The organism is Paenibacillus konkukensis (genome assembly GCF_023523925.1).
GTDB lineage: Bacteria > Bacillota > Bacilli > Paenibacillales > NBRC-103111 > Paenibacillus_S > Paenibacillus_S doosanensis.
The window spans coordinates 7,577,624-7,635,294 of record NZ_CP027059.1; the positions used below are offsets into that span (position 1 = coordinate 7,577,624).

The 57,671-nt window shown below is 51.5% G+C and carries 60 protein-coding genes (2 of these 60 running past the window's edge); all 60 read left to right on the top strand.

Annotated features, from left to right (window positions below):
- On the top strand, window positions 1–1,033 hold the final stretch of the coding sequence (gene topA, locus SK3146_RS33100) for a type I DNA topoisomerase (RefSeq protein WP_249862790.1). It extends 1,052 nt beyond the left edge of the window; the window shows 1,033 of its 2,085 coding nt (coding positions 1,053–2,085); its start codon lies beyond the left edge, outside the window; its stop codon occupies window positions 1,031–1,033.
- A gap of 31 nt (window positions 1,034–1,064) precedes the next feature.
- Entirely contained in the window at window positions 1,065–2,393 is a 1,329-nt protein-coding gene (trmFO, locus tag SK3146_RS33105) for an FADH(2)-oxidizing methylenetetrahydrofolate--tRNA-(uracil(54)-C(5))-methyltransferase TrmFO (protein WP_249862791.1), read from the top strand.
- Window positions 2,394–2,580: 187 nt separating this feature from the next.
- Complete coding sequence (gene hslV, locus SK3146_RS33110) at window positions 2,581–3,126, top strand: ATP-dependent protease subunit HslV (protein ID WP_249862792.1); 546 nt, start codon at window positions 2,581–2,583, stop codon at window positions 3,124–3,126.
- A 22-nt stretch (window positions 3,127–3,148) separates the two neighbouring features.
- Window positions 3,149–4,546 (top strand): ATP-dependent protease ATPase subunit HslU, encoded by a 1,398-nt coding sequence (gene hslU / locus SK3146_RS33115; protein WP_249862793.1) that lies wholly within the window; start codon window positions 3,149–3,151, stop codon window positions 4,544–4,546.
- Between the two features lie 49 nt (window positions 4,547–4,595).
- Window positions 4,596–5,372, top strand: a complete 777-nt coding sequence (gene codY / locus SK3146_RS33120) for a GTP-sensing pleiotropic transcriptional regulator CodY (RefSeq protein ID WP_249862794.1) — start codon at window positions 4,596–4,598, stop codon at window positions 5,370–5,372.
- 216 nt (window positions 5,373–5,588) lie between these two features.
- A complete protein-coding gene (gene flgB / locus SK3146_RS33125) occupies window positions 5,589–5,993 on the top strand; it encodes a flagellar basal body rod protein FlgB (protein ID WP_249862795.1) in 405 nt (134 codons plus the stop codon).
- A gap of 3 nt (window positions 5,994–5,996) precedes the next feature.
- Window positions 5,997–6,443 (top strand): flagellar basal body rod protein FlgC, encoded by a 447-nt coding sequence (gene flgC / locus SK3146_RS33130; RefSeq protein ID WP_249862796.1) that lies wholly within the window; start codon window positions 5,997–5,999, stop codon window positions 6,441–6,443.
- A 21-nt stretch (window positions 6,444–6,464) separates the two neighbouring features.
- On the top strand, window positions 6,465–6,764 hold the full coding sequence (gene fliE, locus SK3146_RS33135) for a flagellar hook-basal body complex protein FliE (protein WP_249862797.1): 300 nt from the start codon (window positions 6,465–6,467) through the stop codon (window positions 6,762–6,764).
- Between the two features lie 46 nt (window positions 6,765–6,810).
- Window positions 6,811–8,403, top strand: a complete 1,593-nt coding sequence (gene fliF / locus SK3146_RS33140; protein ID WP_249862798.1) for a flagellar basal-body MS-ring/collar protein FliF — start codon at window positions 6,811–6,813, stop codon at window positions 8,401–8,403.
- Between the two features lie 11 nt (window positions 8,404–8,414).
- Window positions 8,415–9,431, top strand: a complete 1,017-nt coding sequence (gene fliG, locus SK3146_RS33145; protein WP_249862799.1) for a flagellar motor switch protein FliG — start codon at window positions 8,415–8,417, stop codon at window positions 9,429–9,431.
- Window positions 9,424–10,251 carry a FliH/SctL family protein gene (locus SK3146_RS33150; protein WP_249862800.1) on the top strand — a complete coding sequence of 276 codons (828 nt, stop codon included), beginning with the start codon at window positions 9,424–9,426 and terminating at the stop codon, window positions 10,249–10,251. The genes fliG and SK3146_RS33150 overlap by 8 nt, the downstream gene beginning before the upstream one ends.
- The gene (gene fliI / locus SK3146_RS33155) at window positions 10,248–11,570 is read left to right on the top strand and encodes a flagellar protein export ATPase FliI (RefSeq protein WP_249862801.1); all 1,323 of its coding nucleotides are present in this window, start codon (window positions 10,248–10,250) and stop codon (window positions 11,568–11,570) included. The genes SK3146_RS33150 and fliI overlap by 4 nt, the downstream gene beginning before the upstream one ends.
- On the top strand, window positions 11,567–12,019 hold the full coding sequence (fliJ, locus tag SK3146_RS33160; protein ID WP_249862802.1) for a flagellar export protein FliJ: 453 nt from the start codon (window positions 11,567–11,569) through the stop codon (window positions 12,017–12,019). Before fliI ends, fliJ begins: the two co-directional genes overlap by 4 nt.
- A gap of 25 nt (window positions 12,020–12,044) precedes the next feature.
- Entirely contained in the window at window positions 12,045–12,971 is a 927-nt protein-coding gene (locus tag SK3146_RS33165; protein ID WP_249862803.1) for a MotE family protein, read from the top strand.
- A gap of 28 nt (window positions 12,972–12,999) precedes the next feature.
- Entirely contained in the window at window positions 13,000–14,499 is a 1,500-nt protein-coding gene (locus SK3146_RS33170; RefSeq protein ID WP_249862804.1) for a flagellar hook-length control protein FliK, read from the top strand.
- Window positions 14,500–14,532: 33 nt separating this feature from the next.
- Window positions 14,533–14,997, top strand: coding sequence for a flagellar hook capping FlgD N-terminal domain-containing protein (locus SK3146_RS33175; RefSeq protein WP_249862805.1), 465 nt, complete (start codon window positions 14,533–14,535; stop codon window positions 14,995–14,997).
- Window positions 14,994–15,389 carry a TIGR02530 family flagellar biosynthesis protein gene (locus SK3146_RS33180; RefSeq protein WP_249862806.1) on the top strand — a complete coding sequence of 132 codons (396 nt, stop codon included), beginning with the start codon at window positions 14,994–14,996 and terminating at the stop codon, window positions 15,387–15,389. Before SK3146_RS33175 ends, SK3146_RS33180 begins: the two co-directional genes overlap by 4 nt.
- A 96-nt stretch (window positions 15,390–15,485) precedes the next feature.
- Entirely contained in the window at window positions 15,486–16,307 is an 822-nt protein-coding gene (gene flgG / locus SK3146_RS33185) for a flagellar basal body rod protein FlgG (RefSeq protein ID WP_249862807.1), read from the top strand.
- A gap of 53 nt (window positions 16,308–16,360) precedes the next feature.
- Window positions 16,361–16,582, top strand: a complete 222-nt coding sequence (locus SK3146_RS33190) for a flagellar FlbD family protein (RefSeq protein WP_249862808.1) — start codon at window positions 16,361–16,363, stop codon at window positions 16,580–16,582.
- Window positions 16,583–17,059, top strand: a complete 477-nt coding sequence (locus SK3146_RS33195) for a flagellar basal body-associated FliL family protein (protein WP_249862809.1) — start codon at window positions 16,583–16,585, stop codon at window positions 17,057–17,059. It abuts the gene before it with no gap.
- A 39-nt stretch (window positions 17,060–17,098) separates the two neighbouring features.
- Window positions 17,099–18,097, top strand: coding sequence for a flagellar motor switch protein FliM (gene fliM / locus SK3146_RS33200; RefSeq protein WP_249862810.1), 999 nt, complete (start codon window positions 17,099–17,101; stop codon window positions 18,095–18,097).
- Window positions 18,087–19,370: a flagellar motor switch phosphatase FliY gene (fliY, locus tag SK3146_RS33205; protein ID WP_249862811.1), complete on the top strand. Its 1,284-nt coding sequence runs from the start codon at window positions 18,087–18,089 to the stop codon at window positions 19,368–19,370. Before fliM ends, fliY begins: the two co-directional genes overlap by 11 nt.
- A gap of 26 nt (window positions 19,371–19,396) precedes the next feature.
- A complete protein-coding gene (locus SK3146_RS33210; RefSeq protein ID WP_249862812.1) occupies window positions 19,397–19,759 on the top strand; it encodes a response regulator in 363 nt (120 codons plus the stop codon).
- 89 nt (window positions 19,760–19,848) lie between these two features.
- Window positions 19,849–20,451, top strand: coding sequence for a flagellar biosynthetic protein FliO (locus SK3146_RS33215; RefSeq protein WP_249862813.1), 603 nt, complete (start codon window positions 19,849–19,851; stop codon window positions 20,449–20,451).
- 41 nt (window positions 20,452–20,492) lie between these two features.
- The gene (gene fliP, locus SK3146_RS33220; protein WP_249862814.1) at window positions 20,493–21,209 is read left to right on the top strand and encodes a flagellar type III secretion system pore protein FliP; all 717 of its coding nucleotides are present in this window, start codon (window positions 20,493–20,495) and stop codon (window positions 21,207–21,209) included.
- Window positions 21,210–21,243: 34 nt separating this feature from the next.
- Window positions 21,244–21,513: a flagellar biosynthesis protein FliQ gene (gene fliQ, locus SK3146_RS33225; RefSeq protein WP_249862815.1), complete on the top strand. Its 270-nt coding sequence runs from the start codon at window positions 21,244–21,246 to the stop codon at window positions 21,511–21,513.
- Between the two features lie 11 nt (window positions 21,514–21,524).
- Complete coding sequence (gene fliR, locus SK3146_RS33230) at window positions 21,525–22,304, top strand: flagellar biosynthetic protein FliR (protein ID WP_249862816.1); 780 nt, start codon at window positions 21,525–21,527, stop codon at window positions 22,302–22,304.
- A gap of 33 nt (window positions 22,305–22,337) precedes the next feature.
- A complete protein-coding gene (gene flhB, locus SK3146_RS33235; protein WP_249862817.1) occupies window positions 22,338–23,429 on the top strand; it encodes a flagellar biosynthesis protein FlhB in 1,092 nt (363 codons plus the stop codon).
- Window positions 23,430–23,505: 76 nt separating this feature from the next.
- Entirely contained in the window at window positions 23,506–25,488 is a 1,983-nt protein-coding gene (gene flhA, locus SK3146_RS33240) for a flagellar biosynthesis protein FlhA (RefSeq protein ID WP_434006923.1), read from the top strand.
- Complete coding sequence (flhF, locus tag SK3146_RS33245; protein WP_249862819.1) at window positions 25,485–26,846, top strand: flagellar biosynthesis GTPase FlhF; 1,362 nt, start codon at window positions 25,485–25,487, stop codon at window positions 26,844–26,846. Before flhA ends, flhF begins: the two co-directional genes overlap by 4 nt.
- Window positions 26,839–27,738, top strand: a complete 900-nt coding sequence (locus SK3146_RS33250) for a MinD/ParA family protein (protein WP_249862820.1) — start codon at window positions 26,839–26,841, stop codon at window positions 27,736–27,738. The genes flhF and SK3146_RS33250 overlap by 8 nt, the downstream gene beginning before the upstream one ends.
- 44 nt (window positions 27,739–27,782) lie before the next feature.
- A complete protein-coding gene (locus SK3146_RS33255; RefSeq protein ID WP_249862821.1) occupies window positions 27,783–28,934 on the top strand; it encodes a protein-glutamate methylesterase/protein-glutamine glutaminase in 1,152 nt (383 codons plus the stop codon).
- Between the two features lie 59 nt (window positions 28,935–28,993).
- On the top strand, window positions 28,994–31,069 hold the full coding sequence (locus SK3146_RS33260) for a chemotaxis protein CheA (protein WP_249862822.1): 2,076 nt from the start codon (window positions 28,994–28,996) through the stop codon (window positions 31,067–31,069).
- Window positions 31,070–31,123: 54 nt separating this feature from the next.
- Window positions 31,124–31,585, top strand: coding sequence for a chemotaxis protein CheW (locus tag SK3146_RS33265; RefSeq protein WP_249862823.1), 462 nt, complete (start codon window positions 31,124–31,126; stop codon window positions 31,583–31,585).
- Window positions 31,586–31,590: 5 nt separating this feature from the next.
- Window positions 31,591–32,211, top strand: a complete 621-nt coding sequence (locus tag SK3146_RS33270; RefSeq protein WP_249862824.1) for a chemotaxis protein CheC — start codon at window positions 31,591–31,593, stop codon at window positions 32,209–32,211.
- The gene (locus SK3146_RS33275) at window positions 32,208–32,702 is read left to right on the top strand and encodes a chemotaxis protein CheD (RefSeq protein ID WP_249862825.1); all 495 of its coding nucleotides are present in this window, start codon (window positions 32,208–32,210) and stop codon (window positions 32,700–32,702) included. The genes SK3146_RS33270 and SK3146_RS33275 overlap by 4 nt, the downstream gene beginning before the upstream one ends.
- Window positions 32,703–32,705: 3 nt before the next feature.
- Window positions 32,706–33,134 (top strand): hypothetical protein, encoded by a 429-nt coding sequence (locus SK3146_RS33280; protein WP_249862826.1) that lies wholly within the window; start codon window positions 32,706–32,708, stop codon window positions 33,132–33,134.
- A gap of 18 nt (window positions 33,135–33,152) precedes the next feature.
- Entirely contained in the window at window positions 33,153–33,938 is a 786-nt protein-coding gene (locus tag SK3146_RS33285) for a FliA/WhiG family RNA polymerase sigma factor (protein WP_249862827.1), read from the top strand.
- A gap of 21 nt (window positions 33,939–33,959) precedes the next feature.
- A complete protein-coding gene (locus SK3146_RS33290; protein WP_249862828.1) occupies window positions 33,960–35,366 on the top strand; it encodes a flagellar assembly protein A in 1,407 nt (468 codons plus the stop codon).
- Window positions 35,367–35,401: 35 nt separating this feature from the next.
- The gene (locus SK3146_RS33295) at window positions 35,402–35,722 is read left to right on the top strand and encodes a hypothetical protein (protein ID WP_249862829.1); all 321 of its coding nucleotides are present in this window, start codon (window positions 35,402–35,404) and stop codon (window positions 35,720–35,722) included.
- A gap of 102 nt (window positions 35,723–35,824) precedes the next feature.
- The gene (locus SK3146_RS33300; protein ID WP_249862830.1) at window positions 35,825–36,346 is read left to right on the top strand and encodes a hypothetical protein; all 522 of its coding nucleotides are present in this window, start codon (window positions 35,825–35,827) and stop codon (window positions 36,344–36,346) included.
- On the top strand, window positions 36,333–36,827 hold the full coding sequence (locus SK3146_RS33305) for a hypothetical protein (protein ID WP_249862831.1): 495 nt from the start codon (window positions 36,333–36,335) through the stop codon (window positions 36,825–36,827). Before SK3146_RS33300 ends, SK3146_RS33305 begins: the two co-directional genes overlap by 14 nt.
- Window positions 36,828–37,032: 205 nt before the next feature.
- Window positions 37,033–37,731, top strand: a complete 699-nt coding sequence (gene rpsB, locus SK3146_RS33310; RefSeq protein WP_249862832.1) for a 30S ribosomal protein S2 — start codon at window positions 37,033–37,035, stop codon at window positions 37,729–37,731.
- Window positions 37,732–37,823: 92 nt separating this feature from the next.
- Window positions 37,824–38,474: a translation elongation factor Ts gene (gene tsf, locus SK3146_RS33315; RefSeq protein ID WP_249862833.1), complete on the top strand. Its 651-nt coding sequence runs from the start codon at window positions 37,824–37,826 to the stop codon at window positions 38,472–38,474.
- 194 nt (window positions 38,475–38,668) lie between these two features.
- A complete protein-coding gene (gene pyrH / locus SK3146_RS33320; protein ID WP_249862834.1) occupies window positions 38,669–39,394 on the top strand; it encodes a UMP kinase in 726 nt (241 codons plus the stop codon).
- A gap of 5 nt (window positions 39,395–39,399) precedes the next feature.
- The gene (gene frr / locus SK3146_RS33325) at window positions 39,400–39,954 is read left to right on the top strand and encodes a ribosome recycling factor (protein WP_249862835.1); all 555 of its coding nucleotides are present in this window, start codon (window positions 39,400–39,402) and stop codon (window positions 39,952–39,954) included.
- Between the two features lie 59 nt (window positions 39,955–40,013).
- Window positions 40,014–40,781, top strand: a complete 768-nt coding sequence (locus SK3146_RS33330) for an undecaprenyl pyrophosphate synthase (protein ID WP_249862836.1) — start codon at window positions 40,014–40,016, stop codon at window positions 40,779–40,781.
- Between the two features lie 20 nt (window positions 40,782–40,801).
- A complete protein-coding gene (locus SK3146_RS33335) occupies window positions 40,802–41,599 on the top strand; it encodes a phosphatidate cytidylyltransferase (RefSeq protein ID WP_249862837.1) in 798 nt (265 codons plus the stop codon).
- A gap of 19 nt (window positions 41,600–41,618) precedes the next feature.
- Entirely contained in the window at window positions 41,619–42,755 is a 1,137-nt protein-coding gene (locus SK3146_RS33340; RefSeq protein WP_249862838.1) for a 1-deoxy-D-xylulose-5-phosphate reductoisomerase, read from the top strand.
- A 188-nt stretch (window positions 42,756–42,943) separates the two neighbouring features.
- Window positions 42,944–44,200 carry an RIP metalloprotease RseP gene (gene rseP, locus SK3146_RS33345; protein ID WP_249862839.1) on the top strand — a complete coding sequence of 419 codons (1,257 nt, stop codon included), beginning with the start codon at window positions 42,944–42,946 and terminating at the stop codon, window positions 44,198–44,200.
- A gap of 167 nt (window positions 44,201–44,367) precedes the next feature.
- Window positions 44,368–45,819: a proline--tRNA ligase gene (gene proS, locus SK3146_RS33350; RefSeq protein ID WP_249862840.1), complete on the top strand. Its 1,452-nt coding sequence runs from the start codon at window positions 44,368–44,370 to the stop codon at window positions 45,817–45,819.
- 80 nt (window positions 45,820–45,899) lie between these two features.
- On the top strand, window positions 45,900–50,207 hold the full coding sequence (locus SK3146_RS33355) for a PolC-type DNA polymerase III (RefSeq protein WP_249862841.1): 4,308 nt from the start codon (window positions 45,900–45,902) through the stop codon (window positions 50,205–50,207).
- Window positions 50,208–50,424: 217 nt separating this feature from the next.
- The gene (rimP, locus tag SK3146_RS33360; protein ID WP_249862842.1) at window positions 50,425–50,883 is read left to right on the top strand and encodes a ribosome maturation factor RimP; all 459 of its coding nucleotides are present in this window, start codon (window positions 50,425–50,427) and stop codon (window positions 50,881–50,883) included.
- 38 nt (window positions 50,884–50,921) lie between these two features.
- Window positions 50,922–52,019, top strand: a complete 1,098-nt coding sequence (gene nusA / locus SK3146_RS33365; protein WP_249862843.1) for a transcription termination factor NusA — start codon at window positions 50,922–50,924, stop codon at window positions 52,017–52,019.
- Window positions 52,020–52,055: 36 nt separating this feature from the next.
- Window positions 52,056–52,370, top strand: a complete 315-nt coding sequence (gene rnpM, locus SK3146_RS33370) for an RNase P modulator RnpM (protein ID WP_249862844.1) — start codon at window positions 52,056–52,058, stop codon at window positions 52,368–52,370.
- Window positions 52,357–52,686, top strand: a complete 330-nt coding sequence (locus SK3146_RS33375; protein WP_249862845.1) for a YlxQ family RNA-binding protein — start codon at window positions 52,357–52,359, stop codon at window positions 52,684–52,686. Before rnpM ends, SK3146_RS33375 begins: the two co-directional genes overlap by 14 nt.
- Window positions 52,679–55,465: a translation initiation factor IF-2 gene (gene infB, locus SK3146_RS33380; RefSeq protein ID WP_249862846.1), complete on the top strand. Its 2,787-nt coding sequence runs from the start codon at window positions 52,679–52,681 to the stop codon at window positions 55,463–55,465. Before SK3146_RS33375 ends, infB begins: the two co-directional genes overlap by 8 nt.
- A 5-nt stretch (window positions 55,466–55,470) precedes the next feature.
- Window positions 55,471–55,827, top strand: a complete 357-nt coding sequence (rbfA, locus tag SK3146_RS33385; RefSeq protein WP_249862847.1) for a 30S ribosome-binding factor RbfA — start codon at window positions 55,471–55,473, stop codon at window positions 55,825–55,827.
- Window positions 55,827–56,831 carry a DHH family phosphoesterase gene (locus tag SK3146_RS33390; protein WP_375295497.1) on the top strand — a complete coding sequence of 335 codons (1,005 nt, stop codon included), beginning with the start codon at window positions 55,827–55,829 and terminating at the stop codon, window positions 56,829–56,831. The genes rbfA and SK3146_RS33390 overlap by 1 nt, the downstream gene beginning before the upstream one ends.
- A protein-coding gene (truB, locus tag SK3146_RS33395; protein WP_249862849.1) for a tRNA pseudouridine(55) synthase TruB crosses the window boundary here: on the top strand, window positions 56,828–57,671 show its 5' portion. Its footprint extends 80 nt past the window's final position; the window shows 844 of its 924 coding nt (coding positions 1–844); the start codon lies at window positions 56,828–56,830; its stop codon lies beyond the right edge, outside the window. Before SK3146_RS33390 ends, truB begins: the two co-directional genes overlap by 4 nt.

A 57,671-nucleotide genomic window follows, 5' to 3' on the forward strand; every position in this document is an offset into this window, starting at 1 on the left:
CTCGGTGCTGCGGGAGCCGGAGCACATCAAGGAGCATTTGAGCCGGGATCAATTCCGCTTGTATAAACTGGTGTGGGAACGGTTCGTGGCGAGCCAGATGGCTTCGGCCGTTCTGGATACGATGACGGTCGACATTGCGGCGGGAGATACGGTATTCCGCGCGGTCGGTTCCAAAATGAAGTTTCCAGGCTTTATGAAGGTCTATGTGGAAGGCAATGACGACGGGACGACGGAAGAAGATAAACTGCTGCCTCCTCTGAAACATGGAGATAAAGTGAAGCGGAAGCAGATCGATCCGAAGCAGCATTTCACGCAGCCGCCCCCGCGCTATACGGAAGCCCGGCTGGTCCGCGCGCTGGAAGAAATGGGAATCGGCCGTCCGAGCACTTACGCGCCCACGCTCGAAACGATTCAAAAACGCGGTTATGTGGCGATAGAAGAGAAGAAGTTTATTCCGACCGAGCTCGGCGAGCTGGTCATTCAGCAGATGATCGAATTTTTTCCGGAAATCCTCGACGTCGAGTTTACCGCCCATATGGAAGAGGAGCTCGACCATGTAGAAGAAGGTAAGGAAGATTGGGTGAAGGTACTCAATTCCTTCTATGTATCTTTCGAGAAGCGGCTGGAAGTGGCGGAAGAGGAAATGGAGAAGATCGAGATTCAGGATGAAGTTTCCGATGAGATTTGCGAGAAATGCGGCCGTCATCTCGTTTATAAGATGGGCCGGTTCGGCAAGTTTCTAGCTTGCTCGGGATTTCCGGATTGCCGCAACACGAAACCGATCGTCAAAGATATCGGCGTGACGTGTCCGAGCTGCAAAGAAGGGAAGATCATCGAGCGCCGCAGTAAAAAAGGCCGCGTGTTCTATGGCTGCGATCGCTATCCCGAATGCGAATTCGTATCCTGGGATAAGCCGGTCGGCCAGCCTTGTCCGAAATGCGGATCGATGCTTATCGAGAAACGGAACAAGAACGGCGTGTTCCACCAATGCATCCAATGCGATTTTAAGGACGAAGTGCAGGAAAAAGAATAACTTAAGTAATTGTTTCAGGAGGCCAATCATTTTGTCAGAGACACCGAAAGTTACCGTTATCGGAGCCGGACTGGCTGGCAGCGAAGCCGCATGGCAAATCGCCAGCCAGGGCGTGCCTGTGATTTTATACGAAATGCGTCCGGTGCGTAAAACGCCGGCGCATATTTCCGATCAATTCGCCGAGCTGGTGTGCAGCAACTCGCTGCGCGCCAACGGGCTCACCAACGCCGTCGGCGTTCTTAAGGAAGAAATGCGCATTTTGAATTCGCTCATTTTGCGCTGTGCGGACAAGCATGCCGTTCCCGCCGGCGGAGCGCTGGCTGTTGACCGCGAAGGCTTCTCGGCCGAGGTGACTTCGATGCTGCGCAATCATCCGCTCATCGAAGTGCGCAACGAAGAGCTTCAAGATTTGCCGGAAGGCATTACGGTCGTGGCTACCGGTCCTCTTACCTCGCCGGCTCTTTCCGCGCATCTGCAGTCGCTGATGGGCGAACAATATTTGTATTTTTACGATGCAGCGGCTCCTATCGTCGAGAAGGATTCCATCGATATGAGCAAGGTGTATCTCGCTTCGCGTTACGACAAAGGGGAAGCCGCTTATTTGAATTGCCCGATGACCGAAGAAGAGTTTAATATCTTCTATGAGGCTCTCATTTCGGCGGAAGTGGCTCCGGTCAAAGAGTTTGAGAAAGAGATTTATTTCGAAGGCTGTATGCCGATCGAAGTGATGGCAAGGCGCGGCAAGCAAACAGCCTTGTACGGCCCTATGAAGCCGGTAGGCTTGATCAACCCGCATACGAACGAGCTTCCCTATGCCGTCGTGCAATTGCGCCAGGATAACGCCGCAGGCACGCTGTACAATCTGGTAGGATTTCAGACGCATCTGAAGTGGGGCGAGCAGAAGCGGGTATTTTCGCTCATTCCCGGCTTAGAGAACGCCGAGTTTGTCCGGTACGGCGTCATGCACCGCAATACGTTTATCAACTCTCCCAAGCTGCTGAAGCCTACGTATCAGTTTTTGAAGCGCGACAATTTGTTTTTTGCCGGACAGATGACCGGCGTGGAGGGCTATGTCGAATCGGCGGCTTCCGGTCTGATCGCGGGCATGAATGCGGCGCGTTACGCCAAAGGTCTGGATTGTCTCGTGCTTCCTCCGGACACGACGCTCGGCAGCATGGCTCATTACATTACGACCGCGGATTTTAAACATTTTCAGCCGATGAACGCCAACTTCGGACTGCTGCCGCCGCTTGACGAGAAGGTTAAAGTGAAAAAGGTGCGATACGAAAAAATTGCCTTGCGTGCAATTGAGAAAATTCAGAATTTTTCCCAAAACGAATACAATTTCACTTGTAAGTAAAAGCTGTACTATGATACTATAATCTTGTTTTGAAACAGCCTGAACTATAAGATTATGTACCAGCTAGATATACATTGTTAATGGAACCTCTGCATCGCGGCTGCTCTGTTAGTGCGTCCTCGAACGAGGTTTTTCTATTGAGTGCCTGTTATGCCGAATTCTTCACCCATTTGGAGGTATCGCTTTTATGGAACAAACCTTTCACGCGACGACGATCTTCGCTATCCGTCACCAAGGTAAAGGAGCCATTGCCGGCGACGGCCAGGTTACTTTCGGCAACAGCATGGTGATGAAAAATTCGGCCAAAAAAGTCCGGCGTTTATATCGCGGCAAAGTCATTGCGGGCTTCGCGGGATCGGTTGCCGACGCGATAACGTTATTCGAGAAGTTCGAAGCTAAGCTTGAGGAGCATCACGGCAATTTACAGCGTTCGGCGGTGGAGCTTGCGAAGGATTGGCGTTCCGACCGGGTGCTGCGCAGGCTGGAAGCGATGATGATCGTTATGGACTTGAACAACGTGCTGCTGATTTCCGGAAACGGGGAAATTATCGAGCCGGACGACGGCATATTGGCGATAGGCTCGGGCGGAAGCTTTGCCTTGGCTGCCGGAAGAGCGCTTACCAGGTACGCTCCGAATATGAGCGCCAAAGAAATCGCGCATGCGGCGCTTACGATGGCCGCCGAAATTTGCGTATTTACGAATCATAATATTATAGTGGAAGAAATCGAGTAGAAGACAAAGAGGAGGTACTCTCTTGAAGCATACCGCGTTGACACCGAAAGAAATTGTCACCCAGCTGGACAAATATATTATCGGTCAGAAGAAGGCCAAAAAGTCCGTAGCCGTAGCGCTGCGCAACCGTTACCGCAGAAGCTTGCTGGACGAAACGATTCGCGACGAGATTGTACCCAAAAATATATTGATGATCGGCCCGACAGGGGTAGGGAAAACCGAAATCGCTAGGCGGCTGGCGAAGCTGGTTCACGCTCCGTTCGTCAAAGTCGAGGCGACGAAGTTCACCGAGGTCGGCTATGTCGGACGCGACGTGGAGGCGATGGTACGCGATTTGGTGGAAACCTCCATTCGCATGGTGAAGGCGGAACGGACTGAGAAGCTGAAGGATAGAGCCGAGCAGCTCGCGAACGAGCGCATCGTTGCCATTTTGGTTCCGAACCCGGCGAAGCAAAAGACGCAGCGCAATCCGCTGGAGATGCTGTTCGGCAACCAAGCGCAGACGGAACCGCAGGAGCCGGAAGCGGATCAGCATATCAGCGCCCGCCGGCAGGAAATCAAGGAGCAGCTGGCCAACGGGGAGCTGGAGCAGAAGGTCATCGAAATCGAGGTCGAGGATAGTTCTCCGACGATGCTGGATATGTTTTCGGGGCAAGGCAACGAGCAAGCCGGCATGAACATGCAGGAGCTGTTCGGCAATTTAATGCCGAAAAAAACGAAGAAGCGGAAGCTTCCGGTCAAAGAAGCGCGCAAGGTGCTGACCCAGGAGGAAGCTCAAAAGCTGCTGGATATGGATGACGTCATCCAAGAAGCGATTATGCGGGCGGAGCAGCTCGGCATCATTTTTATCGATGAAATCGATAAAATTTGCAGCTCCGGCGGTCGCGGCGGCGGTCCTGACGTTTCCCGCGAAGGGGTGCAGCGGGATATTTTGCCTATCGTCGAAGGTTCCACGATCATGACCAAGTACGGTCCGGTGCAAACGGATTTTATTTTGTTCGTTGCCGCGGGGGCGTTCCATGTATCTAAGCCTTCAGACCTAATTCCGGAGCTTCAAGGACGTTTTCCTATCCGAGTCGAGCTCAGCAGCTTAACGCAAGAGGACTTTGTGCTCATTTTGAAGGAGCCGAAACATGCGCTCACGAAACAATATACGGCATTGCTGGAAACAGAAGGAATCGAGGTTCAATTCTCCGAAGCCGCGATTGAAGAAATCGCCAAAATCGCTGCAGAGGTGAATCAAAATACGGATAATATCGGCGCGAGACGGCTGCACACCATTTTGGAAAAGCTTCTGGAGGATCTGTCGTACGAGGCGCCGGAAATCACGCTGGAACAGATTGTCATTACGCCGGAATATGTACGGGAGAAGCTTTCGGACATCGTGCAAAACCGCGACCTAAGCCAGTATATTTTATAAACGACGCAGCATACATTTCAAACGGTTGGTCGCTTTGGGAGGCAGTATCATGACATTGTTAACGAAGACAAGAAGATTGAACAAATTATTGCAAAAGGAAGCGGGTAACCCGGTCAGCTTTATGAATATGGCGGAGGTTTTGAGCGATATTTTGCAATCCGATATATTTGTCGTCAGCCGCAAAGGGAAGGTGCTCGGCAAGGCGCTGACGCGCCTAGAACTGGGAGATGGAGCGGGCGAATCGGTGCTGTCCGATAACCGGTTTCCGCCTGAATACAACCAGCTGCTGCTGAAAGTGGAGGAAACTTCCTCCAATATGAATGCGCTTAGCGACTATAACGTATTCGGCGAGAGACTGGCCGAGAACGGCATCTATATTACGATCGTACCGGTGATCGGAGGCGGAGACCGCCTGGGCACGCTAATATTGACCCGCCGCGAGGGCGGCGGATTTATCGATGACGATCTGATCGTAGCGGAATACGGATCGACGGTCGTCGCGATGGAAATATTGCGGGAGAAGGCCGAGCAGATCGAGATAGAAGCGCGCAGCAAGGCGGTTGTGCAGGTGGCCGTCGGTTCGCTGTCGTTTAGCGAGCTTGAGGCGGTGGAGCATATTTTCGAGCAGCTGGAAGGCTCCGAAGGCTTGCTCGTTGCGAGCAAAATCGCAGATCGTGTCGGAATAACGCGGTCGGTAATTGTTAACGCGCTGCGAAAACTGGAAAGCGCCGGAGTCATCGAAACACGGTCTTTGGGCATGAAAGGGACCTATATAAGGGTACTAAACGACCAATTGATCAGCGGCATTCAAAGTGTAAAAATATAATAAAATCACAGGTTCTAAGCCCTATATTGCAAATATAGGGCTTTTTTCATATTGTAATAATTTTCATATTTCTTCAATATAGAAATAGTTCTGAGCGACTACATATTCTTCCAAATAGTCATATTATTTTTCGATTATTATGTCGAAGAAAGGAGGATAATGCAGCCAAGCTGTTGAATAATGTAATTTAACATCACCGCGAAGGTAGGATAGGGCATGAATATTCTGAATAAGCCGGTATTTAATCAAATGGAACGCACGCTGGACGCGGCTACGATGCGGCAGAGAGTCATAGCGGACAATATCGCTAATGTGGATACGCCGTATTTTAAAAGGTCCGACGTACGGTTTGAAGAACTTCTGCAAAACGAGCTGAACGGTACTGCGAACCTGCAAGGGTTTAGAACGGATCCGCGTCACTTCTATATCGGACGCCCGGCGACTCCTGAGCCGCAGATCGTTAAAGACAATAACTCGGCGATTAACAATAACTTGAACAATGTGGATATCGACTATGAGATGTCCTTAATGGCGAAAAACCAACTGCGTTACAACGTCATGGTTCAGCAAGTAAACAGCGAAATCAAAAAAGCGAGAACCGCGATCGGAGGGAGAGGCTAATTTATGAAACTTACGAACGGTTTTGATATCAGTTCTTCCGCCTTAACGGCGCAGCGCTTTCGGATGGACGTGATTTCTTCCAATATAGCAAACGCGGACTCGACCCGGGCCCGGATGGTTAACGGAAAATGGGTTCCGTACCAACGCAAATTAGTGACGATCGAGCCTAAACAGCCAACTTTCGAACAGGCGCTGCAAAACGCACAGTCGAATACGGCCGGAGAAGGGGTGAGAGTGACGAAGGTCACTGATGATACTTCTCCCTTTAAGCAGGTTTACAATCCGACGCATCCCGATGCTGATGAGAATGGGTTTGTTATGATGCCGAATGTTGACGTGCTTAAGGAAATGGTAGATATGATTTCTGCTACACGTTCTTATGAAGCGAATGTAACGGCGCTCAACGCTTCGAAAGCTTTGATTGGCAAGGCGCTGGAGATCGGCAAATAATATTGAAAAGGAGAATTCGTTATGATTCAAAAACTGGCTATGCAGCCTTTGCAAAACATCACCCAACCAACATCGAAAAGCGCAAGCGCATCGGAGGTATCGGACCAGTTCGGGAAATTTTTGAACGACGCCATCAATAAGCTGAATGAACAGCAGCAAAAGGTGGATGCACTCAACGACCAATTTGCCAAAGGGCAAATTTCGGACGTACATCAGCTGATGATCGAGTCGGAAAAAGCTTCTTTGGGACTTGAACTGACCGTTCAAGTTCGCAATAAAGCCGTCGAGGCCTATCAGGAAATGATGAGAATGCAAGTATAGTCGTATTTAAGATTACCAGCGACGGTCTTTTAGATGGGGTGGAATAGTGAACGAGAATATAACCCAGTATTGGAATCGAGTAAGGCAATACTGGAATCAATTCAGTAAAACGCAGAAGATTACTTTTGTAGCTACAGTGATTCTTGTCACATTGACGATAGGTATAATCAGTTATAATTTTTCAAAGACGGAGTACGCTTTGGCATACACCGATTTGCAGCCAAGCGATGCGGCGGCTATCAAGGGCTATCTGGACAGCGCCAAAATTCCGTATCAGCTGAGCGACGACGGCAAAAGCATCGGAGTTCCCCGCAGCGAAGTGGCCAATGTGAAGCTGGCTGTGGAATCGCAGGGACTGAACAAAACGGGGAATATCGGCTACGGCTCCTTTGCGCAGAGCAGCACGTTCGGCACCACGGATAAAGAGTTTAACGTCAAATACATAAACGCGGTTCAAGGCGAGCTGCAGCAGCTGATCAACTCCAACACGGCCGTCAGCAGCTCGAAAGTGCTTATTAACATTCCGGAAGAAAGCGTGTTTCTTCCTAAAGATGCGGATAAGGACAAAGCTTCCGCTTCCGTCGTCGTTAATCTGAAGCAAGGGTACAGTTTAGATCAGGCCAAAATCGATACGATGTACAACCTGGTCTCTCATAGCGTCAAAGGGTTGCCTATAGAGAATATTACGATTTCCGATCAGAACGGCGAACCGCTGGAATATTCCAAAGCGCAAGGAAATATCACAAGCAGCAGCGCTGCGCTGCAAAACTTTGAAATCAACAACCAGTTTAAAACGGACGTTCAAAAGAATGTTCAGCAGATGCTGGGAGCCATTCTCGGAAAAGACAAAGTCATCGTGCAAGTATTCTCTACGATGAACTTTGACCAGATGAACAGCCATCAGCAGCTCGTCACCGCTCCGAATACGGTGGACCAGAAAGGTCTGGAAATTTCCGTTCAGGAAATCCAAAAGAACTATACGAGCGACAATTCGCCGGCAGCCGGCGGGGTCGCAGGCACCGGTCAAACCGACGTTCCGGGTTATCCCGGAAGCAACAGCAACGGCAAATCCAATTCGGAAGAGCTGCAGCGGACCGTCAATTCCGAAGTGAACCGGATTACGAACGATATTATTTCAACGCCTTATGTCGTTAAGGATCTAACGATCAACGTCGGAATCGAGCCGCCTAATCCGGATGATCCGAATACGCTGACGCAAGAAACGAAGGATGCGGTGCAGCAAATACTGGTCAATGTCGTGCGGGCGGCGCTTGCCGATAGCAAGCAGACGCTGACGGACGAAGATCTGGCCAAGAAAGTAACGGTATTCGCCCATTCGTTCGCAAGACCGCAAACGGGACAAACGGCCGATGCCAACTCGATGCTGCTCTATGGCGCGCTTGGCGGCGTGGCACTGGCGCTGCTCGCCGGAGGCGGATATTTATGGATTAGAAAGCGCAAGGCAAGACAAGAAGAGGCGGACGAACTGGAAGCAGAACCGGCCAAGCTGGAGTTTCCGACCATTGATATTGATAATGTGACCAATGATAATCAAGTCCGCAAGCAGCTGGAAACCTTGGCCAAGAAAAAGCCGGAGGAATTCGTCAACTTGCTTCGCACTTGGTTGGTCGATGAATAGAGGTGTAACGATTGGCTAAAGTTCAGCAGCAAGTTTTAACAGGGCGACAAAAGGCCGCCATTCTGTTGATCAGCCTGGGACCGGAGGTGTCGGCCCAAATTTTCAAGCATCTGCGCGATGAGGAAATCGAACAGCTGACTTTAGAGATTGCGAACGTCAGAAAAGTCGATAGCGTAGAGAAAGATGCGATTTTAGCCGAATTTCATCAAATTTGCTTGGCTCAGGAGTTCATTTCCCAGGGCGGCATCGCCTATGCCAAGGATATTTTGGAAAAAGCTCTCGGTTCGCAAAAAGCGCTGGATATTATTAACCGGCTGACGGCCACTTTGCAGGTCAGACCGTTTGACTTCGCAAGGAAAGCGGACCCGGCTCAAATACTAAACTTCATTCAAAACGAAAATTCGCAAACGATAGCATTGGTTCTCGCCTATTTGCAGCCGGAGCAGTCGTCGATCATATTGTCCTCGCTCCCTCAGGACAAACAGGCGGACGTCGCCAAACGGATCGCCTTGATGGACAGCACTTCGCCGGAAGTGATCAGCCAAGTCGAGCGGGTGCTGGAGCAAAAGCTGTCGGCGACCGTTACCCAGGATTATACCAATGCCGGCGGTATCGCAGCCATCGTTCAAATTCTAAACGGCGTCGACCGCGGAACGGAACGGACGATTCTGGATTCGCTGGAAATTCAAGATCCGGAGCTTGCGGAAGAAATCAAGAAAAGAATGTTCGTGTTCGAAGATATCGTCAACATCGACAACCGTTCCATCCAGCGAATTATCCGGGATATCGAAAACGCCGATTTGCAGCTGGCGCTTAAGGTGGCCAGCGAGGAAGTGCGCGACGCCATATTCAAAAACATGTCCAAACGGATGGCCGAAACGTTCAAGGAAGAAATGGAATTTATGGGTCCTGTACGTCTTCGCGACGTGGAAGAGGCGCAGACCCGTATCGTTGCTACCATTCGCCGCCTAGAAGAGGCCGGCGAGATCATCATTGCCCGCGGTGGAGGAGATGATATTATTGTCTAATGTGATCAAATATACGCAATACGTATCCTTAGACGATAAAAAGGTAGTCGAAGTTGCACAAAAACAAACGATTTTTGCCGAACCGGGCGCGTCTTCGGACGGCTTCACGGAGCAATATCATACCGAGCTTCGCGAATTGGAGGAAATGAAGGAGCAAATTCTCCAAGACGCCCAAAGCTTTGCGGAACAACAAATTCGAGCGGCAATGGACGAAGCGGCGGCCGTCCGCGAGCAAACGCAGACGGAAATCGAACAGTGGTGGAATGAGCGGCGTCAGAGCGACGAGCAGCTCCAGAACCAGCTTAAGGAAGATGGATTCCGTCAAGGCTACGAGAACGGGATGCACGAAGCGGAAACTCAGCTGCGCGAGCAGTACAACGAGATGCTGCAGGAAGCGTCGCAAATATTGAATCAAGCCTATGTATTGAAGCAGCAAATTATACAGGAAGCCGAACCCTTCTTAATTCAGCTGAGCTGCTCCATCGCCGAGAAGGTTATCTCGCGCCAGCTGACGGTAGAGCCCGAATGGATTATCGAATTAATCGAATCCGTTCTTGCGCGCCGCAAAGAGAAAGGGATCATTACGCTTTGTGTGGCTCCGGCTCATTTCACTTATATTCAGGATGCAAGAGAAGAGCTGCTGCTGCATATCGACTCCCAGGCGGAGCTGCAGATTATTCCCGACCCGTCGGTGCAGGATCACGGCTGCGTAGTCCGCTCGTCCTTCGGCAGTATCGACGCTAGAATCGACACGCAGTTAAAGGAAATCAAGAACGTGCTGCAGCATCTTGCCGTCAGAAATGAGGGAACCTCAGGATGAATCAGGCGCCTGACGTATTGAAGTATATCGAACAGCTTCGGCATATCGATCCGATTCGGGTGAACGGCAAGGTGACCCAGGTGATCGGCTTGACGGTTGAATCGGAAGGGCCGGATGCGAGCATCGGCGACGTGTGCTACATTTACCCGCTGAAATCCAATAAGCCATTAAAGGCGGAGGTCGTCGGGTTCAAGAACAATAAAGTGCTTCTGATGCCGCTCGGCGAACTTGAATCGATCGGACCGGGCTGCGATGTGGTCGGAACGGGCAAGCCTCTGACGGTCCAGGTCGGACACGAATTGTTAGGCAAGGTTCTCGACGGTTTGGGCCAGCCCTTGGACGGTACTTTTTTGTCATCCCGCATGGCGCAGTACTCAACCAACAATATCCCGAGTAATCCGCTCAAGCGCCCTCGGGTGCTTGAGCCGATCAGCGTAGGGGTTCGCTGCATCGACGGCTTGTTGACGATCGGCAAAGGGCAGCGCGTCGGCATCTTCGCCGGTTCCGGCGTCGGCAAAAGCACACTGATGGGGATGATCGCCCGAAACACTTCGGCCGACGTCAACGTGATTGCTCTCATTGGAGAACGCGGACGCGAGGTGCTCGATTTCATCGAGCGGGATCTTGGCCCCGAAGGCTTGGCCCGTTCAGTCGTCATCGTCGCCACATCCGATCAGCCGGCCCTAATCCGCATTAAAGGCGCCCTGATTGCTACGAGCATTGCGGAATATTTCAGAGACCGCGGACTAAATGTCATGATGATGATGGACTCGGTCACCCGTTATGCGATGGCGCAGCGCGAGGTCGGCCTCGCTGTCGGCGAGCCTCCGGCGACGAGAGGATACACGCCTTCCGTATTCGCGACCTTGCCGAAGCTGCTGGAACGTTCGGGAACAGGACCTAAAGGCTCGATCACCGCGTTTTACACCGTCTTGGTCGACGGCGACGATATGAACGAGCCGATCGCCGACGCCGTTCGCGGCATATTGGATGGGCACATTGTGCTCGACCGGAACATCGCCAATAGAGGGCATTATCCGGCGATCGACGTGCTGTCCAGCGTAAGCCGCGTCATGAAGGAAATCGTTCCCCAAGAGCATCAGCTGGCAGCGGAAAATTTGAAGCGGCTGTTATCTGTTTACAAAGATTCGGAAGATTTAATCAATATAGGGGCGTACCAAAAAGGTTCTAATCCGGAAATTGATAAATCTTTGGAATCGATTCAATCCATTTGGGACTACACCAAACAGAGGGTTACGGAAAAGCTTACATTCGGCGAAGCTCAGGAAAGGTTAATCCAAGAATTTTATAAAGGGTGAACAAATCTATGCGATTCCGTTATGCATTTCAAAAGATCGTAGACCTGAAGACGAACGAAAAGACGCAAGCGGAGTGGATGCTATCGGAAGCAATCGGCAAGCTGCGCGAAGAGGAGTCGAGTCTTACCGAACTGCACTCGGTTAAAGACGGCATTCACGAGCAGCTGCACCAAGTGTCTTCCAATAGGGCGACGATCTCGCAAATGCTGATGCTGCAGCAGTATGCCGATCACATCGATCATCAGATTCAATTGAAGCATAAGGATCTGGAGCATGCTCAGCAAGCCGTTAACATCAAGCAGGATGTGTTGGCGGGAAGAGTAATGGAAGAGAAAGTGTGGACGAAAGCCAAGGAAAAAGCGTTGAACCGTTTTCAGACGATGGTGTTGAAAAAGGAACAGGACCAAATGGATGAAATGGCAACGAACCGTTTCCGGAGATTGTCGTAGAACCCGGATTAGGGAGGTGAAGGGAATGTCAGATTTGGATGTGGAAAATACCTCTTCGTATGGGGCTATGGAACGGTTTCTCATCTGGTTTTTGATTCCGTTTGTGTTTACCGCCGTATTGCTCGGCGTGCTGCTCACGATTTTCGATTATGACGTGATGAACGGCGTGCTTCGCGCAGCGAATAAAATTCCGGTAATTCAAAATATAGTTCCGGACCCGAAACCGAAACCGGGAGAAGCGAAAACGCAGACTTCCGACGGTCAGCAAAAATCGGCGTCGGCGGCTCCGTCGCCGGAAGAGACGATCCAAGCATTGAACGCGAAGCTGGACGAGAAGGAACAAGAGATCGACAAGACGAACAGCGCTCTGGTGCAGCGCGATCAGACCATCAAGGAATTGCAGCAGAAAAACAGCGAGCTGACGGAGCAGATGAAAAGCAAAGCGCAATCGGATGAAGAATACACCGCCCAAATTCAACAATTGGCTTCGATGTATGCCAAGATGACTCCGTCCAAGGCGGCTCCTATTATGGAAAACTTGACTCAATCGGAGCTTGTGCTCGTGCTGAGCATGATGAAAACCGATGACCGGGTAAAAATTTTGGAGAAAATGGATGCGAAGAAAGCGGCGGACGCTTCCATATTGCTTAAAGACCAGACGACGGTCAAAGATCGTGAAATTGCGGCGCTGCAGGAGCGTCTGCAGCAGAATTCGGCGAGCGACGCGAAAGCGTCCCAAAAAATAAGCAAGGACGATCTTGGAGCGACATTTGCCAATATGGCGCCCAAGAGCGCGGCCACGGTGCTGTTGGAAATGCAAAACTCGAATCCGGACAAAGTGCTCTCGATCCTGAGTTCCATGGATAGCGCCGGACGCTCCAAAGTGCTTACCGCCATTGCCGAGCAGTCCAAGGAAACGGCAGCGTTAATATCTGCACGGCTCGTTCAATAATGACGGCAAAGGAGGTGAAAACAAGACAATGGTAATTCAAGCTCAATTATCCATGAATACAGCTGCGGCAGCTTCCGGCGGAACGCAAGGAAACGCAGCGGGCTCCGGCTCTTCCGGGACGGCGGCGGGGCAAAACGCCGACGGCTTCTCGGCTGCCTTGATCGGGCTTCTCGGTACGGGGACGGCTTCGGCCAATACGACGGGTAGCCAACAGCCGGGTGTGGCGGGTTTGAACGCGCTGGCGCAGCTTCTGGCTCAATTGCAGGATAACAGCGCCAACCAGCAGCTGCCTGCAGCCGAAGATTCGCTTAAGCAGCTGGATGCGCTTATCGAATTGCTGCAATCCGGCAAGGACGATGCTTCCGCATTGCTCGCGAGTCCCGATATCCAAGCTTGGCTGGCTCAAATGCAAGCGATGCTCGTCATGATGCAGCCTCAAGCGCAAGCGCCGGCGGCCGTGCAGCAAACAAGCGCCGAAGATCAAGCGCACGCGGACAGCGAGGGAACGCAGCCTGCCGCAGCAGCGGTACAGTCTGCTCCGGCAGCGGCCGCAAGCGCGATCCCGTCCGAATTGTTCGTTCCGCTTGAAGAACAAGCTCCAGTTCAACAGTCGGCTTCGCAATCGGTTCAGCCGGCCGAATGGAAGCCGGTGTCCAAGCAGGAGGCGCTGACGATTCTTAAAGATTTCAGGCAGCTGCTTGAGACGAATGCCGCTCAGAGTGCGGCGGGGGTGCAGCCTGACGGTAAGACGTCAGCGATGCAAAAGCTGATCTCCGAATTGAAACACATTATCGGCAATCAAGCTTTCGTTCAAACGAACCCAGCCCAAACAAGCGCGCCGGCGGCGACGGTCGTCCAACCGGTTCATCCCGGTCTGGAAGTATTGGCGGCCAAGACGATGCCTTTCCGAATGGAAGCGAAGTCCGAAGCTCAAGATGCGCCGTTATTTGAACCGTTATCCGATATTAGCGCTTCTGCGGATGATTCTCAGGCCGTACCTGTTCAGGATTATTTGAAACAGCTGACATCAAACGCAGCGCAGACGGCAAAGCCGCCGGTTCTGTTGATGCAGGCGCCTACGTTTGCGGAAGATATGACTCAGTTCGTCATGAAGTCTTTGACGGTTCAGACGCTGGCTGACGGCTTGACGGAAGCGAAGCTGTCTTTATATCCGCAGCATCTGGGTCATGTCGATGTGAAATTGACGATGCATAACGGCCAACTGATCGCCCAATTTATGGCGGACAGCATGGCGGGCAAGGAAATGCTCGAAAGCCAGCTGTCACAGCTCAGATCGACGCTGCAAAGCCAAGGCATTCAAGTGGATAAATTGGAAGTCACGCAAAATCAGGCGTTCCAGTCCGGATTGTTCCAGGAGCAAAGGCAGCAGCAGTCCCAGCAATCGGGCAAGCAGTCCAAAGGAAATAACGGCAACGGCGTTTCTATGGAAGAAGAGCTCGCGCAAGCTGTGAAAAGCGCGCCTGGGTTAGGGAGGCCGGGGCAAACGTCGATTGACGTTACGGCTTAATCATCGCAGTATGAACGTTCGGGAGGTGAAACCGTGTCGGATTCATCCGTAAGCACCAAAAACGTATGGCCTTATTACGCCAAAACGAACATCAGCAACGTAGCGAAGGAACAGAAAACGAACGATTTGGGCAAAGATGAGTTTTTAAAAATTTTGATTGCCCAATTGCAAAATCAGGACCCTTCGCAGCCGCTTCAGGATAAGGAATTTATCGCCCAGATGGCTCAGTTTACTTCCGTTGAGCAGCTTAGCAACATGAGCAACGAAATGAAACTGCTGCGCCAATCGCTGGGATTTGCCTCCGGACTGATCGGCAAATCGATAACTTGGGGCGGGACGAACGAGAAAGGCGAATCGATAGATAAAACGGGCATCGTCGATTCGATCGTCGTGAAGGACGGCTCGCAGTTTGCCGTCGTCGGCAAGGAGAAGATCGCTCTGGACCAGATTACGCAAATCGCCAATAGCGCGAGCTCCAGTCCGGAGGAATCGCAATGACCGATCGAATTTCTGTCGGACAGCTGTATCCCGGCAGCGCCAGAACGTCGCCTATCCAGCGAAATGAGGCGCGGGGACAAGCATCCAAGCCTGCATTCAAGCAAGATCCTTCGTTTGAAAACATTTTGCAAAATCAGCTGATCCGGTTCAGCCACCATGCCGAGCAGCGATTGAAGCAGCGGGGGATTGAATTCCAACCTGAACAGCTTGCCCAGATCGGGTCGGCTATCGATAAAGCCGCATCCAAGGGAGCTAAAGATTCGCTCATGATCATTAATAATACGGCGCTTATCGTGAATATTAAAAACAGAACGGTAGTGACCGCCGTTGACGGCGCCTCGATGAAGGACAATGTGTTTACGCAGATCGACAGCGCAGTGATTTTATCGTAAGAACGGGCTGGACCGCTTTAGGAGGCCCAAGGTTGCGGAACGATGGAAGCAACCGGCTAATCAAGGAATTATACATTTATTGGGAGGCAAAAGCGCATGTTAAGATCGCTATACTCCGGCGTTTCCGGTATGAGAGGATTTCAAACCAAGCTCGACGTTATAGGGAACAATATCGCGAATGTGAATACGATCGGCTTCAAGGCCGGGCGGGTTATGTTCAAAGATATTCTGAGCCAAACCGTGTCCGGGGTAACCGCGCCGGAAGAGAACGCCAAGGGCGGCGTTAACGCGCAGCAGATCGGTTTGGGCGTGTCGATCAGCGCCATCGATACCGTACATACTCCGGGCAGCGCCATGACGACGAACGTGCCTACCGATTTGCGGATTGACGGAGACGGATTTTTCGCCGTATCGCCGGACGGATCGCCGGACAATATGTTTTTGACCCGCGCGGGCAACTTTACGATCGACGCTAACCGCCAGCTGGTGAATTCCGACGGGATGTTCGTTTTGAGCACGGAGGGCGCGCCGATTGTTTTGGCCGAGGACGATACGGCATTCTCGATTTCGCAGAACGGGGAAGTCATTACGACGAAGGCGGATGGCACTACGGATGCTCCGTTTGTGATCGCTGTAGCCAAAGTAACCAATCCGGCGGGTCTTGAAAAAGTCGGAGGCAATTTATACCGATCAACCGCTAACTCGAATGTGGACCCGATCGATCTGGGTACGGCTATCCCTAATGACCCTACGCTGGGCACGGGCGCGATTGTCGCCGGGCAGCTGGAAATGTCCAACGTGGACCTGACTTCGGAGTTTACCGAGATGATCGTAGCACAGCGCGGTTTCCAGGCGAACTCCAGAATCATCACGACATCGGATGAAGTGCTGCAGGAAGTCGTTAACCTGAAACGCTAATAATATAGAAGGGGGAGTCTTCTCCCCTGACTATTCAAATTCGGAGGCTATTCATGATTCGACTGACCCGTCTGAATGGGAAACAGATTACCGTTAACGCTCTGTTGGTTGAAAGTATAGAAGAAACGCCGGACACGATGATTACTTTAATTACCGGCAAAAAGATAACCGTATTGGAACCGGGGCCTGAAGTCGTTCAGCAGATTACTCAGTATATGCGTTCGATCGGTTCAATCACCGGGACAATCAAGAGTTTGGATTCGGAGGGGTTGTAGTTGTTAAAAAGCCGAGTTTTTCTACTGATCGTAGCGATCCTTATAGCTATAACCTTAATATTAACCGCAGCCTTCGTGTTGTGGAATTATATGGATAAAGCGAGCAGCAATCCGCAGGAGCAAGCGCTCAGCTCAGCCGGCGAAGTGAAACCGGCCAAGAAATCGACACCGGATGAAGCAAAAGAAAACACAGTAATATTGAAGGATATACTGACAAACCTCGCAGCGAATAACCGCTTCATTAAAGCGAGCTTTGCCATTGAGATGGAAAATAAGAAGGCCAAGGAAGAATTTGAGAAGCTCGATTTCAAAATGAAAGCCATCATCGTACAAACGCTCGCCGATATGACTCCGGAGCAGGTACAAGGCAGCAAGGGCTTCGATAATCTGACTTCCGTCCTTATGAATAAAATGAACCCGTTGTTATCCAGCGGGAAAATCAAACAAATCTGGATCACGGACAGCGTGCTTCAGTAGGCTCCATTTTACATACTTGCGAAAGGGAGGTGACGATTAATGGTTGATGTACTTTCACAAAATGAGATTGACGCCTTGCTTGCCGCACTGTCCTCCGGTGAGATGGATGCCGAAGAGCTGAAGAAGGAAGAGACGCAGAAAAAAGTACGCGCGTATGATTTTAAGCGGGCGGTCCGGTTTTCCAAAGATCATATCCGCAGCTTGACGAGAATTCATGAAAACTTTGCGCGGTTTCTGACAACTTATTTCTCCGCGCAGCTGAGAACGTTTGTCCAAATCAATGTCGTTCAGGTAGAGCAGCTGCCTTATGATGAATTTATTCGTTCCATACCGAAGATGACGATTCTCAATATCTTTGAGGCGGAACCGCTCGAAGGCAGAATGGTGCTCGAAGTGCACCCGAACGTGGCGTTTGCCATGTTGGACCGGCTGCTCGGAGGAGCGGGAACGTCACCGACGAAAATCAATGCGCTCACGGAGATCGAGACGATCGTGATGGAACGGATATTCAGCAGGGCGTTCGAGAGTCTGCAGGAGGCGTGGAAAACGGTGGTCGATCTGTCGCCTCGTATGGAAGCGTTGGAGACGAATCCGCAGTTTATGCAGATCGTATCGCCGAACGAGACGATTGCGCTCATTTCGCTGAGCACCAAGATCGGCGATACGACAGGAATGATCAATTTGTGTATCCCTCATGTTGTCATCGAACCGATCATGCCGAGATTATCCGTTCATCACTGGTTTGTCTCTCAGAAAAAGACGAGCGCTCCCGAAGAAGTGATGGCGCTGCAGTCGAGGATTCACAAGGCTAAGCTGCCGATCATCGCCGAGCTCGGCGAGTCGCAAATTACAGTTCGCGAATTTTTGAGCTTGAATGTCGGAGACGTCGTTTCTTTAAATAAACCGGTGGACGAGCTATTGAACATACGGATAGGAGAGAAGCTGAAGTTTCACGGGACTCCCGGGACGACACGTGGAAAATTGGCCATACAAATTACCGACATAGTCGAAGAAGGGACGGAAGAGAATGACGAATAGCAAAGATTATTTGTCTCAGGAAGAAATCGATGCGTTGCTGAGACAAACATCCGGCGATAGCTCGGGCGGCAGTTCAAGCGGAGAAGTCACGGTAGAGGATTATTTATCTTCCCTTGAGCAAGATGCGCTTGGAGAGATCGGTAATATTACGTTCGGCAGTGCGGCGACGGCGTTGTCTACTTTGCTCGGCAAAAAAGTCGATATTACGACACCGAAAGTTTCGATTATCGCCAAAGAAGATTTGATCGAAGAGTTTCCGAAGCCTCACGTAGCCGTGCATGTGAATTACGTCGACGGGTTTCATGGAATCAACCTGCTCGTGATTAAAACGCGCGACGCTCAAGTTATCGCCGACTTGATGATGGGCGGCGACGGTACTGCGGAAATGGGCGAATTGTCCGAAATTCATATCAGCGCCGTTCAGGAAGCGATGAACCAGATGATGGGCTCGTCTGCGACATCAATGTCGACAATTTTTAACCGATTCGTGAACATTTCTCCTCCAGGAATTGATATACTAAATTTAGCCGAGGAAGGAGGAACTTCGACACTTCCCCCCGAAGATGTATTTATCAAAATATCCTTCCGTTTAACGATCGGAGACTTGATCGATTCAACGATTATGCAGCTGCTTCCGGTTCATTTTGCGAAGGATATGGTATCGACATTGATGGGAGGGGGAGACAGCCAAGAAGAATCTGCGGCCGCTTCGGCTGTGGCGCCAGCGCCAGCACCGACACCTGCTCCGGCAGCGCCGGAGGTAACGCCTGCTCCTCAGCAGCAAGCAGCTCCTCCGTTGCAAGATCCGTACGCGCAGCCGATGTATCAACAGCCGCCGATGCAGCAGCCAATGTATCAGCAACCGATGTACCAACAGCCGATGGTACCGCCGCAACAACCGATGTACCCTCCGCAGCCAGCTGCTTACGGTACGGGACCCGCTCGCAATGTCAATGTACAACCGGCGCAGTTTTCCAATTTCGCACCGACGAATCTTCCGCCGGCCGAAGACGGCAATCTCAATCTGCTGCTTGATATTCCGCTGAAGGTTACTGTCGAATTAGGAAGAACACACAAGGTAATCAAAGATATCCTGGAGCTGTCCCAGGGCTCGATTATCGAGCTGGACAAGCTGGCAGGGGAACCAGTGGATATCTTGGTGAACAACAAGCTGATAGCAAAAGGCGAAGTCGTCGTTATCGATGAAAACTTCGGGGTTCGCGTTACTGACATTGTGAATCAATGGGATCGCATTCAAAAATTACAATACTAAACCTACTCTAGGAGGACTGTTCACCCATGGCAAACCGAATTTTAATTGTAGACGACGCAGCATTTATGAGAATGATGATCCGCGATATTTTAACCAAAAACGGATATGAAGTTGTGGGCGAAGCCAACGACGGAGCTCAAGCGATTGAAAAATTTAAAGAAGTGCGTCCTGACCTTATCACTATGGATATTACCATGCCGGAAATGGACGGAATCGCGGCGTTGAAGGAAATTAAGAAAATCGACCCTAACGCTAAAGTCATCATGTGCTCGGCTATGGGGCAGCAGGCGATGGTTATCGACGCTATCCAGGCAGGCGCTAAAGACTTTATTGTCAAACCGTTCCAAGCGGATCGCGTCATCGAAGCGATTAAGAAGACGTTGGGATAATGGATGGTACATAGGGGAGAGTCTTACATGAGCCGAAAGGAATGTGAATGTTGAACAGACTCGCAACCAGACTAGCTTCGTTTATCATAATGGGGATGCTTCAAGTTGCCGGTTTCTCGATGATTTGCTACGGGGAACCCGGCGCTTCATCCGACCAGACGCCGGCCGTCTCTCCGGATTTTGCTTACCCGGGGGCGGATACTTCAAGTACGGCATGGATGATTTTTAAAGTTATTTTTTTTCTTATTGTTATTATCGGAATCTTCTTTGTAATTATTAAGTTTGTTTCGCAAAAAAACAAAATTTTGTTCGGGCGTTCGCTGCGTTCGTTGGGCGGAGTTCCTCTAGGACCGAATAAATCGATTCAAGTGGTCGAAATCGGCAAATCTCTCTATATTGTCGGCGTAGGAGATAACGTGCAGCTGCTGGAGAAGATTGAGGATGAGGAAGAGGCGGCATATATTACCGAGATGCTGACCAGCAGCGCTATGAACGCGCCGGCTTTTGAAACGCTGAGCGGATGGCTCGGCAAGCTTGGCAAGAAACGGGATCAAACGGAAGAAGCGGATATTACCGCTTCCTTTCAGGAAGTCTTTCATCACAAGATGCAGCATTTGTCCGATCGCAAGAAGCGGGTCGACGAGCTCTTGTCGGATGATAATAACAAGGATCGGTTGAATGATAAACCATGAAATTTAAGGCCATTGCCCTTACCCTTACAACGTTGTTCGCAATGAGCGTTTTGTGGACTTCACAAGCTTATGCGGCAGATCCGATTCCCGGCATTAATATTGATATTGGCAGCTCCGACGGCACTTCAGGGGCTTCCAATACGATCAATATTATACTGCTGCTTACGGTGCTCAGTATCGCGCCTGCCATATTGGTGCTGATGACCAGCTTTACGAGAATTATCATTGTGCTCGGATTCGTCCGCACTTCGCTCGGGACGCAGCAGATGCCGCCGAATCAGGTGCTTGTCGGACTCGCTTTGTTCCTGACCTTCTTCATTATGGCCCCGACCATAGGGGATGTGAACCAGAATGCGCTTCAGCCTTATTTGAAGGGGGAGCTGAGCCAAACGGCCGCTCTTGATAAAGCTTCGGTATCCGTGAAGAAGTTTATGTTTCAATATACGAGGCAAAAGGATTTGAAATTGTTTCTGGATTATTCCAAGGCCGCCCCGCCTACGGGAGTGGAGGATACGCCGCTGACCGCGCTCGTTCCGGCTTACGCCATCAGCGAAATGAAGACGGCGTTTCAGATGGGATTCATGATCTTCATTCCTTTTCTCATTATCGATATGGTCGTCTCAAGTACCTTGATGGCCATGGGGATGATGATGCTGCCGCCGGTAATGATCTCGCTGCCGTTTAAAATCTTGTTATTTATTTTGGTGGACGGCTGGTATCTGGTCGTGAGGTCCTTGCTGCTTAGCTACAACACATGATCGACATTTTAGGCCATGCAGGAGGAGAAGGTTCATGAGTGCCGAGTTTGTCATTAGATTGGCCGGTGAGGCCGTCTATACGGTCTTGAAGGCCAGCGCTCCTATGCTTGTCATTGGGCTGGTAGTGGGGCTTGTCATCAGCATATTTCAAGCGACGACGCAAATCCAGGAACAGACGCTGGCGTTCGTACCGAAAATCGTGGCGGTATTGCTTGCTCTGCTGCTTTTCGGACCTTGGATTTTGACGACACTGGTTGATTTTACTTCCAACCTGTTCACGAACTTATATAAATTTATCGGCTAGGCTGTGAGTAGATGGAATGGCTAACGCAATATTTACCTGGCTTTATGCTCTTTTTTTGTCGCATCACCTCGTTTTTTGTCGTAGTGCCAGTGTTTTCGGCCAAAAATGTGCCGCAGTCGTTTAAAATCGGGCTTTCCTTTTTCATTACGTTGATGGCCTTCCCGCTGTTCGGCATGTCATCGCCGATATCGTTCGATTCGCTGTATTTGCTATCGGTTTTTCGCGAAATTCTGGTAGGCTTGCTGCTCGGTTTTGTCGCGTATTTGTTTTTCACCATCGTCCAGGTGGCCGGCGCGCTCATCGATATGCAGATGGGCTTCGGACTCGCTAACGTGATCGATCCGATGACGGGGGCGCAGAGCCCGATTCTCGGCAATTTGAAATATGTGCTGGCGATGCTGTTGTTTCTTTCTTTCAACGGGCATCATTTGCTGCTTAAAGCGATTATGGAAAGCTACGAATGGATACCGTTGTCGAACGAGCTGTTCGCCAAAATGTACAGCGGGCAAATTGCGGAGTTTTTGGTTAAGACGTTTTCCAGCGTATTTACGCTCAGCTTTCAAATGGCTGCGCCGCTGATCGTCGCCTTTTTCCTGACGGATGTCGGTCTCGGCTTTTTGGCCCGGGTAGCCCCGCAGTTCAACATTTTCGTCGTCGGGATGCCGCTCAAAATTTTGGTCGGCTTCATGCTGCTGATTCTGTTGTTTCCCGGCTATGAGTTCGTCTACAAAGATATGTTTACCGCGATGCTGGATGCCATGCAAAAGTTTATCGGTTTGTTTCAAACATAATTCGGTTTAATGGGTTAAGCAGGGGGACTGGTTGTGGCAAGTTTTCGTTTGAAGCTGGATTTGCAATTGTTTTCTCAAGAAAAAACGGAACGGGCCAGCCCCAAAAAACGGCAGGAATCCAGGCAAAAGGGGCAAGTCGCGAAAAGTATGGAAGTGCCCGCCGCCTTCATTTTGTTTTTTGCGTTTTTAGCCTTTATGATTTTCGGCGGATACATGAAGGATCAGCTGATACATGTATTCCGTTCCATCTTTTACGACTATTTGACGTGGGACATTACAATCGAAAACGTCATCGTATTGTTCAAGCAGTTATTCGTGCAGAGCCTGCTTATTATCGCCCCTGTGCTGCTCGTCACCGTCGTCATTGCGATGTTCAGCAACTACGTGCAGATCGGCGTACTGTTTACGGGCGAGCCGTTAATGATGAAATTCAATAAGATCAACCCGATCGAAGGGGCCAAGAAGCTTTTCGCGATGCGGGCTTTGGTCGATTGCCTGAAATCGATTTTGAAAATGTCGATCATCGGCTATGTCGTTTACTCCACTTTATGGGCGGAGAAGAGCCAACTTATGGACTTGGCCCGGCTGCCGATCGAGAATGTCGTCATGTTCGCTTCATCCATTACGTTAAAGCTGGGAATGAAGATCGGGCTCGTGCTGATCGTTCTGGCGCTGCTCGACTATATGTATCAGAAATACGAATTTGAGAAAAGCATCCGCATGTCCAAGCAAGACCTTAAAGACGAATACAAGAAAACGGAGGGCGATCCTCTTATTAAAGGGAAAATCCGCGAGCGGCAGCGAAGGATGGCTATGCAGCGCATGATGCAGGATGTTCCCAAAGCGGACGTTATTATAACGAACCCGACGCACTTTGCGGTGGCGCTCCGCTACGACGCCAAAAACATGCAGGCCCCTACGGTGATCGCCAAAGGTACGGATTATATCGCTTTAAAGATTAAACAAGTCGCCAAGGAGCACAAGATCATTACGATGGAAAACAAGCCTTTGGCCCGCGCGCTGTACGCACAGGTGGAGATTGGCGAAGCCATCCCCGCCGATTTGTTTCAGGCCGTCGCCGAAGTATTAGCATATGTGTACAAAGTAAAAGGAAGAGCCAACTAATTTGCGTAAAGGAGGACATCTGCAGGTGAGAATAAAAGACCTGGTCGTATTAATAGGCATTATCGGCATTATCTTGATGATGGTTGTCCCTGTGCCCATATGGTTGCTGGATGTCCTGCTGATCATTAACATTTCGATTGCCCTGCTGATTATTCTGGTAGGCATGAATACGCAGGATGCGCTGCAATTTTCGATTTTTCCTTCATTATTGCTGATCACCACTTTATTTCGATTGGCCTTGAACGTATCGACCACCCGGAATATTCTCGCTAACGCCGAAGCCGGTAATGTGGTCAAAACCTTTGGTTCCTTTGTTGCGCAAGGCAACATTGTTGTCGGTTTCGTCGTGTTTATCATTCTGGTATTGGTCCAGTTTATCGTCATTACCAAAGGTTCTGAGCGCGTTGCCGAGGTAGCCGCACGCTTTACGCTCGATGCTATGCCAGGCAAACAGATGAGTATCGACGCCGATTTGAATGCCGGTCTGATCAACGAGCAGCAGGCGAAGGAGCGGCGGGAAAAAATTTCCCGCGAGGCGGATTTCTACGGGGCGATGGACGGCGCCAGCAAGTTCGTCAAAGGAGACGCGATCGCAGGCATCATCATTTTGATCATCAACATCCTCGGCGGCTTGATCATCGGGATGACGATGAAGGGGATGGATCTTTCCGAAGCGGGCAAAGTGTATTCGATTCTGACGATCGGGGACGGTTTGGTCAGCCAAATTCCCGCGCTGCTCATCTCGACGGCAGCCGGCCTAATCGTGACGAGGGCTTCGTCGGAAGGCAACCTGGCGCATGATCTGACTACGCAAATTTTGTCCTATCCGAAGCTGCTGTACATTGTGGCCGGTACGATTACCGTGCTCGGCATTTTTACGCCGATTCATTTGATTACGACGCTGCCGATCGCCGCCTTGCTCGCGTTTGCGGCGATGAAGATGCAGCAAAACTTGACGAAGAAACAGGAGCAGGAAGAACAATTGGTGGAAGAGCAGCAGATCGAGGAAGTGCGCAGCCCGGAGAGCGTCATCAGCTTGCTGCAGGTCGATCCGATCGAGTTCGAATTCGGCTACGGCTTGATCCCGCTGGCGGATACGCAGCAAGGAGGCGACTTGCTGGACAGGATCATCTTGATCCGCAGACAGTGTGCCCTGGAGCTCGGGCTCGTCGTGCCGGTCATCCGGATTCGCGACAATATTCAATTGAAGCCGAACGAATATGTTATCAAAATCAAAGGGAATACGGTAGCACGCGGCGAGCTTCTGCTTAACCACTATTTGGCGATGAGTCCCGGCATCGACGACGACTCGATTATGGGGATCGATACGCTGGAGCCGGCCTTCGGCCTTCCGGCGCTGTGGATCGACGAAGCGATGAAGGAGCGCGCGGAACTGTCCGGTTACACCGTTGTCGATCCTCCGTCGGTCGTGGCCACGCATCTTACGGAAATTATCAAGAAGCATGCCCACGAGCTGCTTGGCCGCCAAGAAACGAAGGCGCTTATCGAGAATGTCAAAGAAAGCTATCCGGCGCTTGTCGACGATCTGATCCCGAACGTATTGTCTACGGGCGACGTGCAGAAGGTGCTCGTCAAGCTGCTGCGCGAGAAAATATCGATTCGCGATCTGGTGACCATATTGGAGACGTTGGCGGATTACGGAACCTATACGAAAGATCCGGAAATATTGACGGAGTACGTAAGACAAGCGTTGTCCAGACAAATTACGCAGCAGTTCGCATCGGGAAGCGATTCTCTCAAGGTTATAACGGTCGGGCCGTCTCTTGAGAAGAAGATTGCGGAATCGGTGCAGCAATCCGATCAAGGCAGCTATTTGGCGATGGATCCGAATTCTACGCAGATGATCTATCAGCGAATTACCGATCAAGTCACGAAGCTGATTCAATCCGGCCAGCAGCCGATCGTCCTCACGTCGCCGACGATCCGGATGTATTTAAGGCAGCTGCTGGAGCGGACGATGCAGGATATTCCGGTGCTATCCTACAGCGAACTCGAACCCAACGTAGAAATCCAAAGCATGGGGGTCGTTAATTTATGAGAGTAAAACGCTATGTCGTTGATTCGATGCCGGACGCTCTGCAAAAAATACGAACGGATCTTGGAAAAGACGCCGTTATTCTAAATACGAAGGAAATTCGTTCCGGCGGATTTCTCGGTATGTTCGCGAAGAAGAAGATCGAGGTCATTGCGGCTACGGACGCGGGGGCCGCTTCTTCCGCGGGAGGATTCAGCGAGCCTAAGCTTGCTAGCGCCAAACCGGCGGCGGCCAAGGCGGCGATGATATATCCGGATGCCGCCGCCGCTTATTCCAGGCCCGTGAAGGCCGTGCCTTCGGTTCCGGCAGCGAAGCCGGGGCATGCGGCGGCCGATCAGGCTGCCGTGCTGTCGTTTCCGGAGGTGCCCGATGTTCTAGTTCCGTCATCGGCACAGCCGGCCCCCGCACCCGTACCGAGAGCCGCTGCGGCGGTCCGGAGCCAGGAACCGGCTTCAGATGCGGCTTCAGGCAATCGGGGCCAGGATGATCTGCTGCTGCAGGAAATGAAGCAGATGAAGGAATACATGTATAAATTGTCCGTTCAAGGAAGCGGTCAAGCTCAGCTCGACCCGGCCTTGGAACAAATACAGCAGCGGCTGCTTCAGCAGGAAGTCGATCCGGAGCTCGTCCAGCGGATCGTCGCGGCGGCTTCGGAGGAAGCGGCCGCAGACGAAGCGGGAATCACGGAGCTCGGCGTCCGGCGCTCGGTGAAGCGGCAGTTGCTTGAGCTGTTTCCGGATAAAGGCGGCAAGCCGTTATCTCCCGGGACGCAAATCGCGCATTTTGTCGGCCCTACCGGCGTAGGCAAAACGACGACGATCGCCAAGCTGGCCGCTGAGCAGGTGCTCAAATACCAGCGCAAAGTCGGCTTCATTACTTCCGACACGTACCGTATCGCCGCCGTCGAGCAGCTGAAAACTTATGCGACGATACTCAATGTGCCGCTGGAGGTTGTATTTTCTCCCCAGGATTTGCCGAAGGCATTCGAGCAGCTTAAAGATTGCGACATCATTTTCATGGATACGGCCGGCAGAAATTTTCGCAACGAGATGTACGTATCCGAGCTGAATTCCCTGCTTCAATCGGGCGGCCGGAGCGAAACGTATCTGGTGCTCAGCATGACGACCAAATACAAGGATATGAAGGCTATCACCGATAATTTTTCCAAGTTCAAGCTGGATAAAGTGCTGTTTACCAAGCTGGACGAAACGGATTCGTTCGGCGGTGTCATCAATCTTGTGCATGATTTCCAGCTGCAGCTGTCTTATGTCACGAACGGGCAAAGCGTTCCCGACGACATCTTCACATGGGAGGAGCGGCAAATCGTCGATCTGATTTTGGGGGACGACGGCAATGAGTGATCAGGCGCAAGGGCTTCGAAACCTTATTCTTCATCAAAGCCGGCAACAAGGCCGGCAGCAGCCGCAGCCGCAGCAGGAGAGGGCAACGCGAATTATGACGGTAACCAGCGGCAAAGGCGGGGTCGGCAAGTCGAACTTTACGCTGAATTTTGCGCTGGCGCTGCAGAAGAGGGGATATAAGGTGCTCGTGTTCGACGCCGATATCGGACTTGCGAACATCGATGTGCTGATGGGGGTTTCGGCCAAGTATAATTTGTACCATCTTTTGAAAAAAGAAAAAACGATCTGGGAAATTATTCAAAAAGGCTATAACGATCTGCAATTTATAGCCGGAGGCTCGGGGTTTCACGACCTGCTCCGCTTGACGGAGGACCAGCTTAACGATTTTGCCGAGCAGGTGCAGAAGCTGAACGGAACGGTCGATTTTATCCTGTTCGACACTGGAGCGGGATTGTCCAAAGAAACTTTGAAATTTATATTGGCTGCGGAGGAAACGATCGTCGTTACCACACCGGAGCCTACTTCCATCACGGATGCTTACGCCATTATCAAGATGGTTAATTCGATGAATGAACCGGTACAGTTCAGGCTGGTCGTCAACCGGGTGGTCGATTGGAAGGAAGGGAAGCAGACGGCGGAGAAGATTAGCATGGTAGCGAGACAGTTTCTTCAGTTGGACATTCCGACGCTCGGATATGTTCAGGATGACGCTCATGTATCCAAGGCGGTCAAAAAACAAATTCCGTTTATGGTGGAATATCCGAACTGTTCCGCTTCCCAATCGCTGGGCAGGCTGGTGGATGATTTTATAGCCAAACAATCTCCCGGCGAGCAGCATGGGGGCGCTGTCAAAGGCTTCATGTCCAAAATGCTCAAATATCTCCGATATTAGCATCCTCTTTACCAACAAATCAGACAACCTGGAGGAATGAAAAGATGAGAACCTATGACGTGCTCGTTGTCGATGATTCCATTTTTATGAGAAAAATCATCTCCGATCTGATCGCGGAGGATCCTCAATTCCGGGTGGTGGCAACGGCCAAAAACGGCAGGGAAGCTGTAGAGATGGTCAAAAAGCTGAAGCCGAATGCGGTCACGATGGATATCGAAATGCCTGAAATGAACGGGCTTGACGCCCTCAAAGCCATTATGACGGAGCATCCCACTCCTGTCATCATGCTGAGCAGCCTGACGCAGGAAGGGGCCAGAGAAACAATCGTCGCTCTGGAGCGGGGAGCCGTCGATTTCGTAGGGAAACCTTCGGGCTCGATTTCGCTCGATCTGCATAAGGTCAAGACGGCGCTGCTGGAGAAGCTTCATATGGCCGTTACAACGAATGTAAGTAAATTTTCGGCCAATCCGCTGCGGACAAGGCTGCTGAATAAGCCCAAGGCAACGGAGAACGCGCCGTGGAAGCCGAAGCCGCCGTTCACGGAAAAGCCCGCGCCTCCAAAGGTTGTGCCTGCCGCTCCGACCGTACCCTTGGCCGCATCATCGGCATCGGCTCAGGTAACGCAGCTTGTGGCGATCGGGACTTCAACGGGAGGGCCGCGGGCGCTGCATCAGGTGATCTCGGCCATACCCGCTCATTTTCCGGCGCCGGTCGTTATCGTTCAGCATATGCCTCCGAATTTTACCAAGTCGCTCGCGCAGCGGCTCGATTCCGTATCCGAGCTGCATGTTATGGAAGCGGAGGACGGAATGATTTTGCAGAACGGTTCGGCTTACGTGGCTCCGGGCGGCTACCATATGATGATTGCTCGGAGCGGCCCCGGGGCGTACCGGATTTACTTAAGCAAGGAAGACCCGCGAAACGGGCACCGTCCTTCCGTGGACGTGCTGTTTGAATCGCTGCTGCCTTTGAAGGAGCTCAAGCGGCATATCGTTCTGATGACCGGTATGGGAGCGGACGGGGCCAGAGGAATGCTTGCACTAAAAAAAGCGGGAGCCGTAACCACCATTGCCGAGTCGGAAGAAACCTGCATCGTTTACGGAATGCCGCGCGCTGCCGTCGAGCTGCAGTGCGTTACGCATATACTGCCGCAACAGGAAATTGCCCATCAGTTAACCCGAGCGGTAGTCACTTAAGCTCAAAGGTACATGGGTGTACATATAGGGTTGGATTACATTGACGGAGGTGCGTGGTTATGGAATTGAATCAATACTTATCGATGTTTATTGACGAATCCAAGGAACATCTGCAGGCGATGAACGACAATTTGCTCAGCTTGGAAGCAAGTCCGGAGGATGTCAGTATCGTCCATAATATTTTCCGTTCGGCCCATACGCTTAAAGGGATGTCGGCGACGATGGGGTTTGAAGATCTGGCTTCCTTGACCCACGAAATGGAAAATGTGCTCGATCTGGTGCGCAATCATAAGCTGAAGATGGACTCGTTCATTTTTGACTGGATTTTCAAAAGCCTCGACGCGCTGGAAGCGATGGTGGAAGACATTATCCAAGGCGGCACAGGCAAGCTGGACGTTTCGGAGATTGTTGCCGCATTGAAATCGATCGTCAGCGGCGACTATTTGAAGGGCGGAGCTTCTACGGCGGCAGCAAGCAAGCAGGAAAAGCAGCAGGAACCGCTGCTGGATGAATTTCAGCTCTCGATTATTCAGCAGTCGATTGAAGCGGGCCTGTCCGTTTGTCTGATCGAGGTCACCATTCGCAAAGATTGCGTTCTGAAAGCGGCCAGAGCTTATATGGTATTCAACGTATTGGAGCAGCACGGGGAAGTGATCAAGTCCGCTCCGTCCGTAGAAGATATCGAACAAGAGCGTTTCGACGACAGCTTCTCGGTGTTCTTCATCTCTCATGCGGACAGGGAAACCTTGGAGAAGCAGGTGTCGAGCGTATCCGAGATTGAAAAGGCGACGGTTACTCCGCTTGATCAAGCCAAGCTCGACGAGCTGATGAATTCGCCCGTACAAGCGGCGCAGGCGGAGGTGGCGGCGGCGGTTGCCGAAGCTCCCGCGGCGCCTGCAGCGGAAGCGCCGAAGGCTTCGGGCTCCGCTCCTGCGCAGTCGGCCGGGACTAAAAAGCCGGCGGCCGGAGGCGGCGCTCCCGTAGCCAACCGTACGATTCGCGTCGATATTGAACGTTTGGATACGCTTATGAACCTGTTCAGCGAGCTGTTGATCGACAGAGTACGGCTGGAGCAGCTGGCGAGCGAAGTGAAGCGCAGCGATTTGACGGAAACCGTGGAGCATATGACCCGCGTCAGCAGCGATTTGCAAAACATCGTGCTGAAGCTGCGGATGGTTCCGATCGATACCGTATTTAACCGATTCCCGAGAATGATTAGGGATGTGGCCAAAACACTCGATAAAAAGGTCGATTTGATCATTACCGGCGCGGACACGGAGCTGGACCGCACGGTCATCGACGAAATCGGCGACCCGCTCGTTCATCTGCTCAGAAACTCCGTCGACCATGGGGTCGAGCCGGTGGCCGACCGAATTGCCGCAGGCAAGTCCGAGACGGGAACGATTAACTTGCGAGCGTATCATAGCGGCAACCATGTGTTCATCGAGATCGAAGATGACGGGCGTGGCATTAATCGCGAGAAAGTGCTCGGCATCGCCGTGAAGAACGGCGTCGTCGGGCAGGATCAGGCAGCCAGAATGACCGACGAGGAAGTATATATGCTCCTGTTCGCTTCCGGCTTCAGTACGGCGGATAAAATATCGGATATCTCCGGCCGGGGCGTCGGACTCGACGTCGTCAAAACGAAGATCGAAAGTCTTGGCGGAACCGTCCAAGTCGAGTCCAAATGGGGCAGAGGTTCGAAATTTTCCGTTCAGCTGCCGCTTACGCTCTCGATCATATCGGCGATGCTGGTACGGATGAGCAGCGAGAAATACGCTATCCCGCTATCTTCCATCGTGGAAACGGCGGCGATCAAGCCGGAGCAAATCCGGGTCGTACACGGCAATAAGATGATCGATTATCGCAACAGCATGATTCCGCTCGTACCGCTCGATAAACTGTTCGATGTGCCGAACACCGGGGAGAGCGCGGCAGGAGATACGCAGATCGTTGTGATCCGCAAAGGAGAGAAGCTCGCGGCTCTGGTCGTAGACGAGTTTATCGGCCAGCAGGAGATCGTCTTGAAGTCGCTCGGCAAATATTTGACCAATTTGTTCGCGATATCCGGAGCCACCATATTGGGCGACGGGCAAGTGGCGCTGATTATCGATACCAATGCTCTAATCAAATAACGCGGGTTACTGCGTTATACATACGGTTTTATCATTTTAAGGGAGGCGCGGAATATGGGAGAGGAAATCAAAGTCATCGTTTTTGCACTGGCTGAGGAAGAATACGGGGTCGAAGTAGAGCAGGTACGCACGATTGAGCGCATGCAGCCGATGACGCGCGTGCCGAAAACGCCGGATTTTGTTAAAGGCGTCATCAATCTGCGCGGCGTCGTAACGCCGGTTATCGATCTGCGCGGCCGTTTCGGCTTTCAAGAAAGCGAATATACCGACAGTACCCGCATAATTATCGTATCCGTCAAAGATATCGAGGTCGGCTTGATCGTCGATTCGGCTAACGACGTAATCGACGTAGATACCGATAACATCGACGATCCGCCGGAAATCGTAGGAGGCATCAAGGCCAAATACCTGCGCGGCATCGCCAAGGTGAACGATACCAGGCTGCTCATCCTGCTTAATTTGGAAGAAGTCTTAAATAAGAATGAAATCATCCAATTAGAAAACCTAGAGGAGTAACCTAAGTGGAATTATTCAATCGGTTGGCCGAATTTCAAATGGATGTGTTGAAGGAAGTCGGAAATATAGGAGCGGGGCATGCAGCCACCGCATTGTCGAAGCTGCTCGACAAACCGGTCGATATGCTCGTTCCCAAAGTCAGAATCGTCGCATTTGAAGAAATTGCCGACAGCGTGGGCGGTGCCGAGGAAGTCGTCATCGCCATCTTCCTTCGGGTCGAGGGAGAGACTCCGGGCAATCTGTTCTTTATTATGACTTTGGAGTCGGCCAAAAAATTGCTGCGCAGTCTGGTAGGAATTGTGGCGACTCATGACGAAAATTATACAGATATGGAACTTTCTGCTCTGAGCGAAATCGGCAACATTTTGGCGGGATCGTATTTGTCTTCGCTCGCCGACTTTACGCAGCTGTCGATGACGCCGACCGTACCGGCTTTGGCTATTGATATGGCCGGAGCGATTTTAAGCTTCGGTCTTATCCAATTCGGTCAAATGGGAGATCACGCGTTGCTGATCGATACGAAATTTCTCGACGGCAGCGAAGAGGTGAAAGGCCATTTCTTCCTTATTCCCGACCCGGAATCGTTCGACAAAATTTTTAAAGCCCTGGGAGTCGATACGCTATGATCCAGGACAACTACATCAAAGTGGGCATGGCCGATTTGAATGTAACTCACTTGACCGGTGTGCTCAAGACGACGGGATTGGGATCTTGCGTTGGACTTACACTCTATGATGCCAGAGCCAAAGTGGCGGGAATGGCGCATGTCATGCTGCCGACTTCGGAGATCGCTCGGGAAGGGAAGCTGAATATCGCCAAATATGCGGATACGGCCCTTCCCGATATGATCCGCAAGATGGAAGAGCTAGGCGCGGTCATAGGCCGGATGGAAGCAAAAATGGCGGGAGGCGCGCAAATGTTCGCCTTCGGCGGCAGCTCCGATACGATGCGAATCGGACCCCGCAACGTCGAATCGTGCAAAGAGATGCTGAAACGCTATGCGATTCCTCTGAAGGCCGAGGATACGGGCGGCAATTACGGCAGAACGATCGAATTTGATTGCGTAACGGGAGTCCTTGTAATAAGAAGCGTTCAGCAAGGAGTGAAAGAACTTTAGCTTATGATAGGAACCATTAGATGGAATTTCATAATTGGCCTCATCTCGCTTGTAATCACGTTCGGCTGCTCCATTGTACATAATATTTGGTTGACCAGTTTCATCCGAAGCGTATACAGCTTCATTATTGTGTTTGCCATCGTGTTTTTGTTCCGGTGGGTCCTTGGAACGGTGGCCGGCTTCAATCAGCTGGCCTCGGCGGAATCCGCGCCGCACGCCTCCGAGGAAGAAGGCAAAGGGACGGCGCTGGACTTAACGACCCCGGACGAAGAAGCGTCGCTGCATCAAATGCTAAAGGGCTCCCCGGAATCCAATGCCTCTGCCGGCGATTCAAGCTTCGAGCCGCTGAATCCGCCTAAGCTGTCGAGCAGGATGAACAACGCAGAACCCGGAGAGATGGCGCAAGCGGTACGTCGCATGACGGAAGAATAAGGGTGGTGACAACCGGTTATGATTCAAAAAAACGCACATTTACCGAATATCGATAGGTGGAGGCAATGGAAGGAATTTGGCCTGCTTGAAGCCAAACAGTCTCTCATTGAGAGCTACCTCCCTCTCGTGGAATATGTTTCCAACCGTCTGTCCGTCGGGCTGCCCAAAAATGTATCCAAGGATGATTTGTCCAGCTACGGCATTATGGGATTAATCGATGCCATTGAGAAATTTGATTATAAGAGAGGGCTTCAATTCGAAACCTATGCTTCTTGGCGAATTCGCGGAGCTATCATCGACGGGCTGCGTCAGGGTGATTGGGTGCCCCGTTCGGTTAGGGAAAAGTCGAAAAAAATTGAAGAGGCTTATCAGAAGCTGGAGCAGCAGTATTTGCGTTCGGTAACCGATTCCGAAATTAGCGCTTATCTGCAGGTCAGCGAAGCCGAGTTTCAACAAATGGTTCAGGAGATTGCGGTAACGACCGTTTGTTCCATTGACGATCCGATTCGGGAGGAAGATTCGGAAACGAGGCTTTCATTGTTGGTTGACGAGAAGGCTAAGAATCCTGAATATAAAGTGAATGAGTTTTATTTGAAGGAGACGTTATCCAAGGCGATTGAAAGGCTGACGGAGAAAGAAAGAACGGTCGTGTCCCTGTTTTATTACGAAGAGTTATCTTTGAGTGAAATTGCGGAAGTCATGAACTTGTCGCCGTCGCGAATCTCCCAGCTTCATTCCAAAGCGATTCTTCGTCTGCGCGGTTCGCTCGGCCGCTTTAAAACACAGTTATTTCAAGAATCCTAATGGAAGAAAGTGGGGGGAATAATGAGTGAAGCTGTGATGCCTTTAAGTTATTATGTCGAGATTACTTTATCGGATGATAAGCTGCAGGCGTTTCTGCAATTTAAAAACAGCGAAGAAGGGCTTTCCGTCTCTCTTGCAGAGCTGGAAGAGGTGCTGAGCTCTTATAAGATTTCCCATGGAATTGACCGCGAAATCCTGAGTCGGATCGCAAGCGATCCCAAGTCCTTCTTTCGCGGGAAAACGTTAATAGCGCAAGGGACCCCGCCGCTGCACGGCAAAGACGGATTTATCCGCATGACGTATGAATTAACGGACGACGCCAAAAAGCCTGTGGAGCTGGAAAGCGGCAAAGTCGATTTCCGCGAAATTACGTCGATCAACAATGTGCGCAAGGGCCAGCTGCTTGCCGAACGGATTCCGCCTACGCAGGGGATTCAGGGCAGAGCGGTGACAGGGGAGTCGCTGACGGCTAAGGACGGGAAGGAAGTGCGAATGAAGGTCGGGAAAAATGTCGTTACCGATCCCGAGCAGAAAGCGCTCTATGCGGCGATCGACGGCATGATCTGCAAGACGGACCGCGGCAAAATCAACGTGTTCCCTATTTTCGAGGTCAACGGAGATGTCGATTATAATATCGGGAATATCGATTTTGTCGGCTCCGTCGTCATTCGGGGAAATGTGCTTAGCGGATTTAAAATCAAGGCGTCCGGAGATATCCGCATTACCGGAAGCGTCGACGGAGCGGATCTCGAAGCGGAAGGCTCGATAGAGATCAGCGCCGGCATTCTGGGGCATAACAAAGGAGTGATCCGGGCCGGCAACCGGGTGAAAAGCTCGTTTATCCAGGATGCGACGGTCATTGCGGACGAAGTGCTCGTTACGCTAAGCATTATGCATTCCAACGTCCGCGCGGCCAAAAGCGTAGTATGCAAAGGGACGAAGGGGCTGATTGTCGGGGGCACGATTCAAGCCGGAGAACAGGTCACGGCAAGAACGATCGGCAACTCAATGTCCACCGCAACCGTGATCGAGGTCGGCGTCTTGCCGGAGCTGCGCAACGAGCTGGGGCAGCTCAGAAGCCAGCTCAGAGCGGTTAACGAGAATTTGGACAAGACGGGCAAAGCGCTTGTGCTGCTCGACCAGATGGCGGCCGCCGGACAGTTAGCACCCGATAAGATGGCGATGCGCATTAAGCTGAACCATACGAAGAAGCAAATTACCGAGGAACAGTCGCAGATGAGAGAGCGCATTCTTGAGATCGAGAAGTCGCTTGAAGACTCGGACAATGCGACGGTGGAAGTCGTTTCTACTATATATGGAGGCGCCAAAATCGTCATCGGGCGGTATACCAAATTTATTAAGGATTCGGTTTCCCATGTTAAGTTTCAGCTTGCCAACGGGGATATAGCGATGTTCCCGATCGCGTAACGGAAGCGTTTTATCCTAGCTTAGGAGGGGACGGAATGAGCCTCAGACCGGTTGAACTGCAGATTGCGCTGCATAAAAATGACGAAGCGGGAGCACGGCAGCATCATATGAATCATAAGCCGCAGCAGGACCAGACGATGTTGGCGGCGGAAGCGGTTAAGCAGGCGGAGAAAGAGCGGCAGACGACGGGGGTCAGCGAGCAGATTCATCATGCTTCCGTAAAGGATAAGCCTAGAGATAAGCAGGGCGGATCAGGCGGAAAACATGCGGGGAAACGGAGCGCGGCGGAGGCCGGACCGTCTGCGGAACGCGGCGAGCACCCTTTTAAAGGCAAGCATATCGATCTTTCCCTCTAACAGAGGCATCAGACATCTAGCAGAAATAAGGTGAATCGTTTGAATCAACCCTGGGTGTACATCGTTTTGATAGGCTTAATTATTATCGTTTACGCCAAAATTATGCCTAGAACAAACGGCTCCAAGGAATTGCAAGGCCCGACGATAGGCGAAATCGAAGAGACGATGGAGCATTTCGCCGCGGAGCTGGAGGAACAGAATGAAGCGCTCATCCGTCAGCTGGCGGAGACGACAAGAGAATATGACGCCCAGTCCGCGAAGCTGGCTTCCAAAATCGACATGCTGGAGAAGCAATCTGTGCATACCGGCCAGGAGATCGCAAGGCTCAGCCTGGCAAATGAGGAGCTGCAGAAGAAGCTGGAGCGGATAACGGAATGGCAGCAGTCCGTGCTGCAGAACGCGGCGGCATTCCCGCAACCGTCGGGGGAAGCGGCGGCAGCCGTTGAAGAACCGCAGGCTTCGCATGGAATGAACATCAAAAAGCGGTATTCCGAGCTGTTTAGCATGTATGATCAGGGCAAATCGAGCGATTATATAGCTAAGAAGATGGGAATGAACAAAGGCGAAGTGAGCTTGATTATTCAGCTGGCCAAACAGGAGGAACAGTTGAATGTTCAAAAATAAATCGATGCTCTACGGTTTGGGAATCGGCCTTATTGCCGGATCTGCGCTGCTTCAGCTTATGAATTTTTCCGCGCCGGCGGCAGCGGTGCAAGGGCGGCAGGATGCGGACGACATGGACCCGCAGCAGTTGAAACAGGCGGCTTCCGTCTATTATCAGGTATACGAAAAGGATCAAAAGCTGTACAGCCAGTCCCAGGCCGATGTGCTCGTTCAGCAGAAGCTGAAGGAGAGTAGCGAACGGCAGACGGCGGCGGACGGCGCTAAGCAGCCTGAGAAGGAAGTCTACATTTATATAAGCAAGGGGATGAACGCAGGCGACGTGGCCGAGCTGCTGCTGCAAAGCGGCGTCATACCGGAGCGGAAACCGCTTGAAGACGAAATGTGGAAACAGCGTCTAAACGACAAGATTGTAGCGGGGCTTCACGTGTTCAAAGGTCCGCAGGAGCTTGCCCAAGTATTGTCCAATTTGACGTCACAGTAAGCTTAGCCTTTGATACAGGTTGAGCTTTTTGTTCTATTTATAGTAGATGTTGCATACGATTTTCAGTTGTGGTATATTTATTGACGGTGTTAAAACGCACGCTGGTCAATTCGCATAATGGTGCTCCCGAATGGGGGAGTTTTATGTCGAAAATGCGACTCGGCGGAGGAGACACAAAAAACCAATTTAGAGGAGGTGTGTGAAGATGGCAGTAATCTCCATGAAACAGCTTTTGGAAGCTGGGGTACACTTCGGTCATCAAACCCGTCGTTGGAATCCTAAAATGGATCGTTACATCTTCACCGAAAGAAACGGCATTTATATTATCGACCTGCAAAAGACGGTCAAAAAAGTGGAAGAAGCTTACAACTTCGTGAAATCCGTCGCTGACGAAAACGGCACGATTTTGTTCGTAGGCACTAAGAAGCAAGCTCAAGATTCCGTTGCGGAAGAAGCTGAGCGTTGCGGAATGTACTACATCAACCAACGTTGGCTCGGCGGTACGCTGACGAACTTCCAAACGATTCAAAAACGTATCGATCGTTTGAAGCTGCTTGAGAAATGGGAAGAGGACGGCACGTTCGAAGTTCTTCCTAAGAAAGAAGTTATCATCCTTCGCAAGGAAAAAGACCGTTTGGAAAAATTCCTTGGCGGAATTAAAAATATGAAGGGTCTTCCAAGCGCATTGTTCGTCATCGACCCTCGCAAAGAGCGTATCGCAGTTGCGGAAGCTCGCAAATTGGGTATCCCAATCGTTGGTATCGTTGATACGAACTGCGATCCGGATGAAATCGATTATGTAATCCCTGGTAACGACGATGCAATCCGTGCGGTGAAATTGCTGACAGCGAAAATCGCTGACGCAGTTATCGAAGCACACCAAGGCGAACAAACAACAGCTTAATAGCTGAATAGGGAAGGGTGGTTCAAAGGTGCAAAATCCTTTCACCGCCCTTTTTTTAGGGTACATAGTCTAATACTTAAGGAGGCCAAAACATGGCAGTGAATGCAGCATCGGTAAAAGAATTGCGCGAAAGAACGGGAGCAGGTATGCTCGATTGTAAAAAAGCGTTGGAAGAGGCTAACGGCGATTTGTCCAAAGCGGCTGATATCCTTCGTGAGAAAGGTTTGTCCGCAGCGGCTAACAAAGCGGGACGTATCGCTACGGAAGGTACTGTAGAATCTTACATCCACGCTGGCGGCCGTATCGGCGTATTGGTGGAAGTTAACTGCGAAACGGATTTCGTCGGCAAAACGGAACAATTCCGCGAGTTTGTTAAAGACGTAGCGATGCATATCGCCGCTTCCAGCCCGTTGTACGTTCGCCGCGAAGACGTTCCTCAAGACGCGCTGGACAAAGAGCGCGAAATCTTGACGGCGCAAGCTTTGAACGAAGGCAAACCGGCTAACATCGTACAAAAAATGGTAGAAGGCCGCTTGGGCAAATACTACGAAGAATACTGCTTGATGGAGCAGTCGTTCGTTAAAGATCCGGACAAAACGATCGCTCAGCTTGTCAACGAAAAAGTGGCGACGATCGGCGAAAACATCACGATCCGCCGTTTTGCCCGTTTTGAACTGGGCGAAGGCTTGGAGAAAAAACAAGAAAACTTCGCAGAAGAAGTTATGGCTCAAGTGAAAAAATAATAAGACTTGCCGTTTAGACGGCCCAGGTCTTTCGGTTTTACACTCTGAAAGAAAGTCTGCGGTGAATGATGGATTTTACGGGATGCATCATTTACCGCATACAAATACGGAAACAAAAACGTGGGAACACTTTGTGTTCCTTCTTTTTTAAACATAAACATTTCTTAGCTGCTTTACGAACGGGGGTAATAAGCTTGGTACAGCCTATCTTTAAAAGAGTCATATTAAAACTAAGCGGTGAAGCTTTGGCAGGGCAGCAGGGTTATGGAATCGATTCGGATATGATTTCTTCGATCGCCGCACAGGTGAAAGAAGTCGTAGACTTGAACGTGGAAGTGGCTGTTGTCGTAGGCGGCGGTAATATCTGGAGAGGGATTGCAGGGAGCGCCAAAGGAATCGACCGGGCTACAGCCGATTATATGGGTATGCTCGCTACCGTAATGAATTCACTGGCGCTGCAGGATGCGTTGGAGACGATCGGTGTCCCTACGCGCGTGCAAACTTCGATCACGATGCAGCAGGTTGCAGAACCTTACATTCGCCGCAGAGCGATTCGCCATCTGGAAAAAGGGCGCGTCGTCATCTTCGCGGCTGGAACGGGCAATCCGTACTTCTCCACTGATACGACGGCCGCGCTCAGAGCGGCGGAGATTGAAGCGGAAGTCATCCTGATGGCTAAAAATAAAGTAGACGGCGTCTATTCCGCCGACCCGTTCAAGGATTCGACAGCGCAAAAATTCGAAACGCTCACGTATATGGAAGTGCTCAGCAACAATTTAGGTGTGATGGATTCGACCGCTTCGTCGCTTTGCATGGACAATAATATTCCGTTAATCGTGTTTTCGATCACCGAGAGCGGCAACATCAAAAGAGTCGTTCTTGGCGAAAAAATTGGGACGATTGTAAAAGGGAGTGTTTAACGATTATGCCACAATCCATTAAAAAAAATGCGGAAGATCGCATGGAGAAAGCAGTCGGAGCCTTGAAAAAAGAGCTCGCCAGCTTGCGCGCAGGCAGAGCGACTCCGGCGCTGCTCGACCGGGTTCAAGTCGAATATTACGGGGCGATGACTCCAATTAATCAATTGGCTAATATCAACACGCCGGATTCCCGTACTCTTATGATTCAGCCGTGGGATAAAAGCTCGGTGAGCGCAATTGAGAAAGCGATTATGAAATCGGATCTCGGCTTAACGCCTTCCAATGACGGCAGTATGATTCGTATCGTGATTCCTGCCTTGACGGAAGAGCGCCGCGCCGAACTGGTGAAGATGACGCGCAAATACGGCGAAGAAGCCAAGGTTGCCATTCGCAATGTGCGCCGCGATGCTAACGACGACATCAAGAAGCTGGAGAAGCAAGGCATCTCTGAAGACGAGTCCCGCAAGCATCAAGAAGATATTCAAAAATTCACGGACAAGTTTATCGGCGAAGTAGACAAAACGTTAGCTGCCAAAGAAAAGGAAATTATGGAAGTGTAAAATATAGAAGACCCCCTTTCGAGGGGGCTTTTAGTCTTTCCTTAATGGAGGAAATGGAAATGATGCCTTTCAAAAAGTGGTTTGGAAGCAAGTCTCAGAACGAAGAATGGATTGAGCGTATCGATTCCGAGAATATTCCGAGCCATGTTGCGGTTATCATGGATGGCAATGGCCGCTGGGCCCAGAAACGCGGGCTTCCCCGTGTTGCAGGCCACCATTCGGGAATGAAAAATGTTAAGAAAATTACAATGGCCGCCGATGCCATCGGCGTGAAGGTTCTGACGATGTATGCTTTTTCGACGGAAAATTGGAAGAGGCCGAGGGAAGAAGTCGAATATTTAATGAAGCTTCCGCTCGAGTTTTTTCCGAAAGAGATCGACGAACTGATTGCCAACAATGTGCAGATTCGAATGACGGGCTGGCACGAAGGTGTTCCCGACTATACGATGAAAGCGATTCAGGACGCTATCGATCAAACGAAGCATAACACCGGACTGATCTTGAACTTTGCGCTTAATTACGGCAGCCGCCGGGAAATGCTCCAGGGAGTGAAGCGGCTTACAGAAGATGTCGTGTCGGGGAAAATATCTCTTGACGCCGTAGATGAAGCGATGTTCTCCAGCTATTTGCTGACCCATCCGCTGCCTGACCCGGATTTGCTTATTCGGACCAGCGGAGAACTGCGTATCAGCAATTTTTTGATGTGGCAGCTTGCTTATTCGGAGCTGTGGTTTACCGAATTATGCTGGCCGGAGTTTACGGAGAAGCACTTTTATGAAGCGATTCAAGAATATCAGCGTCGTGCGCGCAGATACGGCGGATTGTAACAGCTAATGGAGGAATAAACTTGAAGCAGCGAATTACGACCGGAGTCATTGCCGGATTAGGGTTTATGATTCTATTGTATTTGGGCACTTATTGGTTTGCCGGTTTAATCGTCGTGCTGTCTTTGATCGGCTTCGATGAGTTTTTAAAAATGAACGGGTTGAAAAGCTTCAGGCTGACAGCCTTGTTCGGATACATAGGAACCGTTTGCCTGACGATACCATGGAAGCTGTCCGTTACGGCTTCCATCGCTTCCGCCGACCGTCTGACGTGGATCTTTTTGTTTATCGTGCTTTGCGCAACGGTCGTATCCAAGAACAAAGTAACGATCGATCATGTTGCGATGATGTTCCTGGGTATGGTATATATCGGAATCGGCTTCCATTACATGATTGAAACCCGCATGGCGGAACATGGACTGTTTTGGACGCTGCTTGTCTTTTTTTGTATATGGGCGACGGATTCGGGAGCTTATTTTACCGGCTCGGCAATCGGCAAGACGCCTCTATGGCCGACGATCAGCCCGAAAAAATCCGTGGAAGGCTCGCTCGGCGGAGCGATATTGTCGGTTATCGTAGCCCTTTGCTTTTCCTTTGCATCACCGGAGCTGCTTTCATGGTCTCAAGCGCTGCTGCTTGGCGTTGTCATCGCCGTTGTAGGGCAGATGGGGGACCTGATTCAATCGGCTTACAAAAGGGTGAAGGGGATTAAAGATACGGGAGCTATACTGCCGGGGCATGGCGGCGTGCTGGATCGGGTCGACAGTTGGTTGATCGTTTTTCCGGCCGTTCATCTGCTTTCTCTCATCCCCCATGCATAATACGATTTAGAGGTGAAGCATGAAGCGAATTTCGATACTTGGATCAACCGGTTCGATCGGGACGCAAACATTGGATGTCATTTCTCATTATCCGGAGCAGTTTATTGTGGATGGGCTTGCCGGAGGGCATAATCTGAAGCTGCTTTCGGAGCAGGTCGGCAAGTTCCGCCCGCGCAAAGTATCGGTAGCTACAAAAGACCTGGCGGACGAACTGAAGACGCTTGTTCCTGCGGGGACTGAGATTTATTACGGAGACGAGGGCCTGCTGCAGGTCGCCGCGGGAACGGACGCCGATTTCGTCGTTACCGCTTTGGTCGGGAGCCAGGGGTTGCGGCCTACGCTGGCCGCCATCGAGGCGGGCAAGCAGATCGGCCTGGCTAATAAGGAGACGCTGGTTAGCGCCGGCCATCTGGTTACGGCGGCGGCGCAGCGCCGCGGCGTCAAGCTGCTGCCGATCGATAGCGAGCATTCGGCGATATTCCAATGCTTGAACGGGGAATCGATGAAGGATGTTCGTAAAATTACGCTGACCGCCTCAGGAGGATCGTTCCGGGATCGTACGCGCGAGCAACTGAAGGATGTTACGGTCGAGCAGGCGCTGCAGCATCCGAACTGGTCGATGGGCGCCAAAATTACGATCGATTCGGCGACGATGATGAATAAAGGGCTTGAAGTGATCGAGGCGCATTGGCTATTCGAAATGCCATATGATCGGATCGACGTGCTGATTCATCCGGAGAGCATTATTCATTCCTTTGTCGAATATGAGGATTGCAGCATTATCGCCCAGCTCGGCAACCCCGATATGCGGGTACCGATTCAGTATGCGCTAACATACCCGAAGCGAATGAAGACGCCGACGCAGCCGCTGAAGCTGGCCGAAGTCGGCAAACTGCATTTCCGGGAAATGGACTACGAACGTTATCCTTGCCTGCAGATGGCCTTCGATAGCGGCAGAGCGGGGGGCACGGCAACGACGGTATTTAACGCGGCCAATGAGGTGGCGGTCGACCGTTTCTTGAAGGGCGAGATTTCGTTTCTGCAGATCGAGGATGTTATCGCGAATGTGCTGAATAAGCATCAGATCGTCATGAACCCGGATCTTGAGGAAATTACAGCAGCCGATGCGTGGGCGCGAGAGGCCGCGCGGAGCTGACTTCCGTTTCTCTGTCCGTCGCAAAAATTACGGTTTCCCTAGCATCATTTCAGTGACAAAGTAATATGTTCATAACATGGCTTGGCTTGTATTCATATCGTAAATAATGTTAATCTTAATGAAAAGAACGAGCCCATCCATGGAACTGGTCTTTGACTAATCGCGATGCTTAAAGGGAGGACGTCCATTTGGCTACATTGCAAAATGCATTTCAAATCGTACTGTTATTTTTTGTCCTTGTAACGATACACGAATGGGGACATTTCTATTTTGCCAAAAGGGCAGGCATCCTGGTCAGGGAGTTTGCCATCGGCTTCGGCCCCAAATTGCTTTCGTTTAAAAAAGGGGAAACCCGTTATACGCTGCGTTTGCTTCCGATCGGCGGATTTGTCCGCATGGCCGGCGAGGATCCGGAAATCGTGCAGATCAATCCGGGCCAACGCATCGCGCTGGCTATGAACGGCAAAGAAGTAACGCATATTTATTTGAATGAATTTGATAACCGCTCCGACGCCGTTGTCGGCGTAGTGGAAGAAATCGATCTGGAACGCCGATTATTCGTCAAGCTGGATTTGGACGGCGAACTGAAGTCGTACCCGATCCATCCGCAGGCGATGATGGTCAGCAAAGACAAGGAGACGCAAATCGCGCCTTGGGACCGCCAATTCGGCAGCAAAACGGTGGGGCAGCGAGCCCTGTCGATCTTCGCCGGACCGATGATGAATTTTATTCTCGCTTTCGTCTTGTTCGTCCTCGTCGTCTTAATGGCCGGCGTGCCGGATAAAGTGAAAATTCAAAGCACAGTCGCCGGTTCTCCTGCCGAGAAGGCAGGGCTGGCCGCCAACGATATTATTTTGCAGGTGAACAACGAACCGATCGGAGCGGACCGCAATAAATTGACAACGCTCATTAAAGATTCGGTCAACAAGCCGATGATCTGGATTGTCGAACGCAACAAGGAGCAGCTGCGCAAAGAAGTGACCCCTGAGGATAAAGGCAACGGAGGCCTTGTCGGAGTAACATTGATGGCGGAGACGAGAAAGGCGAATGTGCTTGAGGCGGTGACCAACGGGTGGGACAGCTTGGCTACGGCAACGGTGTCCATTCTGGATAGCTTCGGCAAGCTTGTTACGCTGCAGTTCAAAATGGACGACTTGGGCGGGCCGGTGCGAATCGTCGAATTTACGAGCGAGCAGGCCAGCGCCGGTCTGGCGCAGTACACGTTCTGGGCAGGCCTTATGAGCTTATACCTCGGCTTGTTCAACCTGCTGCCGTTCCCGGCTTTGGACGGAAGCCGCCTTGTATTTCTCGGTTTCGAGGCGCTGCGCGGCAAGCCGGTCGATCCGAGCAGGGAGAGCATCGTTCATTTCGTCGGCTTTGCGATGTTGATGCTGCTTATGATCGCCGTTACTTATAACGATATTTTACGATTAATTAAAGGCTAGGAAAGCTTAGCTTATCTTACGAAGCAGCTTTGCCCTAGAAGCGTGGTGATCAAGTGGCCGGAGAGTCGGTAGCAAGTTGGAACAGCGCCAGCGATCGCCTTTGTAGACGGATCTTCCCCGCTTCAGGGGTTCCAGGAAAGAGAGTTTTTAGGAGGAGTCACGCCAAAATGTCCAAGGATAACAAACAGTTCGTAAAGGAGATTACGCCGCAAAGCGAAGATTTCTCCAGATGGTATATCGATGTCATCAAGAAGGCGGATCTCATGAGCTATTCGCCGGTAAGAGGATGCATCGTTTTCAAACCGGACAGCTATGAAATCTGGGAAAACATTCAGCGCGAGCTTGATGCCAGGTTCAAAGAAACGGGTCATCGCAACGCTTACTTCCCGATCTTCATTCCGGAGAGCTTTTTCCAAAAAGAGAAGGAGCATGTCGAAGGCTTCAATCCCGAGCTGCCTTGGGTAACCGAAGCCGGCGGCGAGAAGCTGGAGGAAAGACTGGCGATTCGTCCGACGTCCGAGACGATGATCGGCCATATGTACTCCGAGTGGATTAATTCGTACCGCGATTTGCCTTTGCTGATCAATCAATGGGCGAACGTGGTGCGTTGGGAGAAACGGACGCAGCCGTTCCTTAGAACGAGCGAGTTTTTATGGCAGGAAGGCCATACCGCTCACGAAGACGAAGCGGACGCGCGCCGCGAAACGATGCAAATGCTGGAGATTTACCGCGATTTCGCCGAAAATTTCTTGGCCATTCCGGTGATCGTAGGACAGAAAACGCCTTCCGAGAAATTTGCCGGCGCGGTCGATACGTATTCGATCGAAGCGATGATGAAGGACGGCAAAGCGGTGCAAGCGGGCACGTCTCACTACTTGGGCACTAACTTTGCGGTAGCGTTCGATATTAAATATTTGGATCGTGAAAACCAGCATACGTTCTGCCATACGACTTCCTGGGGCGTAAGCACCCGCCTGATCGGCGCGCTGATTATGGTGCACGGCGACGACAGAGGCTTGGCTTTGCCGCCTAAGGTAGCTCCTACGCAAGTCATTATGATTCCAATCGGGCCTCCTAAAACGAGAGAGCAAGTCGTAGGCCGCGTGAACGAATTGTTTGCCGAGCTGAAGCAAGCGGGCGTGCGCGTCAAGGTGGACGATCGTCCCGATCAAAGCCCTGGTTGGAAATTTAACGAATACGAAATGCGCGGCGTTCCGATTCGCGTGGAATTGGGGCCTCGGGATATGGAGAACGGACAAGTCGTCCTCGTTTCGCGTATTTCCGGTGAGAAGCGTATCGTCAAGCAGGAGAATTTTGTCGAAGAAATTCAAAATATGCTGGCGGAAATTCATCAACAAATGTATGATAGAGCTAAGCAGTTCCGCGATGAGAATTTCACGTCGGTAGACAGCTTGGATGAATTCAAAACATTCCTTGAGCAGAAGCGCGGCTTCGCGTTAGCCGGATGGTGCGGCTCCGATGCTTGCGAAGCTCAGGTTAAGGAAGAGACAGGGGCGACGAGCCGCAACATTCCGTTCGAACCAAGCGAGCATAAATCGACTTGTCTCGCTTGCGGAGAAGCTGCGAAGCATACCGTTGTGTTCGGCAGAGCTTACTAATTGAAGGCAAGTCTACAAGGGCAAATCGGAAAGCAACATCTCCTTTTTGCCCTTTCTATGTTTTATGGGGGAGGGCATACATGAGCAGTACGGCAGTGAAAAGAGAACGTTTCGAGATGCTGATGCAGCAGGCGCACGTGCCTGCCGATGTGGTGAACTCTTTTTTTCAGGACGGTTATATCGATAGAGTAGAAACAACCCGAACCAATAGGGAGTGGACTTTTTACATAGTAAAAAGCAGCATCGTCCCGCATGATATTTACCGCACGTTTTGCAAAATGATTCGGGATAAATTCGCCCACATTGCGGCAACGAAGTTTATGCTGCGGTATACGGCGGACGTATTGCCCGAAGCGGTGGCCAAAGAGTATTGGGGCATGTTCATCGAATGGGTGCAGCGGGAAGCGACCTCGGTCAACGGTTGGATGAGCAAGGCCAAGATCGATGTGCAAGGCCAGCAGCTGACGTTGATTTTGTTGGATACGATCGGTTTGGAGCTGGCTAAGAAGAAAAACATCGGCCAATGGATTCATACGTATTTTAACGATTTTTTCGGAGTGGAGTTTCAGGTTCGTTACGCTATGGACGAGCACCGCGAAGCAGAGTTCGAGAAATTCGCCAGAAAGATCGAAGAAGAAGGGAAATTCGTTACTCAGGAGATTATGACTTCGATCGAAGCGGAGCAGGAAGCGGAAGCTCTTCCGGATGCGGAGCTCAAGCTGATGATCGGCTATGAGATCAAGGATGCTCCGACACCAATTCAAATGGTGCAGGACGAGGAGAAGAAAGTTACGCTGCAGGGCGCCGTATTTGGATTGGAATCCAAAGAACTGAGAAACGGCAGCACTCTGTTCACGTTTAATATAACCGATTTTACCGATTCGATGATGTGCAAAGCTTTTGCCAAGACGAAGGAAGACGTCAAAATATTCAGCCTGATGCAAAACGGCACCTGGGTCAAGGTGCGCGGCAAGGTGGAATACGACCGGTTCATGCAAGTGCCTGAGCTCGTTCTGATCCCTAACGACGTGAACGAAGTGATGGCTCCGCCGGATCGGAAGGACGACGCCGCCGAGAAGCGGGTGGAATTCCATCTGCACACGACGATGAGCGCGATGGACGGAATTACTCCGATCGATCAATATGTCAAAATGGCGGCGAAATGGGGACATAAAGCGATTGCCGTCACCGACCACAGCGGGGTTCAATGCTACCCTGAAGCCTACAAGGCAGCCAAAAAGAACGGCATTAAGATGATTTACGGTTTGGAAGCGAACGTCGTCGACGACGGCGTACCGGTGGTCGTTAACCCGAAGCCGATGGAATTGAGCGAAGGCGAATACGTAATTTTCGACATCGAGACGACCGGCTTGTCGATCGTCAACAACAAGATCATCGAAATCGCCGGCGTGAAGATGAAGGAAGGCAAGGAAATCGACCGATTCGCGACGTTCGTCAATCCGCATGAGAAGATTCCGTACAATATTCAGCAGCTGACGAACATTACGGACGATATGGTGCAGGATGCTCCAGAGCTGGAAGAGATGCTTCCCAAATTTATCGAATTTGTCGGAGACAGCGTGCTTGTCGCGCATAACGCCCGGTTCGATATGGGCTTTATTCAGGCGAACTGCAAGAAGCTGGGTCTTCCCGTAGTGCCGAACGCGTCGCTGGATACTTTGGAGCTCGCTCGTCTCTTGTTCCCGTCGATGAAAAATCACCGTCTGAACACGCTCGCCGACAAGTTTAAAGTCGGTCTGGAAAATCACCATAGGGCGATCGACGACTCGATTGCGCTGGGACATATTTTATTCCATCTGATTAAGGAAGCGGCGGAACGAGGCATCACCGATTTGGAACGGCTGAACGATAACGTAGGCAAAGATTTGAAAAATACAAGGCCGTTTCACTGCTGCATTTACGCCAAGGATATGGTCGGCAAGAAAAATTTGTATACGCTCGTCTCCTTATCGCATACGGAATATTATCATCGCGTGGCCTGCATTCCGAAAAGCTTGCTCAGCAAGATGAGGGAAGGGCTGATTATAGCGTCCGGTTGCGAAAAAGGGGAGTTCTACGAGACGGTTCTGAACAAGTCCGTCGAAGAAGCGGAACAGGTAGCCGAATTTTACGATGTGCTGGAGATTCAGCCTACGACGGTCAATATGCATCTGGTCGAGAAAGGGCTGGTCGGCAGCAAGGAACAGCTTGAGGATGCGAACCGGAGAATCATCGCCATCGGGCGGAAGCTGGGGAAACCGGTCATCGCAACCGGCAACGTGCATTACTTGCATCCACGCGACAAAATTTGCCGCGACATTACGATCAATGGGATTACGGGCTTTAGCCCGCTGAAAGATATTCGCAAACCGGACGTCCATTTCCGTACGACGAAGGAGATGCTGGCCGAGTTTCAATATCTTGGCGAAGAGACGGCTTACGACGTGGTCGTCAAAAATACGAACGAGCTGGCCGATCAGTTCGAATCGCTGGAGCTGTTCCCGGACAAGTTGTTTACGCCGATTATTGACGGCGCCGACGAAGAGATCAGAACCAAATGCTATGAGACGGCCAAGCGGATTTACGGCGATCCGATTCCGGAGGTGGTTACCGCCCGTCTGGAAAAGGAACTGATACCGATCATCAAATACGGCTTCTCGGCGAACTATTTGATCTCGGAACGGCTGGTTAAAAAGTCGAATGAGGACGGTTATCTGGTAGGCTCGCGGGGTTCCGTAGGCTCGTCCATCGTGGCGACGTTCCTCGGCATATCCGAGGTCAATCCGCTTCCTCCGCATTATGTTTGTTATCAATGCAACCACAGCGAGTGGATTTTGGACGGCAGCATTCCGAGCGGCTTCGATCTGCCGGACAAAGATTGCCCGAATTGCAATGTCAAGATGAAGGGCGACGGACAGGATATTCCGTTTGAAACGTTCCTAGGCTTCAAGGGGGACAAGGTTCCCGATATCGACTTGAACTTCTCGGGCGAATACCAGCCGGTCGCTCATAACTATACGAAGGTGCTGTTCGGACCGAAAAATGTGTTCCGTGCCGGTACGATCGGTACGATTGCCGAGAAGACGGCGTTCGGCTACGTGAAGAAATATGAAGAAGATCAGGGGAAGAAATGGCGCGGAGCCGAGATCAACCGGCTGGCGGCCGGATGTACGGGCGTCAAGCGGAGCACGGGACAGCATCCCGGCGGTATTGTCGTCGTGCCGGACTATATCGATGTGAACGACATTACGCCGGTGCAGTTTCCGGCTGACGATACGAGCGCTGAATGGCAGACGACGCATTTCGATTACCATGCCTTCGACGCGAACCTGCTTAAGCTCGATATTCTCGGACACGATGACCCGACGATGATGCGGATGCTGCAGGATTTGACCGGCGTCGATCCGACGACGATCCCGATGAACGATCCGAAGGTCATGAGCATGTTCAACTCGACCAAATCGCTGGGCGTAACGCCGGAGCAAATCCGCACGCCCGTAGCCACCTACGGGGTACCGGAGATGGGGACGAAATTCGTCCGCCAGATGCTGGAGGAGACGCAGCCGTCGTCCTTTGCCGACTTGCTGCAAATTTCCGGTCTGTCCCACGGAACGGGCGTTTGGCTCGGCAATGCGCAGGAATTGATCAAGAAGGGCACCTGCACGATCAAAACCGTTATCGGCTGCCGGGACGAGATTATGCTCTATTTGATCTATAAAGCCGGCATGGACGCCGGACTTGCTTTCAAAATTACGGAGAGCGTGCGTAAAGGGAAGGGCCTCACTCCTGAGTGGAAGGAAGATATGAAGAAGCATAAGGTGCCGGCATGGTACATCGAATCCTGCGAACGCATCGAGTACATGTTTCCTAAGGCGCATGCCGCCGCTTACGTTATTTCCGCGGTGCGTACGGCCTACTTCAAGCTGTATCATCCGATCGCTTATTATGCGACGTACTTTACGGTTCGCGCCGAGGACTTCGAGCTCGACATGCTCTGTCAAGGCTATGACGCCATCCTGCGCAGATTGATTGAGATCGAAGAGAAGGGCTTCCAGGCTTTGCCTAAGGAGAAGGCTATGATTTCGATTCTTGAGATGGCGCTGGAGATGACCGCCCGCGGCTTCTCGTTTAAAGGCATCGATCTGTACAAATCGGATGCGACGAAGTTTTTGATTGACGGGGATTCACTTATTCCTCCGTTCTCGGCGATCGCCGGCATCGGGGAGAATGCGGCCAAAAACATCGCTGCGGCGAAGGACGACGGTCCGTTCCTTTCAATAGAAGACTTCCAAACTCGCAGCAAAGCTTCCAAAACGATCGTAGAACTGCTAGGCTCGATGGGATGCTTCCGGGGATTGCCGGAGTCCAACCAGTTATCGCTGTTCTAACGGAACCCGTCTTAAGACGGGAGCTGAGAAGGTATAGTGGTTTTCTCAATGAAGCGAGCACTCATCATATTGCATACCTATAAGGCTTATGGTATAATCTTCTTTGGTAACAAACGTTTATAAGTTCCGATCTTAGAGAGTGGGGAAACCCACTCTTTACATTTTGTTACAGGTATGAAAGCATACGGCTTTCCATTTGACGATAGGAGGTTGCAGGTTGATTTCGCAAATTAAACCCGTAGTTGAATCACTTCTTCAGCCTTTTTTGGACGAAAATCACTTTGAACTGGTAGATGTGGAATATGTGAAAGAAGGCAGCAACTGGTTTTTGCGTGTTTACGTCGACAAAGAAGGCGGCATCGATATCGACGATTGCGGCCGCATTAGCGAATTTTTAAGCGAGAAGCTGGACGAAAAGGATCCGATTCCTACCGCCTATTTCCTGGAGGTTTCCTCCCCCGGAGCGGAACGCCCCTTGAAAAAAGTGCAGGATTATTATAAAGCCGTAGGTCAGCACGTGTTTGTCACTACTTACGAGCCGGTCGACGGATTGAAGGAATTCGAAGGCACTTTGCTGTCGTTTGACGAGCAAACCGTAGAAGTGGAGATCGGGAAAAAAAAGCATTCGATACCTTTTAACAAAGTGGCAAGTGCCAGATTGGCGATTATTTTTTAAGTTGCGGTCGATTTTATGAGAGGGGGAGCCCCGTTCAAATGAACACGGATTTTATTGAAGCATTGTCGGAAATTGAAAGAGAAAAAGGAATTGCCAAAGAAGTGCTGATCGACGCTATCGAGGCGGCTTTGATTTCCAGCTACAAACGTAATTTTAACACGGCGCAAAACGTTCGTGTCGACATTAACCGCCATACCGGATTGATTAAAGTGTATGCCCGCAAAACGGTCGTTGAGGAAGTGCTTGACCCGCGGCTCGAAATATCCTTATACGCGGCTCGGGAGATGAACCAAAACTACCAATTGAACGATATCGTGGAGATCGAGGTAACTCCCCGCGATTTCGGACGCATCGCCGCTCAGACGGCGAAGCAGGTCGTTACCCAGCGCATCCGCGAAGCGGAACGGGGTCTGATCTACAACGCCTTCGTAGATAAGGAAGAAGACATCGTCACCGGCATCGTGCAGCGTCAGGATTTGCGCAACATTTATATCGATTTGGGCAAAATCGAGGCGGCCCTGCCGCTGACTGAGCTGATGCCGACCGATAAATTCAAGCAGAGCGACCGGGTCAAAGCTTATATTACGAAGGTCGAGAACACGACCAAAGGACCACAGATCATTCTTTCGCGGACTCATCCGGGGCTGCTGAAGCGTCTGTTTGAACTGGAAGTGCCGGAAATTTTCGACGGCGTCGTCGAGATTCGTTCCGTCGCCCGCGAAGCCGGCTTCCGTTCCAAAATCGCCGTGTATTCGCGCAATCCCGAGGTCGATCCGGTCGGTTCCTGTGTCGGTCCCAAGGGCATGCGGGTGCAGACGATCGTTAACGAGCTGAAGGGCGAGAAAATCGATATCGTCCGCTGGGTCGAAAATGTGGAGGAATATGTGGCCAATGCGCTTAGCCCGTCCAAGGTGCTGGAGGTTAACGTGTTCGAGAGCGAGAAGATGGCGCGGGTTATTGTGCCCGATTACCAATTGTCGCTGGCGATCGGCATCAAAGGCCAGAACGCCCGTTTGGCCGCCAAGCTGACGGGATGGAAGATCGACATCAAGAGCGAGACGCAGGCAGAGCAAGAATACGGCCGTCCCAAAACGTTTACCGAAGAAATGCACCAGGATTCGGTCAGCATCGATTAAGGGAGCGCAGCCGGACAGGTAGAAGGTGAGAACAGGATGAAGCAAAGAAAAATCCCTCTTCGCAAATGTGTCGCATGCCAGGAAATGATGCCCAAAAAAGAGCTGATCCGCGTGGTGAAGACGCCAAGTGACGACATCATCATCGACTTGACAGGCAAAAAAGCGGGACGCGGTGCTTATCTGTGCGGAAAGCTGTCGTGCTTTAAGCTGGCGAAAAAAAGCAGAGCTTTGGATCGCGCCTTAAAACATGCGGTCAGTCCTGAGATTTACGATGCTTTGGAGCAGGATTTCATCAAAGTGGAAGATGAATTCATTGCCGGCAAGGAAGCGGCGGTGGATGATGAATCATAAATTTTTTAACAACTTGGGTTTGGCGATGAGAGCGGGCAAGATCATCTCCGGGGAGGAAGCGGTGATCGATTCCGTACGCAAGGGCGAAGCGAAGCTTGTCATTGTTGCCGAAGACGCTTCTCCTAACACCCATAAAAAAGTCAATGACAAATGTATAACTTATAGGGTTCCCCTACAACAGTACGGCAGCCGTGAGCAGTTGGGCGCAAGTATCGGGAAAGAAACGCGAGTAGTTCTAGCGATAGCCGATGCGGGATTTGCGAAGATGCTGAAGAAGAGTCTGGAAAATCGTACGGAGGTGGACAGTATTGAGTAAACAAGACAACAATAAGGATAAACTTAGAGTGTACGAATACGCCAAGTCTTTAAATATGAGCAGCAAGGAAATCATCACCATATTGAAAAGACTAGGTATCCCGGTTAACAATCATATGAGCGTAATGGAGAACGATACAGTGGAGAGTGTGGAAAAATTTTTTAAAGACGTTAAAGCGAACGCAGCAGCCAAAAGAACCGGAAGCGAAGCAGGAAGTGCTTCCATCAGCACAAGTACGAGCACAGCGACGAAGGATTCGCAAGGAGCGCCTCAAGGTCAGCAAGCAAGATCCGACGCGCCGCAAGGGCAAGCGGGATCGCAGCCAAGGAATAATGGCGGCGGCCAACAAGGCCAGCGCTCCGGCAACGACCGTAGCGGTCAAGGACAAGGACAAGGCGGCGGCAATAACAACCGCGGCCAGCATGGAGATCGCAGACCGCAAGGCCAAGGGTCCCAGCAAGGCGGCAACAATAACCGCGGCTCGCAGGGAGGCCAAAATCGCGGCGGCCAACAAGGCGGTTACAATCAAAACCGCGGTCAAGGCGGCGGCCAGCAAGGTGGAGGCTACAATCAAAACCGCGGCCAAGGTCAAGGACAAGGACAAGGCCAAGGCGGGCAAAATCGTCAAGGCGGCGGCTACGGACAGCAGGGCAATCGCGGTGGCGGAAGTGCGCCAAGCGGCAGCGGCAATAACAACCGCGGCTCGCAGGGCGGACAAAACCGCGGAGGTCAAGGCGGATTCGATCAACGTAAACCGTTCGAGCAGCGCGGAGCGGGGCAAGGCTCGAATTCGTTCAACCGTTCGATCGGGGTAAGTCCGGCCAGACCGAATGCTTCCACAGACATCGATCAAGACGATGCATCGGGCAGCAAAGGCAAGACTACGAAAAAAACGAAGCCGAACCAAAAGCGGTTTGACGACAACAAGGTCAGCACGTCCAGAGGTCCTCAAAACAACCGCGGCAATAACAGAAACCAAAGAGGCCGCTATCAACCGGAGCCGGTCAAGAAGGAAAAAATCGACAATACGCCTAAGAAAATTATTGTCCGCGGCACGATGACGGTCGGCGAGCTGGCCAAAGCGCTGCACAAGGACGCTTCCGAAGTGATCAAGAAGCTGTTGTTCCTCGGCGTCATGGCGACCATCAATCAGGAGCTTGATTTGGATGCGATCCAATTGCTGGCAAGCGATTATAAGGTTGAAGTCGAGCTGAAGATTCCTGTAGAGGAAGACAAATTCGAGCAGTTCGAAGAGAAGGACGACGAAGCGGATTTGCTGGAACGTCCTCCGGTCGTTACCATTATGGGTCACGTTGACCACGGGAAAACGACGCTTCTCGATGCCATCCGTAAAACGAGCGTAACCGAAGGCGAAGCGGGTGGAATTACCCAGCATATCGGCGCTTATCAAGTGGAAATTCATAACAAAAAAATCACGTTCCTCGATACGCCGGGCCACGAAGCGTTCACATCAATGCGTGCCCGCGGCGCTCAAGTAACGGATATTACGATCATTGTCGTAGCGGCTGACGACGGCGTTATGCCTCAGACGGTCGAAGCGATCAATCACGCCAAAGCGGCTAAAGTGCCGATCATCGTAGCCGTGAACAAAGTCGATAAACCGGAAGCGAACCCGGACAAGATCAAGCAGGAGCTCACCGAATACGAGCTGGTGCCGGAAGAATGGGGCGGCGATACGATTTTCTGCAACATTTCCGCGAAACAGCGGATCGGTCTGGAAAATCTGCTCGATATGATTTTGCTCGTAGCCGAAGTGCAGGAGCTCAAAGCGAACCCTAACAAGCGCGCCAGAGGTACGGTTATCGAGGCCGAGCTGGACAAAGGGAAAGGTCCGGTTGCCCGCGTCCTGATTCAACACGGTACATTGAAGGTCGGAGACAGCTTCGTCGCCGGCGTATGCTTCGGCCGCGTGCGCGCCATGGTCAACGACCGCGGCAAGAAACTGAAAGAAGCGGGGCCGTCGACGCCGGTCGAAATTACCGGCCTGACGGAAGTTCCGCTGGCTGGCGATCCGTTCATTTGCTTCGAAGACGAGCGCAAGGCGCGCACCATCGCCGAAAAACGCGCGGTCACGCAAAGAGAATCGGAGATGGGAGCGAACGTTCGCGTCACCTTGGACGATTTGTACAAACATATCAAGGACGGCGAAATCAAAGATTTGAACGTGATCATCAAAGGGGACGTTCAAGGCTCTGTCGAGGCGCTGCGCGGCTCGCTGGAGAAAATCGATATCGAAGGCGTTCGCGTCAAAATTTTGCATAACGGCGTAGGCGCGATTACCGAATCCGACGTTATTTTGGCCTCGGCATCCAATGCTATCGTGATCGGCTTCAACGTCCGTCCGGAGCCGCAAGCCAAAAACACGGCCGATCAGGAAAAAGTCGATATTCGTCTGCACAGCATTATTTACAAAGTCATCGAAGAAATCGAACAAGCGATGAAGGGAATGCTCGATCCGATCTACAAGGAAAGCGTGATCGGCCAAGCGGAAGTGCGCAACACGTTCAAAGTTTCCAAAATCGGGGTTATCGCAGGCTGCATGGTGACATCCGGCAAAATCGCCCGCAATGCGCAAATGCGCCTGATCCGCAACGGTATTGTTGTCTTTGAAGGCAATATCGATTCCTTGAAACGGTTCAAGGACGATGCCAAGGAAGTGTCCCAAGGGTACGAGTGCGGTATATCTCTGGACAAATTCAACGATATTAAAGAAGGAGATATCATTGAAGCCTTCGTGATGGAGACGGTAGAGAGGTGATCTGAATGGCGCGTATTCGCGTAGGAAGAGTCGGAGAACAAATTAAAAAGGAATTGAGCCAAATCATTCAATCCGAGCTGAAGGACCCGAGAATCGGGTTCATCACGGTTACCGGAGTCGACGTAACGAATGATTTGTCCCAAGCCAAAATATTTTTAAGCGTGCTCGGCACGGATGAACAAAAGGAAGAAACGCTGAAGGCGCTGGGCCGCGGCAGCGGATTTATCCGCTCGGAACTCGGCAAACGAATCCGTCTGCGCAAAATTCCGGATTTGATCTTCAAATTCGACGCGTCGATCGACTACGGAAGCCATATCGAGAAGCTGCTCGGCCAGATCAATGCGGAGAATGCGCAGTCATGATGCAGTTCCGGCATACCGATTCTTATGCGGCCGATTTGCAAGCCGCGGCGGCCTTTATACAAGGCGGTGACGATTTCCTGGTGGTGTCCCATATTCAACCGGATGGGGACGCCGCCGGGTCTACATATGCTATGGCCTGGATGCTGACGGCACTCGGCAAGCGGTTTACCTTAATCAATGAAAACCGGATTCCTCCCAAGTTCGTCTATATGGGAGCAGGACGGCACGAGGTTATTCATTATGAAGCGGATGCGAAGAAGCTGACGCGTTCGTTCGCTTCCGTCATTAGCGTAGATTGCGCGGATTTCTCAAGAGTCGGCGCGGTTAAGGCCTTGTTCGCCGATGACGCGCGGTTGCTGAACATCGATCATCATGCGACGAACGACCGGTTCGGAAGCTGCAATGTCGTTGCGGCAGATGCGGCGGCTACCGTTGAAGTACTGTATGATCTATGCGTTCAAATGCAAATTCCGCTTGCGCATGAGCTCAACGTTTGCATCTATTCGGGGCTGTTGACCGATACGGGAGGGTTCCGTTATGCGAACACGACTCCGAAGGTGATGCAGATTGCCGCCCAAATGCTGCAATGCGGCGTCAAGGGACATGAGCTTGCGGAGGAGCTGCTGGAGAAGCTATCCTATCCGCAAATTTCGCTGATCAAAACGAGTCTCGCTACGTTGTCGTTTGCGCATCAAAACCAGGTGGCCTGGCTAGCGGTTACTCCGGACGATCTGGCCGCAAGCGGCGCCGCTAACGAGGATTTGGACGGTTTGGTCAACTACCCTCGCAACGTGGAGGGCGTTGAAGTCGGCATCCTGTTCAAGCAGCGCGAGGGCGGTATCGTCAAAGTCAGCTTGCGTTCCGCAGGCAAAGTGGATGTAGCCCGGGTGGCCAAAGCGTTTGGCGGCGGGGGCCATGTCCGTGCGGCAGGCTGCGCGGTCGAGGGCACGCTGGAGGAAGCAATAGAACGAGTCGTGAAGGAAGTAGGTTTGGCATTGGCATGACGGACGCGTTGGAAGGCATCTTGCCTATATGGAAGCCTGAAGGCTTTACATCCCACGATGTAGTAGCCAAAGCCAGGCGGATTTTGAAGATTAAGCGGATCGGCCATACCGGTACGCTGGACCCGCAGGTAACGGGAGTGCTCCCCTTATGCATCGGACGGGCTACCCGGCTTGTGGAATACATTCAGGAGCTGCCCAAAGAATACGAAGCCACGCTGACCATCGGCTTGGCGACGGATACCGAGGATGCCGGAGGCCAAGTGGTCGAACGGACTGAGCACGTATCGCTCACGGAGCCGCAGGTGCTGGAGGCGATACAATCGTTCGTCGGTACCATCGATCAAGTTCCGCCGATGTATTCCGCCGTTAAGGTGGACGGCAAGCGGCTCTATGAATTGGCGCGGCAGGGCGTGGAAGTAGAACGCAAGTCTCGCAAAGTGACGATTTACGATATTCGTATACTGCAGATGAATCTTGAGCTGGAACATCCCGAAATCAGCTTCCGCGTCAAGTGCTCCAAGGGCACCTATATCCGTACGCTGTGCGTCGATATCGGCAAAACGCTGGGTTATCCGGCGGTCATGTCGAAGCTCGTGCGCACGTCGACCGGAAGCATCGGGCCCGAAGAGTGCCTTACGCTGGAACAAGTGGAGCTTTTGCACCGTCAGGGAACTTTGGCAAGCAAGCTGATCCCTGCCGACAAAGCGTTGGCTCATATGCCTTCCGTACATTTGAATGAAAGTCAGACTCGCAAGGCGCTGCTCGGACAAAAGCTGACCTTGGACCCGGCGAAGCTAACGTTTATGACCGAAGCCCAAGATCGCATGTATGCGGCTTACG

Excerpts from the sequence above, each read along its gene's own strand:
- hslV (WP_249862792.1), top strand. The coding sequence starts at position 2,581 with ATGGAACAAACCTTTCACGCGACGACGATCTTCGCTATCCGTCACCAA.
- codY (WP_249862794.1), top strand. The coding sequence starts at position 4,596 with ATGACATTGTTAACGAAGACAAGAAGATTGAACAAATTATTGCAAAAG.
- flgB (WP_249862795.1), top strand. The coding sequence starts at position 5,589 with ATGAATATTCTGAATAAGCCGGTATTTAATCAAATGGAACGCACGCTG.
- flgC (WP_249862796.1), top strand. The coding sequence starts at position 5,997 with ATGAAACTTACGAACGGTTTTGATATCAGTTCTTCCGCCTTAACGGCG.
- fliE (WP_249862797.1), top strand. The coding sequence starts at position 6,465 with ATGATTCAAAAACTGGCTATGCAGCCTTTGCAAAACATCACCCAACCA.
- fliI (WP_249862801.1), top strand. The coding sequence starts at position 10,248 with ATGAATCAGGCGCCTGACGTATTGAAGTATATCGAACAGCTTCGGCAT.
- SK3146_RS33165 (WP_249862803.1), top strand. The coding sequence starts at position 12,045 with ATGTCAGATTTGGATGTGGAAAATACCTCTTCGTATGGGGCTATGGAA.
- SK3146_RS33170 (WP_249862804.1), top strand. The coding sequence starts at position 13,000 with ATGGTAATTCAAGCTCAATTATCCATGAATACAGCTGCGGCAGCTTCC.
- SK3146_RS33180 (WP_249862806.1), top strand. The coding sequence starts at position 14,994 with ATGACCGATCGAATTTCTGTCGGACAGCTGTATCCCGGCAGCGCCAGA.
- flgG (WP_249862807.1), top strand. The coding sequence starts at position 15,486 with ATGTTAAGATCGCTATACTCCGGCGTTTCCGGTATGAGAGGATTTCAA.
- SK3146_RS33190 (WP_249862808.1), top strand. The coding sequence starts at position 16,361 with ATGATTCGACTGACCCGTCTGAATGGGAAACAGATTACCGTTAACGCT.
- fliM (WP_249862810.1), top strand. The coding sequence starts at position 17,099 with ATGGTTGATGTACTTTCACAAAATGAGATTGACGCCTTGCTTGCCGCA.
- fliY (WP_249862811.1), top strand. The coding sequence starts at position 18,087 with ATGACGAATAGCAAAGATTATTTGTCTCAGGAAGAAATCGATGCGTTG.
- SK3146_RS33210 (WP_249862812.1), top strand. The coding sequence starts at position 19,397 with ATGGCAAACCGAATTTTAATTGTAGACGACGCAGCATTTATGAGAATG.
- SK3146_RS33215 (WP_249862813.1), top strand. The coding sequence starts at position 19,849 with ATGGGGATGCTTCAAGTTGCCGGTTTCTCGATGATTTGCTACGGGGAA.
- fliP (WP_249862814.1), top strand. The coding sequence starts at position 20,493 with ATGAGCGTTTTGTGGACTTCACAAGCTTATGCGGCAGATCCGATTCCC.
- fliQ (WP_249862815.1), top strand. The coding sequence starts at position 21,244 with ATGAGTGCCGAGTTTGTCATTAGATTGGCCGGTGAGGCCGTCTATACG.
- fliR (WP_249862816.1), top strand. The coding sequence starts at position 21,525 with ATGGAATGGCTAACGCAATATTTACCTGGCTTTATGCTCTTTTTTTGT.
- flhA (WP_434006923.1), top strand. The coding sequence starts at position 23,506 with ATGATGGTTGTCCCTGTGCCCATATGGTTGCTGGATGTCCTGCTGATC.
- flhF (WP_249862819.1), top strand. The coding sequence starts at position 25,485 with ATGAGAGTAAAACGCTATGTCGTTGATTCGATGCCGGACGCTCTGCAA.
- SK3146_RS33250 (WP_249862820.1), top strand. The coding sequence starts at position 26,839 with ATGAGTGATCAGGCGCAAGGGCTTCGAAACCTTATTCTTCATCAAAGC.
- SK3146_RS33255 (WP_249862821.1), top strand. The coding sequence starts at position 27,783 with ATGAGAACCTATGACGTGCTCGTTGTCGATGATTCCATTTTTATGAGA.
- SK3146_RS33260 (WP_249862822.1), top strand. The coding sequence starts at position 28,994 with ATGGAATTGAATCAATACTTATCGATGTTTATTGACGAATCCAAGGAA.
- SK3146_RS33265 (WP_249862823.1), top strand. The coding sequence starts at position 31,124 with ATGGGAGAGGAAATCAAAGTCATCGTTTTTGCACTGGCTGAGGAAGAA.
- SK3146_RS33275 (WP_249862825.1), top strand. The coding sequence starts at position 32,208 with ATGATCCAGGACAACTACATCAAAGTGGGCATGGCCGATTTGAATGTA.
- SK3146_RS33280 (WP_249862826.1), top strand. The coding sequence starts at position 32,706 with ATGATAGGAACCATTAGATGGAATTTCATAATTGGCCTCATCTCGCTT.
- SK3146_RS33285 (WP_249862827.1), top strand. The coding sequence starts at position 33,153 with ATGATTCAAAAAAACGCACATTTACCGAATATCGATAGGTGGAGGCAA.
- SK3146_RS33290 (WP_249862828.1), top strand. The coding sequence starts at position 33,960 with ATGAGTGAAGCTGTGATGCCTTTAAGTTATTATGTCGAGATTACTTTA.
- SK3146_RS33295 (WP_249862829.1), top strand. The coding sequence starts at position 35,402 with ATGAGCCTCAGACCGGTTGAACTGCAGATTGCGCTGCATAAAAATGAC.
- SK3146_RS33300 (WP_249862830.1), top strand. The coding sequence starts at position 35,825 with ATGCCTAGAACAAACGGCTCCAAGGAATTGCAAGGCCCGACGATAGGC.
- SK3146_RS33305 (WP_249862831.1), top strand. The coding sequence starts at position 36,333 with ATGTTCAAAAATAAATCGATGCTCTACGGTTTGGGAATCGGCCTTATT.
- rpsB (WP_249862832.1), top strand. The coding sequence starts at position 37,033 with ATGGCAGTAATCTCCATGAAACAGCTTTTGGAAGCTGGGGTACACTTC.
- tsf (WP_249862833.1), top strand. The coding sequence starts at position 37,824 with ATGGCAGTGAATGCAGCATCGGTAAAAGAATTGCGCGAAAGAACGGGA.
- frr (WP_249862835.1), top strand. The coding sequence starts at position 39,400 with ATGCCACAATCCATTAAAAAAAATGCGGAAGATCGCATGGAGAAAGCA.
- SK3146_RS33330 (WP_249862836.1), top strand. The coding sequence starts at position 40,014 with ATGATGCCTTTCAAAAAGTGGTTTGGAAGCAAGTCTCAGAACGAAGAA.
- SK3146_RS33340 (WP_249862838.1), top strand. The coding sequence starts at position 41,619 with ATGAAGCGAATTTCGATACTTGGATCAACCGGTTCGATCGGGACGCAA.
- proS (WP_249862840.1), top strand. The coding sequence starts at position 44,368 with ATGTCCAAGGATAACAAACAGTTCGTAAAGGAGATTACGCCGCAAAGC.
- SK3146_RS33355 (WP_249862841.1), top strand. The coding sequence starts at position 45,900 with ATGAGCAGTACGGCAGTGAAAAGAGAACGTTTCGAGATGCTGATGCAG.
- nusA (WP_249862843.1), top strand. The coding sequence starts at position 50,922 with ATGAACACGGATTTTATTGAAGCATTGTCGGAAATTGAAAGAGAAAAA.
- rnpM (WP_249862844.1), top strand. The coding sequence starts at position 52,056 with ATGAAGCAAAGAAAAATCCCTCTTCGCAAATGTGTCGCATGCCAGGAA.
- SK3146_RS33375 (WP_249862845.1), top strand. The coding sequence starts at position 52,357 with ATGATGAATCATAAATTTTTTAACAACTTGGGTTTGGCGATGAGAGCG.
- rbfA (WP_249862847.1), top strand. The coding sequence starts at position 55,471 with ATGGCGCGTATTCGCGTAGGAAGAGTCGGAGAACAAATTAAAAAGGAA.
- SK3146_RS33390 (WP_375295497.1), top strand. The coding sequence starts at position 55,827 with ATGCAGTTCCGGCATACCGATTCTTATGCGGCCGATTTGCAAGCCGCG.